This window comes from Agrobacterium salinitolerans, from assembly GCF_002008225.1.
Classification (GTDB): Bacteria; Pseudomonadota; Alphaproteobacteria; order Rhizobiales; family Rhizobiaceae; genus Agrobacterium; species Agrobacterium salinitolerans.
Genome location: NZ_MRDH01000010.1, coordinates 1 through 57,671 on the forward strand (window position 1 = coordinate 1; position 57,671 = coordinate 57,671).

At 59.4% G+C, this 57,671-nt stretch carries 46 protein-coding genes and 1 pseudogene; 33 read left to right on the top strand and 14 right to left on the bottom strand.

Annotated elements, in window-relative coordinates; genetic code table 11:
- Positions 1 to 203: 203 nt before the first annotated feature.
- Both hutC and BS627_RS10695 read right to left on the bottom strand, forming a co-directional pair.
- Positions 204 to 929 carry a histidine utilization repressor gene (gene hutC, locus BS627_RS10690; RefSeq protein ID WP_077983210.1) on the bottom strand — a complete coding sequence of 242 codons (726 nt, stop codon included), beginning with the start codon at positions 927 to 929 and terminating at the stop codon, positions 204 to 206.
- Between the two features lie 51 nt (positions 930 to 980).
- The gene (locus tag BS627_RS10695; protein WP_077983257.1) at positions 981 to 2,327 is read right to left on the bottom strand and encodes a formimidoylglutamate deiminase; all 1,347 of its coding nucleotides are present in this window, start codon (positions 2,325 to 2,327) and stop codon (positions 981 to 983) included.
- A gap of 114 nt (positions 2,328 to 2,441) precedes the next feature.
- Here BS627_RS10695 and hutI point away from each other — a divergent pair, with 114 nt between their 5' ends.
- The 6 genes from hutI to BS627_RS10725 all read left to right on the top strand — a co-directional run bounded on the left by hutI (position 2,442) and on the right by BS627_RS10725 (position 9,541).
- A complete protein-coding gene (gene hutI, locus BS627_RS10700) occupies positions 2,442 to 3,701 on the top strand; it encodes an imidazolonepropionase (protein ID WP_077983211.1) in 1,260 nt (419 codons plus the stop codon).
- Complete coding sequence (gene hutH / locus BS627_RS10705) at positions 3,698 to 5,242, top strand: histidine ammonia-lyase (RefSeq protein ID WP_077983215.1); 1,545 nt, start codon at positions 3,698 to 3,700, stop codon at positions 5,240 to 5,242. The genes hutI and hutH overlap by 4 nt, the downstream gene beginning before the upstream one ends.
- 1 nt (position 5,243) lies before the next feature.
- Entirely contained in the window at positions 5,244 to 6,044 is an 801-nt protein-coding gene (hutG, locus tag BS627_RS10710; protein ID WP_077983216.1) for an N-formylglutamate deformylase, read from the top strand.
- 11 nt (positions 6,045 to 6,055) lie between these two features.
- Complete coding sequence (gene hutU, locus BS627_RS10715) at positions 6,056 to 7,729, top strand: urocanate hydratase (protein WP_077983217.1); 1,674 nt, start codon at positions 6,056 to 6,058, stop codon at positions 7,727 to 7,729.
- Between the two features lie 192 nt (positions 7,730 to 7,921).
- On the top strand, positions 7,922 to 8,929 hold the full coding sequence (locus BS627_RS10720) for an alpha/beta fold hydrolase (protein WP_077983218.1): 1,008 nt from the start codon (positions 7,922 to 7,924) through the stop codon (positions 8,927 to 8,929).
- A gap of 39 nt (positions 8,930 to 8,968) precedes the next feature.
- A complete protein-coding gene (locus BS627_RS10725) occupies positions 8,969 to 9,541 on the top strand; it encodes a HutD/Ves family protein (protein WP_077983258.1) in 573 nt (190 codons plus the stop codon).
- Between the two features lie 12 nt (positions 9,542 to 9,553).
- Here the strand turns inward: BS627_RS10725 and BS627_RS10730 are convergent, their stop codons facing one another.
- The 4 genes and pseudogenes from BS627_RS10730 to BS627_RS10745 form a co-directional block, all read right to left on the bottom strand.
- On the bottom strand, positions 9,554 to 11,032 hold the full coding sequence (locus BS627_RS10730; protein ID WP_077983219.1) for a M81 family metallopeptidase: 1,479 nt from the start codon (positions 11,030 to 11,032) through the stop codon (positions 9,554 to 9,556).
- A 70-nt stretch (positions 11,033 to 11,102) separates the two neighbouring features.
- Positions 11,103 to 12,191: a D-TA family PLP-dependent enzyme gene (locus BS627_RS10735; RefSeq protein WP_077983259.1), complete on the bottom strand. Its 1,089-nt coding sequence runs from the start codon at positions 12,189 to 12,191 to the stop codon at positions 11,103 to 11,105.
- Between the two features lie 31 nt (positions 12,192 to 12,222).
- The gene (locus tag BS627_RS10740) at positions 12,223 to 12,618 is read right to left on the bottom strand and encodes a RidA family protein (RefSeq protein ID WP_077983220.1); all 396 of its coding nucleotides are present in this window, start codon (positions 12,616 to 12,618) and stop codon (positions 12,223 to 12,225) included.
- Between the two features lie 324 nt (positions 12,619 to 12,942).
- A pseudogene (locus BS627_RS10745) lies at positions 12,943 to 14,363 on the bottom strand (FAD/NAD(P)-binding protein).
- Between the two features lie 434 nt (positions 14,364 to 14,797).
- Between BS627_RS10745 and repA the strand changes: the two are divergent.
- The 6 genes from repA to BS627_RS10775 all read left to right on the top strand — a co-directional run bounded on the left by repA (position 14,798) and on the right by BS627_RS10775 (position 20,745).
- Positions 14,798 to 16,012 carry a plasmid partitioning protein RepA gene (gene repA, locus BS627_RS10750; RefSeq protein WP_077983221.1) on the top strand — a complete coding sequence of 405 codons (1,215 nt, stop codon included), beginning with the start codon at positions 14,798 to 14,800 and terminating at the stop codon, positions 16,010 to 16,012.
- Positions 16,009 to 17,022, top strand: a complete 1,014-nt coding sequence (gene repB / locus BS627_RS10755; protein WP_077983222.1) for a plasmid partitioning protein RepB — start codon at positions 16,009 to 16,011, stop codon at positions 17,020 to 17,022. Before repA ends, repB begins: the two co-directional genes overlap by 4 nt.
- Positions 17,023 to 17,207: 185 nt before the next feature.
- A complete protein-coding gene (repC, locus tag BS627_RS10760) occupies positions 17,208 to 18,485 on the top strand; it encodes a plasmid replication protein RepC (RefSeq protein WP_077983223.1) in 1,278 nt (425 codons plus the stop codon).
- Between the two features lie 438 nt (positions 18,486 to 18,923).
- Complete coding sequence (locus BS627_RS10765) at positions 18,924 to 19,136, top strand: hypothetical protein (protein ID WP_077983260.1); 213 nt, start codon at positions 18,924 to 18,926, stop codon at positions 19,134 to 19,136.
- Positions 19,137 to 19,205: 69 nt separating this feature from the next.
- Positions 19,206 to 19,490, top strand: a complete 285-nt coding sequence (locus BS627_RS10770; protein ID WP_077983224.1) for a hypothetical protein — start codon at positions 19,206 to 19,208, stop codon at positions 19,488 to 19,490.
- Positions 19,491 to 19,545: 55 nt separating this feature from the next.
- A complete protein-coding gene (locus BS627_RS10775) occupies positions 19,546 to 20,745 on the top strand; it encodes a low temperature requirement protein A (RefSeq protein WP_077983225.1) in 1,200 nt (399 codons plus the stop codon).
- A gap of 7 nt (positions 20,746 to 20,752) precedes the next feature.
- On the opposite strand, the gene BS627_RS10780 is transcribed toward BS627_RS10775, so the two are convergent.
- Entirely contained in the window at positions 20,753 to 22,222 is a 1,470-nt protein-coding gene (locus BS627_RS10780; protein ID WP_077983226.1) for a glycosyl transferase family protein, read from the bottom strand.
- 147 nt (positions 22,223 to 22,369) lie between these two features.
- On the opposite strand from BS627_RS10780, the gene BS627_RS10785 reads away from it, so the two are divergent.
- Both BS627_RS10785 and soxR read left to right on the top strand, forming a co-directional pair.
- Positions 22,370 to 24,478 (top strand): TonB-dependent receptor plug domain-containing protein, encoded by a 2,109-nt coding sequence (locus BS627_RS10785; RefSeq protein WP_077983228.1) that lies wholly within the window; start codon positions 22,370 to 22,372, stop codon positions 24,476 to 24,478.
- A gap of 159 nt (positions 24,479 to 24,637) precedes the next feature.
- On the top strand, positions 24,638 to 25,093 hold the full coding sequence (gene soxR / locus BS627_RS10790) for a redox-sensitive transcriptional activator SoxR (RefSeq protein ID WP_003519761.1): 456 nt from the start codon (positions 24,638 to 24,640) through the stop codon (positions 25,091 to 25,093).
- A gap of 30 nt (positions 25,094 to 25,123) precedes the next feature.
- Here the strand turns inward: soxR and amyA are convergent, their stop codons facing one another.
- From amyA to BS627_RS10820, 6 genes are all read right to left on the bottom strand, one after another.
- Positions 25,124 to 26,611 (bottom strand): alpha-amylase, encoded by a 1,488-nt coding sequence (amyA, locus tag BS627_RS10795; protein ID WP_077983229.1) that lies wholly within the window; start codon positions 26,609 to 26,611, stop codon positions 25,124 to 25,126.
- Between the two features lie 111 nt (positions 26,612 to 26,722).
- A complete protein-coding gene (locus BS627_RS10800) occupies positions 26,723 to 28,459 on the bottom strand; it encodes an acetyl/propionyl/methylcrotonyl-CoA carboxylase subunit alpha (RefSeq protein WP_077983230.1) in 1,737 nt (578 codons plus the stop codon).
- Between the two features lie 17 nt (positions 28,460 to 28,476).
- Positions 28,477 to 30,066: a 5-oxoprolinase subunit B/C family protein gene (locus BS627_RS10805; protein ID WP_077983261.1), complete on the bottom strand. Its 1,590-nt coding sequence runs from the start codon at positions 30,064 to 30,066 to the stop codon at positions 28,477 to 28,479.
- 7 nt (positions 30,067 to 30,073) lie between these two features.
- Positions 30,074 to 30,883 carry a putative hydro-lyase gene (locus tag BS627_RS10810; RefSeq protein ID WP_077983231.1) on the bottom strand — a complete coding sequence of 270 codons (810 nt, stop codon included), beginning with the start codon at positions 30,881 to 30,883 and terminating at the stop codon, positions 30,074 to 30,076.
- 11 nt (positions 30,884 to 30,894) lie between these two features.
- Positions 30,895 to 31,662: a LamB/YcsF family protein gene (locus BS627_RS10815; RefSeq protein WP_077983234.1), complete on the bottom strand. Its 768-nt coding sequence runs from the start codon at positions 31,660 to 31,662 to the stop codon at positions 30,895 to 30,897.
- A 123-nt stretch (positions 31,663 to 31,785) separates the two neighbouring features.
- Positions 31,786 to 33,027 (bottom strand): NRAMP family divalent metal transporter, encoded by a 1,242-nt coding sequence (locus BS627_RS10820; RefSeq protein ID WP_077983236.1) that lies wholly within the window; start codon positions 33,025 to 33,027, stop codon positions 31,786 to 31,788.
- Between the two features lie 266 nt (positions 33,028 to 33,293).
- Here BS627_RS10820 and BS627_RS10825 point away from each other — a divergent pair, with 266 nt between their 5' ends.
- The 19 genes from BS627_RS10825 (at position 33,294) to glpK (ending at position 56,755) form a co-directional block, all read left to right on the top strand.
- Positions 33,294 to 33,959 carry a GntR family transcriptional regulator gene (locus BS627_RS10825; protein WP_077983237.1) on the top strand — a complete coding sequence of 222 codons (666 nt, stop codon included), beginning with the start codon at positions 33,294 to 33,296 and terminating at the stop codon, positions 33,957 to 33,959.
- Between the two features lie 101 nt (positions 33,960 to 34,060).
- Complete coding sequence (locus tag BS627_RS10830) at positions 34,061 to 34,648, top strand: ANTAR domain-containing response regulator (protein ID WP_077983262.1); 588 nt, start codon at positions 34,061 to 34,063, stop codon at positions 34,646 to 34,648.
- Positions 34,649 to 34,683: 35 nt separating this feature from the next.
- Positions 34,684 to 35,979: a CmpA/NrtA family ABC transporter substrate-binding protein gene (locus tag BS627_RS10835; protein ID WP_077983238.1), complete on the top strand. Its 1,296-nt coding sequence runs from the start codon at positions 34,684 to 34,686 to the stop codon at positions 35,977 to 35,979.
- A 379-nt stretch (positions 35,980 to 36,358) separates the two neighbouring features.
- Positions 36,359 to 37,651: a CmpA/NrtA family ABC transporter substrate-binding protein gene (locus BS627_RS10840; protein WP_077983239.1), complete on the top strand. Its 1,293-nt coding sequence runs from the start codon at positions 36,359 to 36,361 to the stop codon at positions 37,649 to 37,651.
- 113 nt (positions 37,652 to 37,764) lie between these two features.
- Positions 37,765 to 38,658, top strand: coding sequence for a nitrate ABC transporter permease (gene ntrB, locus BS627_RS10845; RefSeq protein ID WP_077983240.1), 894 nt, complete (start codon positions 37,765 to 37,767; stop codon positions 38,656 to 38,658).
- Between the two features lie 13 nt (positions 38,659 to 38,671).
- Entirely contained in the window at positions 38,672 to 39,469 is a 798-nt protein-coding gene (locus tag BS627_RS10850) for an ABC transporter ATP-binding protein (RefSeq protein ID WP_077983241.1), read from the top strand.
- Between the two features lie 5 nt (positions 39,470 to 39,474).
- On the top strand, positions 39,475 to 41,922 hold the full coding sequence (nirB, locus tag BS627_RS10855) for a nitrite reductase large subunit NirB (RefSeq protein ID WP_077983243.1): 2,448 nt from the start codon (positions 39,475 to 39,477) through the stop codon (positions 41,920 to 41,922).
- A gap of 5 nt (positions 41,923 to 41,927) precedes the next feature.
- Complete coding sequence (gene nirD / locus BS627_RS10860) at positions 41,928 to 42,263, top strand: nitrite reductase small subunit NirD (RefSeq protein ID WP_003519747.1); 336 nt, start codon at positions 41,928 to 41,930, stop codon at positions 42,261 to 42,263.
- 208 nt (positions 42,264 to 42,471) lie between these two features.
- On the top strand, positions 42,472 to 45,120 hold the full coding sequence (locus tag BS627_RS10870; protein WP_077983245.1) for a nitrate reductase: 2,649 nt from the start codon (positions 42,472 to 42,474) through the stop codon (positions 45,118 to 45,120).
- Positions 45,092 to 46,552, top strand: a complete 1,461-nt coding sequence (cysG, locus tag BS627_RS10875; RefSeq protein WP_165691221.1) for a siroheme synthase CysG — start codon at positions 45,092 to 45,094, stop codon at positions 46,550 to 46,552. Before BS627_RS10870 ends, cysG begins: the two co-directional genes overlap by 29 nt.
- Positions 46,553 to 46,705: 153 nt before the next feature.
- Entirely contained in the window at positions 46,706 to 47,479 is a 774-nt protein-coding gene (locus tag BS627_RS10880) for a DeoR/GlpR family DNA-binding transcription regulator (protein WP_077983247.1), read from the top strand.
- A gap of 108 nt (positions 47,480 to 47,587) precedes the next feature.
- A complete protein-coding gene (locus BS627_RS10885; RefSeq protein WP_077983248.1) occupies positions 47,588 to 49,111 on the top strand; it encodes a glycerol-3-phosphate dehydrogenase in 1,524 nt (507 codons plus the stop codon).
- 36 nt (positions 49,112 to 49,147) lie between these two features.
- On the top strand, positions 49,148 to 50,218 hold the full coding sequence (locus BS627_RS10890; protein WP_077983249.1) for an ABC transporter ATP-binding protein: 1,071 nt from the start codon (positions 49,148 to 49,150) through the stop codon (positions 50,216 to 50,218).
- A gap of 12 nt (positions 50,219 to 50,230) precedes the next feature.
- Positions 50,231 to 51,301: an ABC transporter ATP-binding protein gene (locus tag BS627_RS10895; protein ID WP_077983250.1), complete on the top strand. Its 1,071-nt coding sequence runs from the start codon at positions 50,231 to 50,233 to the stop codon at positions 51,299 to 51,301.
- A 2-nt stretch (positions 51,302 to 51,303) separates the two neighbouring features.
- Positions 51,304 to 52,170: a carbohydrate ABC transporter permease gene (locus BS627_RS10900; protein WP_077983251.1), complete on the top strand. Its 867-nt coding sequence runs from the start codon at positions 51,304 to 51,306 to the stop codon at positions 52,168 to 52,170.
- Between the two features lie 3 nt (positions 52,171 to 52,173).
- Positions 52,174 to 53,094 carry a carbohydrate ABC transporter permease gene (locus BS627_RS10905; RefSeq protein ID WP_077983252.1) on the top strand — a complete coding sequence of 307 codons (921 nt, stop codon included), beginning with the start codon at positions 52,174 to 52,176 and terminating at the stop codon, positions 53,092 to 53,094.
- Between the two features lie 2 nt (positions 53,095 to 53,096).
- Positions 53,097 to 53,390: a DUF2160 domain-containing protein gene (locus BS627_RS10910; RefSeq protein ID WP_077983253.1), complete on the top strand. Its 294-nt coding sequence runs from the start codon at positions 53,097 to 53,099 to the stop codon at positions 53,388 to 53,390.
- Positions 53,391 to 53,464: 74 nt separating this feature from the next.
- The gene (locus tag BS627_RS10915) at positions 53,465 to 55,186 is read left to right on the top strand and encodes an ABC transporter substrate-binding protein (protein ID WP_077983254.1); all 1,722 of its coding nucleotides are present in this window, start codon (positions 53,465 to 53,467) and stop codon (positions 55,184 to 55,186) included.
- A gap of 69 nt (positions 55,187 to 55,255) precedes the next feature.
- Complete coding sequence (glpK, locus tag BS627_RS10920) at positions 55,256 to 56,755, top strand: glycerol kinase GlpK (RefSeq protein ID WP_077983263.1); 1,500 nt, start codon at positions 55,256 to 55,258, stop codon at positions 56,753 to 56,755.
- 5 nt (positions 56,756 to 56,760) lie between these two features.
- On the opposite strand, the gene BS627_RS10925 is transcribed toward glpK, so the two are convergent.
- Positions 56,761 to 57,621 (bottom strand): LysR family transcriptional regulator, encoded by an 861-nt coding sequence (locus BS627_RS10925; RefSeq protein ID WP_077983255.1) that lies wholly within the window; start codon positions 57,619 to 57,621, stop codon positions 56,761 to 56,763.
- Positions 57,622 to 57,671: the final 50 nt, after the last annotated feature.

Sequence of the window (57,671 nt, forward strand, 5' to 3'; positions counted from 1 at the left end):
AGAACCTCACCAAACAAGTCAACACACCAAATTCGAAAAAATAAAGAAATGTGATATCTGAATGATTCTAAAAGGAAATTTGAAAATTATAGTATAATTTAACGACTTTTAACGGTTTTCCGTCTTTGACCGTCAAGCTTGATGGGCCTTCCCCTATATAGGGTCTCCATATCGCAATAACAGGAACGAAGGCCTTGCGGATATCAGTCGGAAGACGGGCTGAAGCGGGCGACCAGCGCATGCGCATTTCCGGGATAGGTGAAGCGCACATGGGTAACTGCGCCCGAATTGCTCCAGGTGCGGCGCTCCACGACAAGACACGCCTGCCTGTCCGAAATACCGAGCAGGCGCGCGATCTCCTTCGACGGTGTTTCGGCGCTGATCCGGTGTTCGGCAGTGCTCCAGGGAACATGGCCGAGCAGCCAGGGGCCTGGCGCAATTTCGGTAAAGTCGGTTTCAGCCGCTTCCGGCACGGCCGTCAAATTGATGAGGCGCTGTTCGACACAGAATTCGCGCGCACCGGCAAAATGGATGCAGAGAACGTCGAGCAACGGCGTGCCGACGGAAACGTCGAGCCGCTCACGATCCGTGCTTTCTGCACTGCGCATTTTGCACGCCAGAATTTTGAAGCCATAATCGAGGCCAAGGGATTCGACCTCAGCCCCGATATCGTGAATTTGAAGAACGGCGGACTGAATCTGCGGCTGGCGCACGAAACTGCCGGATTTCTTGCGGCGTTCGATCAAACCGGCCTTGACGAGCTGGCCCATGACCTTGTTCACGGTCATGCGTGAACAATGATATTGATCGGCGAGGTCAACCTCGAAAGGCAGCCGGTGTCCCGGCGGCCATTCTCCTGAAACGATCCGCCCCTCGATCTCGCTGAGGATACGCTGGTGCAGGGTCTGCCCGGCTGATGCTTTCGTCACGTCCGCAATGCCTTTCCCCGCTGGCTTTTTCCTGTTACCGCCGCGCCCATATCAGCTATCGAGAAGTTCAGCCATGACCTTGTTGAAACGGTCGGATATTTCGCGGCGATGGATATGCCGGCCGGCCTGCACGCGCTTTTTGCCGCGCATCCAAACGGAATCGACGGAAACGCCGCCCGCGAATATCCACTGATCGAGAATCTGCGATATCGGAAGATAGGACACGGCGGAAATATCGAGAGCGACGAAATCGGCGCTTTTTCCTTTTTCCAGACCGTTTCGCGACGCCAGAGCCCTGCCGCCGCCCTCGAGCGCCTGCCGGAAGAGTTTTTCTCCCGTGGAGCGGCCGGCATCGGCGATGACATTGCGTGCCCGATGCGAGAGACGTTGCGAATATTCGAGCGTTCGCAATTCTTCCGACACGGAAATCAGAATGTTGGAATCGGATCCGACGCCATAATGGCCGCCTTCAGCAAGAAACGCCGGAGCCGGGAAGATGCCGTCGCCGAGATTGGCTTCGGTGATCGGGCAAAGGCCGGCAACGGCGCCGCTTTTTGCCATGCCGCGCGTTTCGGTTTCCGCCATATGTGTCGCATGGATGAGGCACCAGCGGCCATCGACCGGCGCGTTTTCAAGCAGCCATTCCACAGGTCTCGCGCCGGAAAAGGCAAGCGAATCTTCCACTTCTTTCGTCTGTTCCGCCACATGAATATGGATCGGCCCGCCTTTTGCCAGCGGCTCGATGGCTGACAGCTCTTCCGCGGTGACCGCACGCAGACTGTGCGGCGCTATGCCGAGGGTGGCGCCCGGCAGCCCGTCCACCACGGCCTGCGCGCCCTGCATCAGCTTTCCGTAACTGTCGAGCGAATGGATGAAGCGCTTCTGCCCGTCGATCGGCGCCTGGCCGCCGAAACCGGAATGAGCATAAAAGACCGGCAGTAATGTGAGGCCGATACCCGTCTGCGAGGCGGCTGCGCCGATACGCTCGGCCATTTCGGCGATATTGCCATAATGCGAGCCATCCCTGTCATTATGCAGATAGTGAAATTCGCCGACCCGTCCAAAACCGGCCTCGAGCATTTCCATATAAAGCTGGGCGGCAACCGCTTCGACATGGTCGGGCGTCATGGAGAGCGCGAATTTATACATGACGGTGCGCCAGCTCCAGAAACTGTCGTTGCCCGGGCCGCGGATTTCGGCAAGCCCCGCCATGGCCCGCTGAAAGGCATGGCTGTGGAGATTGGGCATGGCTGGAACGATGAGGGCATGCCGCTCATCCTGCGATTGCGGGGAAACACCGGTTTCGACGGATGAAATACTGCCCTCGTCGCAGACGATGCGGACATCCTTCGCCCATCCGCCCGCCAGAAGCGCTGCGCCCGCGTGAATTGCCATCATGCCACCCTCTCCTTTGGTTTTATCCGGCAAGGCCATTTCAAACACGAAATTGCAGCTTGCCAAGCCAATTATTATGTATATACATTTAACTCACAAAGGAAAGGCGAAAAGCAAATGCCAGGCAACGAATCTGCAAACGGAACGGCGACGGGGAACGCCACGGCTTTGTGGCGCAACGCCCGGCTGGCAACCTTCAATCCCGCCATGGAAGGCATCGGCGCCATCGAAAATGCCGCCATTGTCGTGCGTAACGGCCGCATCGCCTTTGCCGGCCCGGAAAGCGATCTGCCTGCCGATCTCTCGAGGGCCGATGAGACGACCGATTGCGCCGGCCGCTGGATCACCCCGGCCTTGATCGACTGCCACACCCATCTTGTCTTCGGCGGCAACCGCGCCATGGAATTCGAGATGCGACTGAATGGCGCCACCTATGAAGAGATCGCCAAAGCGGGCGGCGGCATTGTCTCTTCGGTGCGCGACACGCGCGCGCTTTCGGAAGATGTTTTGGTGGCGCAGGCTCTGCCGCGTCTCGACACGCTTCTTTCCGAAGGCGTTTCCACGGTCGAAATCAAATCCGGTTACGGTCTTGATATTGAAACCGAGCTGAAGATGCTGCGCGTCGCCCGCAGGCTCGAGACATTGCGGCCGGTGCGTATCGTCACCAGCTATCTCGCCGCGCATGCCACACCTGCAGACTATAAGGGGCGCAACGCCGATTATATTGGCGATGTCGTCCTGCCGGGGCTGGAAAAAGCCCATGCGGAAGGCTTGGCGGATGCGGTTGACGGTTTTTGCGAAGGCATCGCCTTTTCCGTCGAGGAGATCGACCGGGTTTTCAAGACTGCGAAACAGTGCGGCCTTCCGGTCAAGCTGCATGCCGAGCAGCTTTCCAATCTTGGCGGCTCCGCGCTCGCGGCATCCCATAACGCCCTTTCGGCCGATCACCTCGAATATCTTGATGAGGCCGGTGCGAAGGCGCTGGCGAAAGCAGGAACCGTGGCCGTGCTTCTTCCCGGCGCTTTCTACGCGCTCAGGGAAAAACAATTGCCGCCAGTGCAGGCCCTGCGCGACGCCGGGGCCGACATGGCGCTGGCAACGGACTGCAACCCCGGCACTTCGCCGCTCACCTCCCTGCTGCTGACCATGAATATGGGCGCAACGCTTTTCCGCATGACCGTTGAAGAGTGCCTGACGGCGACGACACGCAACGCGGCAAAGGCGCTCGGCCTGCTTGCCGAAACCGGCACGCTGGAGGCTGGAAAATCCGCTGATTTTGCCATCTGGGACATCGAGCGCCCCGCCGAGCTCGTCTACCGCATCGGCTTCAACCCGCTCCAGGCCCGTATTTTCAAGGGACAGAAGGTTTCCTCATGACCATGAAGACCATCACGCTTCACCCCGGCAATGTGACCTTAGCCGATCTCGCCGAGATATACTGGGAGAACGGCAGCGCCAAACTCGACCGCAGCTTCGATAAAGGCATTGAAAAGGCGGCAGCCCGCATCGCTGAGATCGCTGCCGGCAATGCGCCGGTCTATGGTATCAATACCGGTTTCGGCAAACTCGCTTCCATAAAGATCGATGCGGCGGATGTGGCGACGCTGCAGCGCAATCTCATCCTGTCGCATTGCTGCGGGGTGGGCGCACCGCTTCCTGAAAATATCGTGCGGCTGATCATGGCGCTGAAGCTGGTGTCGCTTGGCCGCGGCGCGTCCGGCGTGCGGCTGGAACTGGTGCGGCTGATCGAAGCCATGCTGGAGAAGGGCGTCATCCCCGTCATTCCCGAAAAGGGTTCGGTTGGGGCTTCCGGCGATCTTGCGCCGCTCGCCCATATGGCGGCTGTGATGATGGGCGAAGGCGAGGCCTTCTATGCGGGCGCGCTTCTGCCAGCTGGCGAAGCGCTTGCGAAAGCCGGACTGACCCCGGTGGTGCTTGCCGCCAAGGAAGGGCTGGCGCTGATCAACGGCACACAGACCTCAACGGCGCTGGCGCTTGCCGGCCTTTTCCGCGCCCATCGTGCCGCGCAGGCTGCGCTGATTACCGGTGCGCTTTCCACGGATGCCGCCATGGGGTCTTCCGCGCCTTTCCATCCCGATATTCACAGCCTGCGCGGCCATAAGGGCCAGATCGACGCAGGAGCGGCGCTTCGTAATCTGCTGGAGGGTTCGGAAATCCGCGTCAGCCATATCGAGGGCGATGAGCGGGTGCAGGATCCCTACTGCATTCGCTGCCAGCCGCAGGTGGATGGCGCCTGCCTCGATCTTCTGCGGCAGGTGGCCCGCACGCTGGAAATCGAAGCCAACGCCGTGACCGACAATCCGCTGGTGCTATCAGACAATTCCGTCGTCTCCGGCGGCAATTTCCACGCCGAACCGGTGGCCTTTGCCGCCGACCAGACGGCGCTCGCCATCTGCGAGATCGGTGCAATCGCCCAGCGCCGCGTGGCGCTGCTGGTCGATCCGGCGCTTTCTTATGGCTTGCCTGCCTTTCTTTCCAAAAAGCCGGGCCTGAATTCCGGCCTGATGATCGCCGAAGTCACCTCCGCCGCGCTGATGAGCGAGAACAAGCAGATGGCGCATCCGGCCTCGGTGGACTCCACACCGACTTCAGCCAATCAGGAAGACCATGTATCCATGGCCTGCCATGGTGCGCGTCGTCTGTTGCCGATGACCGACAATCTTTTTGCCATTCTCGGTATCGAAGCGCTTTCATCCGTGCAGGGTGTGGAGCTGCGCGGGCCGCTGAAGACGAGCCCCGAACTGCAAAAAGCGATTGCGGCATTGCGCGCGACGGTCCCTTCGCTGGAGGAAGACCGTTATATGGCGCCGGACCTGAAGGCTGCGGCGGAATTGATTGCCTCCGGCGCGCTGGTCGCGGCAATTTCGGACGGCATTCTGCCGAAGCTGGAGGTTTGAGATGCGTGCCCTCGACGTCAAGGAAGGTTCATCGCCGATCATTCTCGGCCTGCCCCACACCGGCACGGATGTGCCGGCGGATATCTGGCAACGTCTGAACGACAACGGCAAGATTCTCGCCGATACGGACTGGCATATCCATGAGCTCTATGCCGGCCTTCTCGAGAATGCGACAACCGTAAGGGCGACCTTCCACCGCTATGTGATCGACGCCAATCGCGACCCGGCCGGGGTGAGCCTTTATCCGGGCCAGAACACAACCGCGCTTGTGCCGCAGACCGATTTCGACGGCGAGTCGATCTGGAATGAAGGACAGGAACCCACCGAGGACGATATTGCCTACCGTCTGGAAAATTTCCACGCGCCCTATCACGCGGCCCTCGCCACGGAAATCGAGCGGGTGAAATCCATCCACGGCATCGCCATTCTCTATGATTGCCATTCGATCCGTTCGCATATCCCCTTCCTGTTCGAGGGCAAGCTGCCGGATTTCAACATCGGCACGGATATGGGCAAGACCTGCGATCCGGCCATCGAAAAGATCGCCGTCGAGGTGACCGCCGCGGCGCAGGGTTACGACAGCATTCTGAACGGCCGTTTCAAGGGCGGCTGGACGACGCGCCATTACGGAAAACCGCAAAGCGACGTGCATGCCATTCAGATGGAACTGGCGCAGTCCACCCATCTTCAAACCGAGCACCCGCCTTTTGCCTACGACACGGGCAAAGCCGAACGGCTTCGCGCCCATCTCAAGACCATTCTCACGCGCATGGAAAAATTTGCGCTCGATACGAAACGATAAGGGGAAAACACATGAACAATCCACGCCACAATATCCGCGATGTCCGCTCGCCGCAGGGCACTGACCTCAATGCCAAAAGCTGGATGACGGAAGCGCCGCTACGCATGCTGATGAACAATCTCGATCCCGACGTGGCCGAGCGCCCGCATGAGCTGGTGGTTTATGGCGGCATCGGCCGCGCCGCCCGCACCTGGGATGATTTCGACCGCATCGTCGCAACGCTGAAGGATCTGAACGAGGATGAAACCCTCGTCGTGCAGTCCGGCAAGCCAGTCGGCGTGTTCCGCACCCACAAGGATGCGCCGCGCGTCCTGATCGCCAATTCCAACCTGGTGCCGCATTGGGCGAACTGGGATCATTTCAACGAGCTGGATAAGAAGGGCCTTGCGATGTACGGCCAGATGACGGCCGGTTCGTGGATCTACATCGGCACGCAGGGCATCGTGCAGGGCACCTATGAAACCTTTGTCGAGGCTGGCCGCCAGCATTACGACGGCAACCTGAAGGGCAAGTGGATTCTCACCGGCGGTCTCGGCGGCATGGGTGGCGCGCAGCCGCTCGCCGCCGTCATGGCCGGCGCCTGCTGCCTCGCGGTCGAATGCGACGAGACCCGCGTCGATTTCCGCCTGCGTACCCGTTACGTCGATGCGAAGGCGCATACGCTCGATGAGGCGCTGGCGCTGATCGACCAATGGACCAAGGCGGGTGAGGCAAAATCCGTCGGCCTGATCGGCAATGCCGCGGAAATCTTCCCGGAACTTGTTCGTCGCGGCGTTCGCCCCGATATCGTCACCGACCAGACCTCGGCGCACGATCCCATCCATGGCTATCTTCCCGCCGGCTGGACCGTTGCCGAATGGCGCGCCAAGCAGGAAAGCGACCCGAAGGCCGTTGCCGCTGCCGCCCGCGCCTCCATGAAGGTGCATGTGCAGGCCATGGTCGATTTCTGGAACGCCGGCGTTCCGACGCTCGATTACGGCAACAATATCCGCCAGGTCGCCAAGGATGAGGGGCTGGAAAACGCCTTCGCTTTCCCCGGTTTCGTTCCGGCCTACATCCGCCCGCTTTTTTGCCGTGGAATCGGCCCGTTCCGCTGGGCGGCGCTTTCCGGCGATCCGGAAGATATCTACAAGACCGACGCCAAGGTGAAGGAACTGCTGCCTGATAACAAGCACCTGCACAACTGGCTGGACATGGCGCGTGAGCGCATCGCTTTCCAGGGCCTGCCGGCGCGCATCTGCTGGGTCGGCCTTGGTGACCGTCACCGTCTCGGCCTCGCCTTCAACGAAATGGTCAAGAACGGTGAGTTGAAGGCGCCAATCGTCATCGGTCGCGACCACCTGGATTCCGGCTCCGTCGCCTCGCCCAACCGCGAGACCGAAGCCATGAAGGATGGCTCGGATGCCGTCTCTGACTGGCCGCTCCTCAACGCGCTCCTCAATACCGCATCCGGCGCGACATGGGTTTCGCTGCATCACGGCGGCGGCGTCGGCATGGGCTTCTCGCAGCATTCCGGCATGGTCATCTGCGCCGATGGCACAGACGATGCCGCGCGCCGGCTGGAGCGCGTGCTCTGGAACGATCCGGCAACCGGCGTCATGCGTCATGCCGATGCCGGTTACGACATCGCCGTGGAATGCGCCAAGGAGCAGGGACTGCGCCTGCCCGGCATTCTCGGCAATTGATTGTTGTGCCGCGCGGTCCATCGCCGCGCGGCCTCCCCTTCCGCCAACCAAGCCGGGCGGGTAATATCCAACCCGCTCATCCGTCTGAAACTTTCGAGTCGATTTTCTCGTTGTTACTGTCGCTCAGGCATAACGGTTCATTTTTCGCGCCGACGATAACGCGGCGAGCTTTGATGGAGTGCGGACGACAGCATGGCACCACGGCGTATCTCATTCGGCCTTTCCCTTTTGATTGGTGCAATTTTTCCCGCTTTTTCTTTCGCCGCCGCTCCAGCCTCCGAAGCCCAAAAGGCCGCTCCGGTGAGAATCGATGTCGGCGGATACAAACTCAACAGCCTGTTGATTGAACCGCAGAAACAGGCAGACCTGCCGCCGATCGTTTTCCTGCACGGCGCAAGCGCAAGTCTTTATGATCCGCTGTTTTCCTTTGCGGATAAACTCACTGGCCGCGCAAGACTGCTGTTCATAGACAGACCGGGCCATGGCGGCTCCGACATTGGCGGCAAGGAGAATATCCTGCCGGATGGGCAGGCGGATGCCGTGGCTCAGTTGATGAGAAAGCGCGGCATCCACAAGGCCATCATCGTCGGCCACTCCTTTGGCGGCGCCATCACCGCGGCATTCGCGCTTCGTCACCCCGAGATGGTGTCGGGCCTGGTGTTTCTTTCTCCCGCGGTTTATCCTTGGCCTGGCGGCATTGCCTGGTATTACACAGCGGCAAGCGCCCCGGTAACCGGCCCGCTTTTTTCGACCTTCGTCGCGCCGCCCGCGGGTCTCCTCGCACTCGATCAGGCGACGCGTGGTGTTTTTGCGCCCAATAATCGTCCCCGTGAATACGTGGAAGCGACACGCGCATGGGCCGCATTGAGACCGCAGGCTTTTCGCCATAACGCGCAGGAAGTTGCCGCGCTGAATGCATGGGCGCGGAGCGCCTCGCCAAGTTACTCCAAAATCAAGGCGCCGACCATCATCATAACCGGCGACACGGACAATGTTGTTTCACCGGAAATTCATTCTCGCCAGCTTGCACGCACTATCGACGGATCGACATTGATCGTTGTGAAAAATCTCGGGCACAAGTCTGACTATGTCGCGCGTGATCTTGTCGTCGAGGCGATAGAGAAACTCGCCGGGAAAAAAGCTGATCTCCACGCGGCGCAAAAACATCTTGAACGGCGTATCGCCAGCGACGGCAAGTAGCGCCACCCTATCCAGCCGAATACACAGGGAATGCAAAAGATGAGATACCTACCAAAGGGCACCTACACATCCATGCCCTGGAAAAACGGCGGCGGCGTAACGACCGAGATCATCGCTCATCCCGCAAACGCCTCGATGGCGGATTTCGACTGGCGCATCAGCATGGCGGATGTTGCGCAAGATGGGCCCTTTTCCATATTTGACGGGATTGACCGCACCCTCTGCATCCTTGAGGGGAACGGCATGAGCCTCAGTATTGACGCATGCGAGCCCGTTTCGTTGACGATGGAAAGCGATCCCTTGCCCTTCGCTGCCGATGTTTCCGTATACGCCGTTCTGAGGAATGGTCCCATTGTCGATCTCAATGTCATGTCCCGTCGCAGACACTATGCGCACCGCGTCGAGAGACATCGCGGCGCGCTCACCGTTCACTCAACGGTGTCAACGGCGACGGTAATTTTTGCCGCTGATCCCGTCAGCGTCTCATCAGGCGGCAGAAACGTGAATTTGCAGCGACGCGACAGCCTCCTTCTGGAGCCCGGCACCGGATTCGCCATAGAGGGCGTTGAAAAGGATGCTCGTTTCTTCGTTGTGTCGTTTGATCAGGTGTGAAGCTGCCTCACCTCAATCCAGCCCCAGCGGATCGGCGACCCGCGGCCAAAGCTCAAGGCTCGCCTTCCGATAGGGCGTTCTTGCCGGATCGGTCGGATAGGATGTCGGGGCAGCAATATAAACGATCTCGGATGCGACCGGCGCAAACCCCGCATGGAAATGGTTGGTGGACTTGACCAGCAGTACGTCTTTTTTTGCAAAATCGATGCCGAGATTGGAAAAGATATCCGGCTCATAAGTTTGTGTGCGGCTGGTAATGAGGATGATATCGATCTGCGTACCGAGCGGCCGGACGACAGCGGCACGGCCGAGCGTGACGCGGCTGTTGCGGAAACTCTGCCAGCCAGCCTCGGCCGTGCGCATCACCTTGATGCGGAAATCGAGCGGCTCGCCGCCTTCAGGGCTGGATTTGCCGCCGATGCGCAGATCGATCTCGGCCCCCTCGCCCGCCGCGTGACAGAAAGACACCGCAATCGGGTCCCAGATCGTCGCGACAGCGATATTGTCCATGCCGCGCTCCACCATGCGCCGCAGAATATGGGTGGCGTCGCCGGCGACACCGCCGCCCGGATTGTCCCAGATATCCGATACGACGACCGGCCTGTCCGGATTATTGCTGCGAATGGCAAGAACCTGGTCGAGACCGGATTCCGTATCCAGCATCGGCATGGCGGTCGACTTGCGCATGGCATAAAGCTCATGGCCGAGCTTTTCGGCCAGCACATCGCCCTTTGCCCTGTCATTATCCGTCACGACAACGATGCGCGTTCCCATATCCGGCACGTCACCCGCCATGAAACCGTGAATAACGGAAATCGACAGGATGCCATCCTTGCCTTCCAACGCCTTCAGCCGGTCGACGTAAGAGCGCATCGGTTCCCGGCTGGTGGGATAAATGGTGATCATACGGCAATCGAAAGTGGAGATGACCGGCTCTATCTCCCCCCGAAGCGTGCGCAGCGCCATTTCCACCACATGCTCGCCGCGCTCTTCGAAATCCGTATGCGGAAACTCCAGAAACGTCGCCATAATATCGAGATTTTTGACCCGAAGCGCCGTCAGATGGCTGTGCGGATCGAATTCCGCCGCGACAAGTACATCCGGTCCGACTAATGCGCGGACCCGGGACAGGAAGTCCCCTTCCGGATCGTCATAACCCTGCGCCACCATGGCGCCGTGCAGACCGAGCACCACCGCATCGACCGGCAAGGCGGCGGTGAGTTCGGTAAGAATTGTATCCCGCAGCGTTTCATAGGTCTGGCGCTGGATAAGGCCGGCCGGTTCGGCCCAACAGGAGGTTCCCTCTATTACCGTGAACCCTTCCACCCTGCCGCGACGGCGCAAGATCGGCACTGGCGACGAGCAAAGCGTCGGCGTTTCTGGATGCTCGCCCGGCCCGGCATAAAAAGCCGCGCGAAAAGCATCCATATCCGTCGGGACAGGTGAAAACGTGTTGGTTTCGGTGGCGAGTGACGCCGTGAAGATGCGCATGTCTCTAGGTTCTCGTTACCGCAATCTGCCCATTGGCAGCTTTACCTCAGAATTTAATTAGCCGGGTAATTTACCAGACCGTACCGCGCGCCGCGACCTGCTCAACCCGCGTCACGACGCCGTTTCGATGGAAGACCATCCTGTCGAAAAGATTGCTGACGACGCAGGTGTGGTTCGGGACAACCTTGACCATGTCGCCGACTTCAGGCCGGCCCGAGGCGCAGCCGGATAGATCGACAACCGCGTGTTCTTCCGAAAGCGAGGTAATTTTCGCACCTTCGTAGCTTTCAAGTAGCCCGTAATCGCTAAAACCCAGGAGATCCGAAGTCAGGGCCTTGGAACCGCAATCCAGCACGGCACGATCGGCTGTCGGTCGCGATACGACGGTGGCGAGAATATGCATGGCGAGATCGCCCGCCGTGCAATGTCCGGCGCGCAGCATGGCGCGATCATTATAGACATAGGTGCCGGCCCGGTGTTCGGTGGCGGAAGGAACCAGATGGGCGGCGTAAAAATCGGGAGAACCACCGCTGGACCGCACCGGACAATCCATGCCCTTTGCCGCCAGCAATGCCATCGTCTCGCGAAGAAAGTTTTCCACCGTCGCGGCTCCGCCCGGTGCGGGATAGGTCAAAATGCCCCTGAATGTGAGGCCCGGTGCCGCGACGATTTGTTCCGCAAGCGCCAATGCCGCTTCCGGGGTCTGCACACCGCAGCGCTTGCCGCCCGTATCGCATTCGACCAGAACGGCGAGCGGTCTTTCCGGATCAAATGTAGCCGCAAGACCGGCAATCGTCACGGCGCTGTCGGCCACGACACTCAGCCTACCGATGCGCGCATTCAACACCTTCAGCCGCGAAAGCTTTGCTGCACCGAGAATATTATAGGTGATCAGAATGTCATCAAAACCGGCATCCGCAAAAACCTCCGCCTCACTGACTTTCTGGCAATTAATGCCGATGGCGCCGGCCTGAAGCTGCTGTTTGGCGACAGCGGGTATCTTGTGCGTCTTGATATGCGGCCGAAAGGCCTTGCCGTGATCATCCAGATAAGATTGCGCCCTGAGGATATTGGCGGCGAGCCTGTCCTCGTCGATGACAGGCATCGGCGTCGAAATCGCATTGAGGGGTGTGCCCGCATCAGGCCAGGGATAGGTCATCATCTACTCTCAAACATCGGCAAATTGGGCTTCATGCCAGCGGCTTATAGGCGATAACGTCCATTTCCACCTTGGCATCGACCATCAGCGGCGATTGCACAGTAGAGCGTGCCGGCGGATGATCGATGAAATATTTCAGGAAGACAGCGTTGAAGCTCGAGAAATCCCGGGCATCGTCCAGCCAGACATTGACCTTGACCACATCGGCCAGCGAACAATCGGCAAGCGCCAGAACATCCTTGATATTCGCAACCACCTGCTCGGTCTGTGCCACGATCCCGCCATTCACCACTTCGCCATCGACGGTTGGCACCTGCCCGGAAACATAAACGAAATCGCCGGCCCGGACGGCCTTGGCAAATGGCCGCCGCTGTCCGCCAGCTTGATTATCGGCCGTCTCATATCGTATCAGTTTCGTCTTTTGCATGAGTCCTCGCAAATAATTTTCACAATTCCAGAAATTTTTACGACACGTAGCCGATTTTATGATGCATTTCCATAATTAATGTAAATAATTTAGCAATCGCGCACATTGCGTGCGAAATCCACTGCCGTGCTTATCGCCGATATGTTATAGGGCAATGTATCGCTGATGGTCGATATATGGCGTGATTCATGGGGAATTGCATGCTTATCATGTGCCCTCGTGGGCATTCGCACTGCGTTCCACTCGTAAAATTCGGCATCCATGGAATTTCCAGCACATTATTCAGAAAGCAAGTTTGCCGCGGCTAACCTCTTAGGAGAGGTACTAGACACGTCTCGCTTCGGCTGGCCCCTCAACGAGCTCACCCCCTGCGGAAAGCCGATCGTTCTGTGTCACTCTGTCCGTGATCTCTTGCGCGATCCTCTGCGCCTGAACACGAATATCCGGAACGGCAGTAATCTCCTCGAAGCGGCCCGCCGTCAGCGCACCGGTGGCGAAAAGACCGGGCCAGCTTCGTCCGTCCGGCCGCAGCAAACGAGACTGGCCATCAACTAACACTCCAAGTCCCAAGGGATCGAGCAAAACAACACCGTCGCCGCGCATCGCTTCAAGAAGCCGCGAATGGCCAATGCCGGCCCGCTCCATTCCGGTACAATTGACGACCCAATCGACCTGCAGTTCCCTCAATATCTGCGTATGCCTGCGGCGGTAACGCACGGCGACCCCCTCCTCCGTTTCTTCTATAGAGCGAAGGTAACCGGCATGAAGTTCAACAACACCATCTGAAAGCAACGTCCCGAAAGCGGTAGACACCTCAGGCGCGATACGGTGCCGGTGGATATCCCACCAGGGCAAGGCAAGCCGAAGGAACCGGCTGCGTTGCGTCGGTGTAAGACGTTGCCAAAGTGATTGAGTTTGCGGCCGCAAGCCATCCATGACGGTACGCCACGGCGCCCCATCGCGCACCTGATTTCGCAGAGAGTGCAGCAACCCGCTGATCTCCATCGAGCCTTCAGGTAAATTCGGCTCTGCTGACGGTGACGGCGGGCTGACATGCGGATGCGACACCAGGCCACGACGGGACAGAACATGGATTGACCCTTGATGTCCTTTTCCCCTCAGAGTCAAAACCTGATCGATCATCGTCAGGCCCGACCCCAGAATGCAGATACGATCCCCGGCTTTGATTTTGGACAACCATCCCGGCTGCCAGCAGTGGCCGATGATACGTTGGGGCGCCTCTTCTTCCCTTGCGACAGTTTGCACCGGCAAACTCGCAGCGCCGACACCGAGACACAGAACGACATTCTGCGCGCGCAGCTGCTCACCATTGTCAAGTGTAAACGAGAATCCGCCCGTGCCATCCGGCCGACAGGCCGAAGCCTTGGCCAGAACGAAGTCCACCCGGGCTCGTTGCTCCCTATTTCTAAGCAAGCCAGCCAGCCTGTCACGAGGATAAAGACCATAGTCACCGCGTGAGGCGAACAGCAGGGGATTGTCAGCGATCCCGTTTTCCGCCAACCAGTCGACAAAGTCATCAGCCCTGTCAGGGAAGGCACTCATTCGCCCGGCCGGTACGTTCGACGATGAAAGGGCAGTTCGGCGCGATAGGCGGTGCCGCGCTCGAAATCGGGCTCATCGCCGACGATAGCAATAGTGGCTTCCGCAGGTAGGGATGATAAAAGATGGGCGACGGTACAGATGGCCGAAAATCCCGACGCGACGAGAGCGGCATCATAGGACATTTACTCCTCCAACCAGCTTCAGCTTGAACAGTCAGACGACCGGTGTCGAACCCAACGATACTTTGGTCAACGAGTAGAGACTAACAGATGCGAATGTCTACCCTTCACTTTCTGGCGCCGCGATCATCAGGGACGTGGAAGGTCAGACGTAAGAAGTTAGCCGCGGCAAACTTCCGAACTGGGCGTAGATTTCGCATGCCAAAGACGTGATCAACGCCCGTCACTATAACCTCCAGGAAGAAGTTAGCCGCGGCTAACCGTCAAACCGTCACAAAAACCAAATGTGATTCTTCCACAATGCTTTAGCGGCACTTTCCAACCTGAGAAAAAAGCCTATTGCGCCGAAAAGAGAATCGGCGCTTATATCTCAGTTGCGGAAAAAACCGCCTTTTTCGAAAAAAACCGCTACTGCAATTTCGAGCGAAAGAAGACCGATGACACAGAGTGCCGATTTAAGACGTGCCGCAGGAGCACCCGACCTGACGAGTCTTATACAACAGCATTCGGCTGCGTTGTCAGCCCAATTGCAGGCTCATAATGCAAATACATTTTCACCGCACACCGAAAAGAGCATGCGCCATTTTTCGCCGGCAGAAACCGCACGGTTGATTGGCATCGGCGAGGCCTATCTTCGCCAGATCGCCGCCGAGCGTCCGGAGCTGGATGCGGCGCAGGCTTCCGGTCGTCGATCCTATTCCGTCGAGGACATGGACGAGATCAGAAAATTTCTCGATCAGGGCGCGCGTGGCTCGCGGCGTTATCTGCCGCATCGCCGTGACGGCGAAGAATTGCAGGTCATCGCTGTCATGAACTTCAAGGGCGGCTCCGGAAAAACAACGACATCGGCGCATCTGGCGCAATATCTCGCGCTGCGTGGTTACCGGGTGCTTGCCATCGATCTTGATCCGCAGGCCAGCCTTTCCGCCCTCTTCGGTCATCAGCCGGAGATCGATGTCGGTCCGAATGAAACGCTTTATGGTGCGATCCGTTACGACGATGAACGTCGGCCGATCGCTGAGATCGTTCGTGGCACCTATATTCCCAATCTCCACATCGTACCCGGCAATCTGGAGCTTATGGAATTCGAACACGACACGCCCCGCGCTTTGATGCGTCGCGCACCTGGCGATACGTTGTTCTTTGCCCGCATTGGCCAGGCGATAGCCCAGGCACAGAACTTCTATGACGTCGTGGTCATCGATTGCCCGCCGCAGCTTGGTTACCTCACGCTTTCAGCGCTGACGGCCGCCACTTCGGTTCTCGTCACTGTTCATCCGCAAATGCTTGATGTCATGTCGATGAACCAGTTCCTTGCCATGACCGGCGATCTCCTAGCGGAAATCGGCCGGGCAGGGGCGCGGTCCGACTATAACTGGATGCGTTACCTCATCACCCGTTTTGAACCGAGCGATGGACCGCAGAACCAGATGGTCGCGTTCCTGCGTTCTATTTTCGGTGAAAATGTCCTCATCCACCCGATGCTGAAGAGCACGGCCGTCTCGGATGCCGGACTGACCAACCAGACACTTTTCGAAGTGGAAAGAACCCAGTTCACCCGGTCCACCTATGACCGTGCGCTGGAAGCCATGAACAACGTAAACGCTGAAATCGAAGGACTGATTAAAAAAGCGTGGGGTAGGGCAGCATGAGCAGAAAACAAATATTCGCCAATCTCGGTACGCCGGGAGCCGAAAGCAACGAGACTGCCGCCGAGCGGTCGCGTCCGCGTATCCGGCCTATTCTCGGTTCCCCGGAACTCGTGACGGATGTTCTGAATTCCCCGGTCGGCATGATTGGCCAGTCGCTCAACGAAGTATCCGAACGCGCCAAGCGCGCAGAAGAGATCGAAAAGCAGCTCGCTGAAGGTCTTACGATCGTTTCGCTCAGCCCTGCCGATATCGATCCTTCTTTCATACCGGATCGCATGCCGGCCTCTGAAGAGGCGGATGCAGGCCTAGTGGAGGCCATTCGTGAACAGGGCCAGCAGGTTCCCATTCTGGTGCGCCCTCATCCCGAATTCCCCGGCCGTTATCAGGTCGCCTTCGGTCATCGTCGCCTGCGCGCCGTCTCCAGCCTCGGTATCCCCGTCAAGGCGGTCGTTCGCGATCTTAGTGACGAGCAGCTCGTCGTTGCCCAGGGACAGGAAAACAACGAGCGCCGTGACCTCACCTATATCGAAAAGGCGCGTTTTGCCCAGAAACTGCAGATGCGGTTTCCCCGCGATACGATCATGGCCGCCATGTCGCTGCACAAGGGCGATCTTTCCAACATGCTGTCCGTTGTCGGCCGCATTCCCGAGGATCTCGTCGACCTGATTGGCCCGGCCCCGACTGTCGGCCGTCGTAACTGGATGGATCTTGCCGATCAGCTTTCCTCCTCGCAAGTCAAGGAAGCAGCCCGCGCATACGTCAAGGACCCACTGGTTGCCGCCCTGCCATCGGAAGAACGTTTCAAGTCGCTTCTGGATTTTCTGAAACCCAAGGCGCAGCCCAAAAGAACCGGCGTCTGGTCATCGCAGACCGGCGGCCGGCTGGCGAAGGTGGTCGAAAGCGACCGCAAGCTGGATATCTCTATCGACAAGAACGAAGCCCCGGAATTTGCCGAGTTCGTTCTGGAACATCTTCAGACGCTGTTTGCCGAATACCGGTCCAAGCAGTGATTTTTAACTCGAACGACTAACAGGAGACGCATCACAAAAGAAAAAAGCCCCCGAACGTTGCCGCGCGGAAGCCTTTCTTTGATTTAAGCACCCGAAGAATCTCATTTCCGCGAATCATAGTCAAGAGTCTTGGCATCGAATTTTTCGGTGAGCGATTTTCTTTTGCCTTGTGAAAGGTGAAAGACATGGACAGCACATGTGTAACGACGCCCTTTGGGCGGCGAGCGATGTCGTTTGGCGTCCTCGCAACCCAGTTCGCCGCGCAGAAAAACAAGAAAATCGAAGCAGTCGATAAATGGAAACTCTATCGTTCGGTCTGTGAAGCCAGGCCATTGCTCGGCGTGACTGATCGATCGCTTGCGGTCCTGAACGCGCTTTTGAGCTTTTATCCGAAAAACGAGCTTTCCAGCGAAGCCGGATTGGTCGTCTTCCCGTCGAATACGCAATTATCACTCAGGGCCCATGGCATGGCCGAGCAGACATTGCGCCGGCATCTCTCGGCTCTTGTCGAGGCCGGGCTTATCATTCGCAAGGACAGCCCGAACGGAAAACGATACGCCCGCAAGCACAGGGGAGGGGAAATCAGCGAGGCTTACGGTTTTTCGCTGGCGCCGCTTCTTGCCCGCAAAGCGGAAATCGAGGAACTGGCCGAACGCATCGTCAGCGAGCGGCTCGATCTTCAGCGGCTTCGTGAAAACATCAGCCTTTGCCGCCGCGATATCCAGAAACTCTGCGAAATGATTGCCGCAAGCGGTAAACTCGAAACCTCCGAAGGATTTCAGACCCGCTACAACGCCATTGCCCACTCTCTCGGCCGCAACTCCAAGCCCGCGGAACTTCGGGAAATCGCCGGATTTTTGGCCTCTTTACGCGCGGAAGTGACCAACTATCTGGAAAATATTGAAAAACCGGAAAAAATGGGCGGCAATGACTGCCAAAATGAGCGCCTCATAAAGAATTCAGAATCCGAATCTATATCTGAACGGCAAGATTTGCGCGAACCGGCAACCGTTGCACCTGCCCGCACGGCAAGCAACCAGCCGGCATATGCGGCACCAGTCAGTGCCAAAGCCTTGCCGCAGTCAGCAGAACCTGTTCTTCATAAGCAATTTTTTGTTCCTGATATTGTTTTGGTTTTGAAGGCTTGCCCGGATATCTCGCTCTATGCCCCAGGCGGCGCAGTTACCGGATGGCGCGATCTCGAAGTGGCGACTTCGGTCATCAAAACCATGTTCAACATCAGCCAGTCGGCGTATAAGGATGCGCTTGCCACGTTCGGTCGACAGGGAACGGCAGCCATTCTCGCCTGCCTTTTGCAGAAAGCGGACCAGATAAGCTCGCTTGGCGGATATCTGCGTAATCTCACCCGCAAGGCGCAGGAAGGCGGCTTCGATGTAAAGACCATGCTTCTGGCGCAGTTGCGAGGGCGTAAGGACACCATGGAGGCGAACATGCTTTTGTGAGCTAACACGGGCCTCGGGAAATGGTCATCGCTTGCGAAAAAAGCAGACGGAAGATACATTAACGCCGTTCCCGCAGGTAGAAAGAGATTCGCACGAGGCTGCTGTAACGATCAATGCAGCTGGTGGATTTCTATGGTTAATGCAAGGTAATGAAAACTAAGTTCCATTTAGCTTTCGTTTGCGTTTTTCCGTGATTGGTTTCAATCCCTTGAGTCGAGGGCGTTTTTCGTCGAAATTGCGACGAGAAGAGCGGAAAAGTGCAATCTGTATGCGCGGAGCATATGGCGAACAGGCGAGTGGCACTGCATATAGCAAGGCATGGTCCATCTGACGTAGATGGTCTGTCAACAGACAAAGACACGTCCCCGAGACAGTGAAGTTGAACTTTCTGCGAGGTCCTGCGTTTGCGCTTCATTGCTTGAACGGATGGCTGATCTGATGAATTTTCCGGACGACATGGAACTGGCTGTCGCTCTTTATATGGCGGACAACGCCTTGCCGCGGGAAAGGGCTATCGAAAAGCTCCTACGGGCGGAGTTCGAAAACACCGGCCATCTGCCCGGCGACGAAGCGCGGCCGCCGGAGATCGTCGGTGGGCAACCGAGTGCCGAGTATGTTCAATACAGCTCCTACCTCGATGGGAATAACTGAAGAGCGGCGGAACCAAAGCTGGCGAGGGCTGTTTATGGCGCAGATAATTGACGCCAGGATATATGTCCCATGTTTCCAAGATCATTTGTTTTCTCAGCCGCACTCGCCGCGATGACAGGCCTGCCGGCGATTGCCCAGCCTCTCGAGGTCAGCACGCTTGCGGTTTCCGGCGCCGACCGGATTTCAGTGTCGCCGAACCCTACCGCCCCGCACTACATTACCGACGTGTCCGGGAAGAAAGTCCGTCTGGTTGGGCCACGCTTTTATCCTGACAGTGCGCGGGCGCTGGAATTTCCCGGCCGAAGGTCTAACCCGGCTGTATCGGACAGCGAAGAGGCTTTGTCGCAACAGTGAGGATGCGTGGTGACAGAACCGGTCGCGACGATCGACATCTGGCGGCGGAGGTGGAATGAGAACCAGGGGTGAACTTCAAGGTGGCATATCAGATGCGAAAAGCTGGATAAGGCAAGAGGGTCAGGACGCCGGCACGGCCAGTTTCCCCGAACTGTTCTTCGATCTGGTCTTTGTTTTCGCGCTGATCCAGCTTTCCCACGCGCTGGCCAAGGATTTTGGGCCAACGGCGGCGCTTGAGGCCGGCATCCTGATATTGTCGCTCTGGTGGCTGTGGATACACACCACCTGGATCACAAACTTGCTGAACACGGAAAAGGAGCCAGTCAGGATCCTGCTTTTCGTGCTGATGTTCGGCGGCGTTCTGCTGGCCATTGCGCTGCCGGAGGCATTTGCCGAACAGGGCCTCGTCTTCGCCCTGATCTACAGCGCGATGCAGGTCGGCCGAAGCCTGTTCGCCGTCTATGCGTTCAGGGGCGAAGACCGGCAGTCTTTTCTGGTCTTCGTGCGTGTGACGATCTGGCTTGCGGTTTCCAGCCTGTTCTGGCTGGCCGGAGGGCTCGCCGATCTGACGGACCGCATTCTCCTGTGGGGTATCGCACTTGCAATTGAATATGCCGGCCCCGCCTGCCGTTATGTCGTGCCGGGTGTAGCCTCGAGCGACGAGGACCGGCTGCATCTTTCCGGCGAGCATCTGGCGGAGCGATGTGCGCTCTTCGTCATCATCTGTCTTGGGGAAACGATCCTCACCACCGGGCGCACGGCAACCGAATATATGAATTCCGGCCTGACATTCATCGTCTTCTGCTCCGCTTTCATCAGTACCGTGGCGATGTGGTGGATTTATTTCCATCATGGGCAGGAAGAGGCCTCAAGGAAAGCCGAGAACGCTGAAGAAAAGACGAAGATCGCCCATAATCTTTTTAACTATGGGCATTTGCCAATCGTTGCCGGTATCATCCTGACGGCGGTGGGTGAGGATTTCAGCCTCTCCCACCCGCGAGAAGGCGCGACAATGCGGGAGGCGATCGCCATTCTCGGCGGTCCTGTCCTGTTTCTGGCCGGCAATATCGGCGTCAAGATCGCCGCCGCCTATCAGCGACCGGTCTCGCATTTTGCCGGCGTGGCGGCGCTCTGCCTGCTTTTGCCGGTGCCGGGCATTCCGCTTTTCGCGTTGCAACTGGCGAGCATGGGCGTTCTTCTGCTTGTGGCGCTTTGGGAATACCTGGCGCTGGAAAGGGCGGTCGCCAATGCTTGATCGCTGATCAGGCGTTGACGAGATCGCGCGCCCTGTCGTTCCAGAGTCGAAGGCTGCGGGCATAGGCTTCCTCGAAGGACAGAGCCATATCGTTGACCAGCATCAGCGCGATGGCCGTTGTGGAGATGATGATGGTTTCCGCCCTTTCGTCCTTTGCGGCGCCCGTCCACACCGCCCGCCAATATTCGAAGGTTGTGAACATGGTCGGCATTTCAGCGGGTGGCGTTTCGCGTGCGGGAACGATGAATTCCATATCCTTGCCCTTCGAAAGACCGAAAATCCGAGTGCTGCGAAACGGTGTGAATTGCGCGAAATCCCGCGTGTTGCTGAGAATGGCGAGGTTTTCCATTGAAAGCAGCCGTGCCGTGTCCCGATGAAGTTCCTGGTAGGAGGGGCGAGCGACACCGATGATCGTGCTTCTGGCGCGAAGCGGATTGAGAAGATGCACGACCGTATTGAGCGGCAGGCGCATCTCCAGAATGCCGTGGAGGCCGAGCAGGCTTTGAAACTGCAGGGACAGTCCGCCAATTGGAAGGTAGGCGATGCGTTCTGAAGCTGTGGCTTTCGCCGCCTGCGAAAGCGACCGGCAGAGGGGAATGCCGCAGGCCTGCGCTGCAAGTTCAAGCTTGCCGCCGTTTTCCCCCTGCCCCACATGCCCGTGCAGCAGGACGCTGTATCCCGCCATGGCGACAAGACGGGCGGAGTGGAGAAACCATGGCGCATCACGATGTTTCGGTGACATATAAGCGGGCCAGTCGAGGTCCACCGATGCAGGACCTTGCTGATCCCTTTTTATATGTCTCCACATGGCGTCGATAAAACCGGCCAGCTCCGCCGCGGTTACGCCGCGATACTGCATGGTGGCGAGCAGCGCGCCTATCTGTATCGGATCGGCATCGCCATCGAGAATGATCGAGAGCGCATCCATCGCTTCCACCTGGTTGAGCGGGCGGCTGTTGCCGATGCCCATCGCCGAGGTTGCGATATATTTGGCGAGCCTCTGCTGCGGATCGGCATTGTGGCCAATGCGCGCGAGACGGTCGGCGATGTTTTCCGGTGTCGGCTGACCTTCCAGAAGAACGCTGGGGCGAAGCGAAAGCGGCGGCGCCTTCATCAGTACGGGCCGCTCCCAACCGCTTGCACTGGCGCTGGCCGGGGCGGCGGGTTTTTCCTGCGAATAGTCCATAAGATTCTCGGCCTCCGCTGCCAGCGACCGGATGCGCAGGCGCATGCTTTCGGCAAAGGGGGTGGGGCGAAGGCCCTGACCCGTGCGCAGAAAGAGCTGGTCGCCATATATGTCGCGCAGCTGCTGCAATATCCGGCTCATGGAAGATGTCGGCAGTTCCATGCCCGCCGCGGCACGGCTGACGCTGCCTTCTCTTAACAAAGCATCAAAAGCGACAAGTAGTTTCAGCTGCCCAAGCCTGTCGGGTTTTGTTGTGGAGACCCGTTCATCTTTTCTCTTGCCGGTTGTCATCTTGCGATTTTTTACTCCCCCCACTCGTTCGTGGAGCCCTTTTTGCAATTTCTAGAATTTAGAATTGTTCGAAAACAAACGCATTGCGCCTGAACTCCCTCCTAAATAAGTGGGGTTAAATTCTCAAGTTAAATGCGGGGGCATAACATGGAATTGAAGTACCGCGGCCGCGAGAAGTCCGCGACGATAATAAAGGCCGGTCTTTCGGCGGCAATGGCTGGAACGGCGCTTTGCATCGCTCTGCCATCTTTTGCGCAGCAGGCGCCTGAAGGAAGCACGGTTCTCGAGCAGATCGTCGTCACCGCATCCGGTTTCGAGCAGAATGTGAAAGATGCGCCGGCCAGCATCACGGTTGTGACGCGTGAAGATCTTGAAAAGGGATCCTATCGCGATCTGACCGATGCCCTGCGCGAAGTTCAGGGCGTGTCCGTCACCGGCATTGCCAATGAAAAGGATATTTTCATTCGCGGATTGCCCGGCGCCTACACGCTGGTTCTGGTTGACGGCAAGCGGCAGAGCACGCGCGACGCCCGCACCAACGGCAATTCCGGCTTCGAACAGAGTTTCGTACCGCCGGTTTCGGCGATCGAACGTATCGAAGTGGTGCGCGGGCCGATGTCCTCGCTCTATGGTTCGGACGCTATGGGCGGTGTCATCAACATCATCACCCGCAAGGTGGGCGATGTCTGGTCAGGTTCCGTCACCACCGAAGGCACGGTTCAGCAGCATTCCAAATTCGGCAATAGCGGCCAGGTCTCCTGGTATGCCAACGGACCGATCCTGAAGGACCGGCTCGGTCTACAGCTTTGGGGCAGGGGCTTCACGCGTGGCGAAGACCGTATTCTGAGCGGCACCACGGGCGCCAAGGAATATGATTTCAACGGACGCCTGACATTCACGCCGAATGAAGATCACGACATCTATCTCGAAGGCGGCAAGACGCGGCTGCGCCGCAGCGCCGAGCCCGGCGATACGCTGGCGGCGACGGACGCCAACGGCACCTACAATACCAATACGCGTGACCATTGGTCATTGTCGCATACCGGCCGCTGGGGGCCGACCACATCCGAATTCTCGTTCCAGCAGGAATGGGCGGAGCGTACCAACTTCACCAGAAATATCCGCACCGGCCGGGTGACCGAAAACCCGCGCTCGCCGGAAGTGCGCAACACCGTTCTCGATGGCAAGTTCACGACGCCGTTCGAATTGTTCGGCAACCACACGCTGGTGACAGGCGGACAATATTTCGAGGCGCGGCTGACGGACCAGAACCCGGGACGCCGCACCGGCCGCGACGAAACATTTTCGGCGACGCAATGGGCGCTCTTCCTCGAGGATGAATGGCGCATTGTCGATAATTTCGCGCTGACGGGCGGTCTTCGTCTCGATAATCACGAAAAATACGGCAATCATTTCAGCCCGCGTCTTTATGGCGTCTGGAGCGCGACCGAAGAGCTGACTATCAAGGGCGGCGTTTCCACCGGTTTCCGGGCGCCGGAAATCCGCCAGATCGCGCCGGGTTATGCCTATACGACGGGTGGTGGCGGTTGCAGCTATGGCCCCAGCGGCACCTGCGGCGTCATCATTGGCGACCCTAACCTCGAAGCGGAAAAGAGCACGAGCTATGAAGTGGCCGCGCTTTGGGACAATGGCGACGTCGCTCTCGGCGCCACCTATTTCTACACCGATTTCAAGGACAAGATTTCCAATGCGCTGGTGCTCAATCCGGATGGAACGCCGGCCCGCTGGAGCGAAGACCGCAACTATCGTCTCTGGTACAATTACAACATCGACGATGCGGTCATTCAGGGTGTGGAACTGACGGCGACCTGGTATGCAACGCCGGACCTGACGCTGCGCGGCAACTATACCTATACGCATTCCGAACAGAAAACCGGCGATTATGAAGGCTTCCCGCTGGCGCGCACGCCGGAACATATGGCTAATCTGCGCGGCGACTGGGTAACCCCAATCGATGGTCTGGAAGCCTGGGCCTCGCTGAATTACCACGGATCGGAAATCAATGCCGGCCCGCGCATCGGCACCAACGGCACGCCGGTAACGATCAACGGCAAGGCCGGGCGTAAATATGACGCCTACACCACGCTGGATATCGGGGCGAAATATGCGGTCGCCGAAAATGTCGATCTCAAGGCCGCCATTTATAATCTCTTCGACAAGGATGTCGGCACCGACGATTTCAACACCGTCATGGAAGGCCGCCGTTTCTGGATCAGCATGACAGCTAAGTTCTGATCCGTCGCCACATTCACGAAAATTGCAGGCGCCTTTGGGCGCCTCTTTTTTTGGGCTATCGCCTATTGACCTCAACTATGGTTGAGGAATTATACCGGCTGCTCTTCACTATGTTTCCGCGTTTTCCGAGCGGAAATCGTTACGGAAGCAGGAGCCAGAATGGAAAATACCGTATTCAAGCACAGCCTGACGGTTGGGGAGGTTGCCCGCCGCAGCGGCATCGCCGTGTCCACCATCCATTTTTATGAGGCGAAAGGATTGATCGAGGGCTGGCGAACCGCCGGTAACCAGCGCCGTTATCATCGCGCTGTTCTGAGACGCATCGCGATCATCCGCATCGCGCAGCGCGCCGGGATACAGCTCAGCATTATCAGGGACGCGATGGCTGATCTGCCGCAGGATCGGGTGGCGACGACGGCCGATTGGCGCAGGTTCTCCCAATCGTGGCGGGAAATGCTGCAGCTTCGCATCAATAGCCTGATCATGCTGCGCGATCAGCTTACCGGCTGTATCGGTTGCGGGTGTCTTTCGCTGGATGATTGTCCGTTGCGCAATCCGAACGATGTTCTGGCCGATGACGGCGCAGGTCCGCGCCGCCTCGTTTCTGCGGAATGAACGGGATTTCCGGACCGGAACGGCTGAGCCTCACTCGGAATCGGCTGCAACCCAGACACTGACGCTGCCGCCATTGGTGGGAAAGACGCCCTTGCCGCTCTCATCGAGGGTAATCCGTTCTTCACGGTGCCCGAGAAAGTCGCGCCAGACCGCCCTGGCGTGATCGGGGCCGAGATCGATCTGCTTTTCCGCCGGCTCACCATTCGACATTATCACCACGCAGCCTGGCGCATCGGCGGTGCCGTGGCGGATAAAGGCGACGCAGCTGGCATCATCGAAAATATCCGTCTGGGCTCCGTTGGCGAAACGGCTGCGGGCCTCTATGAGCTTCGGCAGGCATTCAATGGCGGGCATATCGATCTTATACTCGTTGCCGTCATTGCCGGTGTCGGTGTAGCTCGTGCCGAACAGATCGGGATAAAAGACGCAGGGCACCCCATCTCCGCGCAGCAGGATGATAGCATAGGCAAGAGGTTTGAACCAGGGTTCCACTGGCGCTTCCAGCGATTGCAACGGCTGTGTGTCGTGATTGTCGACCAGCGTAACGGCATGGTCGGGAACGGCGGAGACAAGCGAGCCATCGAAGATGCCGCGCATATCGAAATCGCCGCCCTGTTTCGAGGCGTCGTGGAAGCTGTGGTGAAGGGCCACATCGAAAAGCATCAGCTGCTTGTCGACGAGTTCGAGATAGCTTTTCAGCGCCTCGAGATCGGGGTGCCAATATTCCGCCACGACGAAAAGATCGGGATCGACCGTTTCGCGCATATGGCCGACCCAGTCGCGAAAGAACCAGGCCGGGATATGTTTTGCGGCATCCAGTCGGAATCCATCCACCTGCACCTGCTCGGAAAGCCAGCGGCCCCAATATTTGAGTTCTTCGTAGACCGCCCGGTTTCTGAACTCGACATCGGCACCCATCAGATAGTCGAAATTGCCGTTTTCCTGATCGACTTCCTCATTCCATTCACCATCGCCATATTCATTGACGAGGCGGAATATGCCGTCTTCGGTCGGCTCCTCAATGTGGTCTACGCCGCTGAAACATTTGAGGTCCCAGATGAATTTGGAATGTTTGCCGTTGCGGCCGGGAAAGGTGAAGCGCGTATAGGCGAGCGCCGGGAAATCCTCATCGTCGATATCGGTACGATCATCTGGATTGACGCGGCGAACCCGCACTTTTTCCTTCTCGTCGGCACCCATCTTGTGATTGAGAACCACGTCATGGATGACGCGGATGCCATTGTCTTTCAGCGTCTTGCCCGCATGTTCGAGCGCGGCGCGATCACCATATTTGGTCGCGACGGTGCCCTTCTGGTCAAATTCGCCGAGATCAAAAAGGTCGTAAGTGTCGTATCCCACCGAATAACCACCGGCGGCGCCCTTGTAGGCCGGCGGCAGCCAGACGTCGGTGATACCCATTTTGGCAAGGCTTTCGGCCTTTTCCGTCACCTCGCTCCATAACTTCCCTCCGTCCGGATAATACCAATGGAAGAATTGAAGCAAGGTGCGTCCGGCCATATTTCCCTCACGATGGTTAGCAGGTTGCGCCATAAACGGCCCGGCGGCGAAAGGGTTCCGCCGCCGGTGCCGCGCGATCTGCGATTGTGAGGCCGATGGTCCGCCCGTATATTAGCCGGCTATATCGAGAAGGGCAGCGCCCGCCGGCAGATAGTCGCCTTCCTTAACGATCAGACGGACTTTGCCGGCCATGGGGGCGACAATCTGCGTCTCCATCTTCATGGCTTCCATGACGGCGAGAAGATCGCCTTGCGAAACCGTGTCACCGTCTTTTACCTTGAAGGACTGCAAAGTGCCGGAAACCGGGGCGGTGATTTCGCCTTCCCTTTCCTTGGCGGCGGCGGTGCCGCCGGGAACAGCTGCGCTGTTGCCGCTAACCGCACCGAGGCTGGAAAGCAGCAGGCTGGGCAGACCGACCGATACACGTTTGCCGTCGATTTCCAGGAAAGTGCGGGTGACGGAGGGATCGTCGGCCGGTGCCGGGCGCTCCATGGCATCCGGCATGGCGGCGAAATCAGTCTCGATCCAGCGGGTGTGAACCTTGAAACCGTCAGTGCCGATGAAGTCTTCGGTCTCGATTGCGGCGCGATGGAAGGGCAGCACCGTGGCGATGCCCTCGATGCGGAATTCCCTAAGCGCGCGACGGGCGCGGCGCAGGACCTGATCGCGGTCGGCACCCGTGACGATCAGCTTTGCCATCAGCGAGTCGAACACACCAGGCACGCTGGAGCCGCTGACGACGCCGCTATCCATGCGAATGCCGGGACCGGATGGCGCGTCGAAAACCGAAATAGAACCGGGTGTCGGCAGGAAACCCCGGCCGGGATCTTCGGCATTGATGCGGAATTCCATCGAGTGTCCACGCGGTTCCGGCGTTTCGAGTACCCGAAGCTTATGGCCCTCGGCAATACGGAACTGCTCGATGACGAGATCGATGCCGGTGGTTTCTTCGGTAACGGGATGTTCCACTTGAAGGCGCGTATTTACCTCAAGGAAGGAAATCGTGCCATCGACGCCGAGCAGGAATTCGACGGTGCCGGCACCGGAATAACCGGCGGCGGCGCAGATAGCCTTGGCGGCCGTATGGATTTTCTGCCGCTGTTCGTCGGACAGGAAGGGGGCGGGAGCCTCCTCGATCAGCTTCTGGTTCCGGCGCTGCAACGAGCAGTCGCGGGTGCCGAGCACCAGCACATTGCCGTGCTTGTCAGCGATAACCTGCGCTTCGATATGACGCGGCCGGTCGAGAAATCGTTCTAGAAAGCACTCACCGCGGCCGAAGGCGGCGGTCGCCTCGCGCACGGCGGATTCGTAGAGATCGGCAATCTCTTCCATCTTCCACGCGACCTTCAGGCCGCGTCCACCGCCGCCATGGGCCGCCTTGATCGCGACGGGCAAGCCGTGCTTTTCGGCAAAAGCCGTGACTTCGACAGCGGATGCGACCGGGCCGTCGCTGCCGGCGACCAGCGGCGCGCCGACGCCGGTGGCGATGCGCCGCGCCTCGACCTTGTCGCCCAGCGCCTCGATGACGTGCGGATCGGGGCCGATCCAGATGAGACCGGCATCGAGAACGGCACGCGCAAATTCGGCGCGCTCGGACAGGAAACCGTAACCGGGATGCACGGCATCCGCACCGGCGCGTTTGGCAATCGCGATCAGCTTGGCCATATCGAGATAGGTTTCGGCAGGACGTATTCCCTCCAGCGCATAGGCTTCATCCGCCAGCCGGACGAAAAGCGCGTCCTGATCGGGATCGGCATAAACGGCGACCGATTGCAGGCCGTAATCGCGACAGGCGCGGATGATGCGCACCGCGATCTCGCCGCGATTGGCAATCAGCACTTTTTTCATCGCTTTTCTCCTCGGAATTATGCGTTTGTAGCCGCGATTTCGGCAAAGGGGCCGATCGGGCGGAATTTGATTTTGGCGTTGACGGGGATTTGCCCGGCAAGATCGAGATGATATTCGGCGACCGCGCCGATGACAGGATAACCGCCGGTCAGCGGGTGGTCGGCAAGGAAGAGAACCGGCTGACCGCTATGGGGAATCTGGATCGCCCCGGTCGCGGTGCCTTCGCTCGGCAATTCGGCGCTGTCCTTGCGCTCCACCGGCACGTCGCCGGCAAGGCGAATGCCGACGCGGTTCGATTGTGGCGTGACCTGCCAGAGCTGGCCGGTCAGCGTGTCGATACCCTTCTGCGTGAACCAGTCGGTGCGGGGGCCGAGAACAATGTCCAGCGTGACGACCTCACCCGTTGCCGGCGGTTCGAAGGCCGGAACCTCGTCGATCGATACGCTGGAAAGGCCGGTCTTCTCGCCCTTAAGCGAAAGGATGGCGCCTGCCCCCACCGGCTCCGGACCGACGACAGCCAATGTATCGGTCGCAAAACTGCCGAGCACCGGCTCGACATCGAAGCCGCCGCGCACCGCAAGATAACAGCGCATGCCCTTCGGCGGCTGCCCGAAGGTCACCACATCACCGGGTTCGAGTGACACCGGGCTATGGGCCTTGGCCGCGAAGCTGCGATCTGCCGTGGTAATCGTGACGGGGCAGGGCGCACCGGCAATACCAATGACGGTACGGCTCGTGCTTTTAAAGGAAAAGCCGCCGAGCGTCAGTTCGAGACACGACGTATTGGCGGGGTTACCGACGATGCGGTTTGCAGCGTTGAATGCACCACGATCCAGCGCGCCGGAGGCCGAGACGCCCTGCCCGGTCTGGCCGAAACGGCCTAGATCTTGGAAGATGGCGGGCATGGGCGCGGCAAGCACTTCGAAATGCGGGCCGTCCTTTTTCGGTTCTTTTTTCTGAGGTACCGGTGCCGGAACATCGACCGTTCTGCCGGCCTTGTCCATGTCGAAGAAACGCACCCGGTACCCCGGCTGGAACAATGCGCCGGGATCACGGTCTATATCCCACATCTTCACCGGCGTCGTGCCGATGATCTGCCAGCCGCCGGGGCTGTTTTGCGGATAGACGCCGCTGAAGGCGCCGGCCAGCGCCACGGAGCCTGCCGGAATACGGGTGCGCGGGCTTTGCCGGCGCGGCACATGCAGGGCCGGGTCGCCACCGACCAGATAACCGAAGCCGGGGGCGAAGCCGCAGAAGGCCACGGTGAATTCGCTTTCGGTATGGCGGCGGATGACTTCTTCGATGCTCATGCCGGTCAATTCGGCAACATCGGCGAGGTCCTCACCATTATAGTGGACGGGAATTTCCACGAGATTGTCCGAAGGCGCGATTTTTGCGGAGAGATCGCGGCTTGCCAGCCGCGCGGCTAACGCTTCGACGCCGATCGTTTCAGGGCGGAAACGGATCATCAATGAGCGGGCAGCCGGCACCGTTTCTTCGATACCTTCGACCGGATCGTTCTGAAGCGAGGCGAAAAGCGCCAGCGTTTCATCGAGATCGGCAAGTTCGACAAGAATAGTGGTGAGGCTGACGGGGAGAAAACGCATCATATCCTCACGCGTGATAGGCAGTGTCGGGAATGTCGGTGATGAACATGTGTCCCGGCGCATGGGTAATCGCAAAGGGCACGCCTGATGCCATCACGGCGGCCTGGGGTGTGACGCCGCAGGCCCAGAACACCGGGACTTCGCCCGGCTCGATCCGCACCGCATCACCGAAATCAGGCTTTGAAAGATCGGTAATGCCGATCTCTTCGGGTGCGCCGACATGCACGGGCGACCCGTGTACGGCGGGAAAACGTCCCGAAATTGTTGCGGCATCGGCCACGCGCGACGCCGGGATCGGCCGCATGGAAACGACCATATTGCCCTTCAGCCGACCGGCCGGACGGCAGGGGCGGTTGGTGAGATACATCGGCACATTGCTCTTGTCGGTCATGTGGCGGATTTCGATGCCCGCTTCCACCATCGGCGTTTCGAAGGTGAAGCTGCAGCCGATGAGGAAGGCGACGAGATCGTCACGCTCCGCCCAGGCGGCGGTGGCGTCGGCCGTTTCCTCGACAAGCTTGCCGTCCCGCCAGATGCGGTAGAGCGGCAGGTCGGTTCTCAGATCGGCGCCGGGCGCCAGAAGCGTGGTGGGCGAACCGGGATCGGAGACATCCAGCACCGGGCAGGGTTTGGGATTGCGCTGCGCATAAAGCAAAAAATCGAAGGCCCAGTCGCGCGGCAGCACGATCATGTTCGCCTGCGTGAAGCCGGGTGCAATGCCGGAAGTTGGGGCGACGAGGCCGTCACGATAGGTCGCACGGGCCTTTCGTGCGGCGTCGGCGTCCGTGTGGTTGAGATAGGATGTCGGTATCGTCATCGGCTATCCTTTCAGAGACTGGATGCAAAAGAGCGGATGTCGATGCCATCAGCCTCGAAACGGCGGCGGATTTCCTGGGCGATCGCGACCGCACCGGGACTGTCGCCATGCACGCAGATGGATTGCGCCTCGATTTTTATGACGCTGCCATCGATTGCCTCCAACGTGCCTTCGCGGGCAAGCTGCACCATGCGGTCGGCGATTTTTGCCGCGTCGTGCAGCACGGCCCCGGCTTCGCGGCGGGAGACGAGCTGGCCTTGAGGCGTATAGGCGCGGTCGGCAAAGGCTTCGGCAACGACGGCAAGACCGGATCTGCGGGCGAGATCGAGGATGGGCGCGTTGGCAAGGCCCATCAGCACCAGTGAAGGATCGATGGCCTTGATGCCGTCGATGACGGCCTGTCCCTGTTTTGCGTCATTGGCGATGCGGTTATAGAGCGCGCCATGCGGCTTGACGTAACGCACCGTGGTGCCGGCAGCGGCGGCAACACCCTTCAGCGCGCCGATCTGGTAGATGACATCGGCAATCAGTTCTTCCGAGGTGGCGTCCAGATCGCGGCGGCCGAAGCCGACGCGGTCCGGATAGGAGACATGAGCGCCGACGACCACGCCTTTTTCCGCAGCGGCCTTGACGGTGCGGTAGATGCCGGCAGGGTCGCCGGCATGAAATCCGCAGGCAATGTTGGCGCTGGAAACGATGGCGAGCATCGCCTCATCATCTCCCATGCGCCACGCGCCGTAACTTTCGCCAAGATCGCTGTTGAGATCGATAGCGGCCATGTTTGCCTCCCTTTAGAGCATTTCCAGCAAAAGTGTGTCGCGGTTTTGCGTCCGGAAAATGCGTAAAAACAGATATGTAGAGCGTTTCCGCTTTTCTCCGAAATGCGGAAACGCTCCAGTTTATTACAGGCCGAGCAGGCCGAAGATGGTGCCAGCAGACTTGTAGCCCATGTACCACGTCAAGGCACAGGTCAGAACGCCAAGCCCGAGCAGGATGCGCGAGTAGCGATGGCCGCCCATCAGGTCTTCGCGTTTCCACGCGGCAAACAGGAAGATGCTAAGGCCGATGGGCAGGATGAGGCCGTTCAGGCCGCCGACGAAGACCAGCATGGCGGCAGGCGGCGTGGTGATCAGCAGGTAGCAGACGAGCGAAACGGCGATGAAAATAATCGTCGCTATGTTACGGGCACGTTCGCTCATGTCCTGCTTGAAGACGGGCAGGAACGATACGGAGGTGTAGGCTGCGCCGATGACGCTGGTGATGGCCGCTGCCCAGAAGATGATGCCGAAGAGCCGGAAGCCGAGATCGCCCGCAGCCGACCGGAAAGCCTGTGCGGCAGGGTTGGCGGCCTGGCCGGACGTATCGATGATGACGCCGCTGGCGACGACGCCGAGAATGGCGAGGAACAGCACATAGCGCATGATGCCGGTGACGGCGATGCCGGTCAGCGCGGCGCGGTTGACGACAGGCAGGTTTTCAATGCCGACCATTCCCCGGTCCAGCAACCGGTGTGCGCCGGAATAGGTGATGTAGCCGCCCACGGTGCCGCCGACGATGGTGGTGATGGTCGCGAAATTGATCGTATCGGGCAAGAAGGTCTGGCGGAAGGCGTCACCCACCGGCGGTGCCGAAACGAACGCCACATAGAGCGTCAGCACGATCATCATGAGGCCGGCGAAGATAATGAACCGGTCGACTGCCAGCCCTGCACGCTTGGAAACGAAGATGGCGATGGAGAATATCGCGCTGATGGCGCCGCCGATTTTCGGGTCCAGCCCAAAAATGGCATTGAGACCAAGGCCGGTGCCGCCGATATTACCGATGTTGAAGAACAGGCCACCGATGATGACGAGGATGGCCAGGAAATAACCGGCGCCGGGAATGGCGGCATTGGCGATATCGGATGCGCGCATACGCGTCAGCGTCACAATGCGCCAGATGTTGAGCTGGACGACGAAGTCGATGAGGATGGAGGCAAGAATGCCGAAAGCGAAGGCCGCGCCCAGCTGCGTGGTGAATGTCGCCGTCTGCGTGATGAAGCCCGGACCGATGGCGGATGTCGCCATCAGGAAGATCGCTCCCAGAAGAGATGCGCGTTTTGACATTTTTAGGTCGGCAGTCGGGGTGAGCTTTTTCTGCTCCATGGATTTTCTCCGCTCCTATCGCTATCCGCCCCTCGCGGATGCTTTATGGCAAGAGTTTGTCGTGTTCCGTGAAATTGTCAATATTGTTCAACAATAAATAATAATCGTTCTCTCATTTTGTCTATTTGTTTGACGTTATGCGCATGAATTCACCACGTTTTTTTCGTGCTTTGCTAATGCTTTGTGCTATGGGCAGAACATAGCCGTGTCTGAACATGCCTGTCACGGAATTCCCGATGCTGCATTGCTCTTCAGAAAGGAGCGCTATGACGGAAACGATAGAGGGTCTGCCGCTTGCGGATCGATTGGCAAAGGGTATTCGCACCCTGCTGATATCTGGTGAGCTGGCGCCGGGGCAGCGCCTTTCCGAGGCAGCCTTCAGCGAACGTTTCGACGTCTCCCGCAATTCGTTGCGTGAAGCCTTCCGGCTTTTGACCAAGGACGGGCTATTGCGCCATGAAGCCAATCGCGGTGTCTTCGTTGCCGTGCCCACCATGTCTTCGGTGATCGATATCTACCGGGTGCGGCGCATGGTGGAATGTGGCGCGTTGCGTCAGGCCTGGCACAAGCACCCCGCGATCAAGACGATGCGGGCAGCGGTCGAGGACGCCAAGGTCAAGCGTGAAGATGCCGACTGGCTGGGTGTGGGAAGCGCCAACATGAAATTCCACGCTGCGGTCGTCGATCTTCTCGACAGTGCCCGTCTCAGCGATTTTTACGAGCGTATCGCCGCTGAGCTCAGGCTTTGCTTCGGTTTGCTGAAAGATCCCGAACAGCTTCATTCCCCCTTTGTGGACATGAACAGCAAGATCCTGTCGCTGATGGAAGAAGGCAAGGCGCAACAAGCCGGTGAGGAGATGGAAATCTATCTCAATCTGTCCGAGCGTACGGTTCTGAAGGCGCTTGAACGCGCCGTCGAACACGCTTCCTGACATGACGGGCGGCAGGGGAGGAAACGACCCTTGCCGCTCCCGCCATTTTTTGCATCCGCAGCCGATTGCCAAGTTTGCTGCGCTGCGTCATCAATGACGACATGACGCTTCGCGACCTGACCATTCTCGTTATCGACGAAAACGCGATCCGCGCCTCCATCATCGAGGAGGGGCTACGCGAGGCGGGCTATTATCGCGTCACGGTCATCCATGAGGTGAATGGGGTGGCGCGCACCATCGAGACGCTGCAGCCCGACGTCATTTTCATCGATCTGGAAAATCCCAATCGTGACATGATGGAGCATCTGTTCCAGCTCACCCGCACGGTTGGCCGGCCGATCGCCATGTTTGTCGATCGTTCCGACACGGCGTCCATCGAGGCGGCCGTCGAGGCGGGCGTTTCCGCCTATGTGGTGGACGGGCTGAAGAAGGAGCGGGTCAAGCCCATTCTCGATATGGCAGTCAGCCGCTTTAATGCTTTCAGCCGTCTGCAACGGGAACTTGCCGACGCCAAGTCGGCGCTTGAGGAACGCAAGGTCATCGAGCGCGCCAAGGGCATCCTGATGAAGATGCGTGGTCTTTCCGAAGAGGAGGCGTTTGCGCTTTTGCGCCAGACGGCAATGAACGAGAAAAAGAAGATTTCCGAGATCGCGCAAAGCGTGGTCACCGCGGCCGGTCTGTTGATGTGACGAACCGCCGGTCGGACAGTCAAGGAGTGCATGATATGGCGGCACCGGAAAAAACGGCCGGATCAGACAGTGGAATAACGCAAGCCCAGGGCGCACCCGCAGTCGTCGGCAGCGACCGGCAGAAAATCCTGCGTGCCGGCTTTATTCCGCTTGTCGACGCATCCGTCCTGATTGCTGCGGCCGAATTCGGTTTCGCCGAACGCGAAGGCCTTTCGCTCGATCTCGTCAAGGATGTTTCCTGGGCGAATGTGCGCGACCGGCTGGCGTTTCGGCAATTCGATATCGCCCACATGCTGTCGCCGATGCCGGTCGCCTCCATGCTCGGGCTCGGCTCCAACCCGTCGCCGACGATCACGCCCTTTTCACTCGGACGGGGCGGCAATGCGATCACGCTCTCGACCCGGCTTTTTGAGCGGATGAAGGCTTTGACCGGGCTTTCCGAAACGGCGGGAGCGCTGGAAAACGCCGAGGCGTTGAAGCGGGTGCTCGATGATATGCGCGCCCGCGGCGAGCCGCCGCCGACGCTCGGCATGACCTATCCGTTTTCATCGCATAATTACGAATTTCGCTATTGGCTGGCCGCTGGCGGTATTCATCCCGATCATGATGTGAAGCTTGTGGTGGTTCCGCCGCCATTGACCTCGGATGCGCTCGCTGCCGGAGCCATTGACGGTTTCTGCGTCGGTGCGCCATGGAACATCGTCGCCGCCGAGCGTGGTGTCGGCCGGATCGTTGCCGCCAAGCAGGATCTGTGGCCTTCCGCACCGGAAAAGGTCATTGGCATGCGACCCGAATGGGCGGAAAACCAGCAGGAAACGGTCGGGCGGTTGCTGTCGGCGCTCGATGCCGCCGCGCGCTGGTGTGATGTTGCGGGAAATCACGATGATCTGAGCCGGGTGCTTGCTGATCCCCGCTATATCGGCGCACCGGAAGGCATCATCCGCCGTGTGCTTGCCGGTGAGTTCAGCATCGACAGCCAGGGCAACCGCCGGGTGATCGACAATTATTTCATCTTCCACGGCCGTCACGCCAATTATCCGCGCCAGAGCCAGGCATTGTGGATTTACAGCCAGATGATCCGCTGGGGGCAGGCCGTGTTTTCACAGGCAGGTGTGGAGGCCGCCCTGTCTGCCTATCGGCCGGATATTTATAGGGCGGCGCTGGGCGATGCCAATGCGCCTGATGATGCCGATATCCGCATCGAAGGGCAGGAGGCTGGCGACCGTTTTGTGGACGGCTTCGTCTTTGATCCCGCTGACATTACAGGGTATGTGAATGGTTTTGCCGTGCGCAGTTCTGCCCCTGTTTCCACCTCCCAAGGCGAAGCCTGAGAGCAGTTCAGCCGGGCTAGCTGCGCAAATTTCAAGCGCGGAATTTCTCCAGTTGCGCAAACGATAGACAAAATTGCGGCTGGTTAAAATTTAATCGTTTGACGAGACTTCCGAAATTCTGTTTTATTTACAATAATATAGCTTCCATATAGAAAACTGGCACGCCTCTTGCGTCTCTTTGTTTGCACCGGTCAACGGCGATCGGGGCGAGCAGGGCGCGGCATAGGCGCTTTCAAAGACATAGACGTCGCAAGGTTTTGCTGCCCGGAACACCTCCCGTTCCGCAGGCGCAAACACCGAGCGGCGTTTTTTTATTTTCAGGTTTTTTCGCAAGCGAAAACGTCACCCGCAAAGGTGGCCTAATAAGGGGAACATGCGAATGAAAGAGATAGTCTCCGGCGCTGTCAGCCGCCGCACGATATTGAAGACGACAGCCGCCGTCGCCCTCGTCAGCGCCGTGCGCGCGGCCTTTCCTTCCGGTGCTTTCGCAGCCACCGCTGAGCCCGAGGTGAAAGGCGCGAAAATAGGGTTCATCGCGCTGACCGATGCCGCCCCGCTCATCGTTGCGGCAGAAAAGGGCCTCTTCGCCAAACACGGCATGCCGGATGTCGAGGTTCTGAAACAGGCCTCCTGGGGTGCGACGCGCGACAATCTCGTGCTCGGCGGCGCATCGAACGGCATTGACGGCGCGCATATCCTGACACCCATGCCCTATCTCATGCATACCGGCAGGGTGACCCAGAATAATGTGCCGGTGCCGATGGCCATCCTCGCCCGCCTCAACCTCGACAGCCAGGGCATTTCCGCCGCCAGGGAATATGCCGAAACCGGCGTTCAACTGGATGCTTCCAAGTTAAAGGCGGCTTTTGAGAAAAAGAAGGCCGAGGGCAAGGAAATCAAGGCCGCCATGACCTTCCCCGGCGGCACGCATGATCTGTGGCTTCGCTATTGGCTTGCCGCCGGCGGCATCGACCCGGACAAGGACGTCTCCACCATTGTCGTTCCGCCGCCGCAGATGGTCGCCAATATGAAGGTCGGCAATATGGACGTCTTCTGTGTGGGCGAACCCTGGAACGAGCAGCTCGTCAATCAGGGCATCGGTTTCACCGCCTGTACCACCGGCGAACTCTGGAAGGGCCATCCGGAAAAGGCGCTCGGCATGCGCGCCGACTGGGTGGAAAAGAACCCTAACGCCACCAAGGCGCTGCTGATGGCCGTCATGGAGGCGCAGCAATGGTGCGATGAAATGGCGAACAAGGAGGAAATGTCCGCCATCCTCGGCAAACGCCAATGGTTTAACGTGCCACCGAAGGACGTTCTCGGTCGCCTCAAGGGCAATATCAATTACGGCAACGGCCGCGTGCTCGAAAATACCGGCCTGCAGATGAAGTTCTGGCAGGACCACACCTCCTATCCCTTCCGCAGCCATGACAGCTGGTTCATCGCGGAGAACATCCGCTGGGGCAAATTCGCGCCCGATACGGATGTGAAGGCGCTGGTCGCGAAGGTCAACCGCGAGGATATCTGGCGCGAGGCGGCCAAGGATCTCGGCGTTGCCGATCTTCCCGCCTCCACCTCGCGCGGCAAGGAAACCTTCTTCGACGGCAAGGTCTTCGATCCTGAAAACCCGTCGGCCTATCTCGAAAGCCTGTCCATCAAGGCGGCCTCCTGAGGAGGAGAGCCGGGTGCCGCTCCTCATCCGCCAGCAGTGCCACCCAACCGGCGCCGCTGAAGACCGGATGAGGGGCGAGCCCAGACCGCAACCGAAATCAAGAGGGAACGCCCATGTCCGCATTGGCCCGTAAATTCAACGAAGAGCCGCATCAGCCGGTAGCGCAGAAGGCAAATATCGTGTCGCTTGCGCCGAAACAGTCACCGCGCATCGATCTGCGCAAATGGAGTGCGGCGGCGGCCCGCAACACCATACCGCCATTCCTCGTACTCGCCATTCTGCTCGGTGTCTGGCAGCTTCTCTGTTCCGCGCCGGGCGCATCGCTGCCGCCGCCAAGCCAGGTCTTCGAGGAAAGCTACGATCTCATCGTATCGCCGTTCTTCGAGAACGGATCGCAGGATATCGGCCTTGGCTGGCGTGTGCTGGTATCGCTGGAGCGCGTGGCTTACGGTTTCGGCCTTGCGGCGATCGCCGGCATCATTCTCGGTGCCGTTATCGGCCAGTCGGTCTGGGCCATGCGTGGTCTCGACCCGATCTTTCAGGTGCTGCGCACCGTGCCGCCGCTTGCCTGGCTGCCGCTGTCGCTGGCCGCTTTTCAGGACAGCAACCCATCGGCCATTTTCGTGATCTTCATCACCTCCATCTGGCCTGTCATCATCAACACGGCGGTCGGCGTGCGCAACATTCCGCAGGACTACCGCAACGTGGCGCAGGTGCTGCGGCTCAACCAGCTGGAATTTTTCTTCAAGATCATGCTGCCTTCGGCGGCGCCCTATATCTTCACCGGCCTGCGTATCGGCATCGGCCTTTCCTGGCTCGCCATCGTTGCGGCTGAAATGCTGACCGGCGGCGTCGGCATCGGTTTCTTCATCTGGGATGCGTGGAACTCCTCGCGCCTGCCCGACATCATCGTGGCGCTGGCTTACATCGGCGTTGTCGGCTTCATGCTCGACAAGCTGGTGGCTGCTCTCGGCAAGGTCATCACCCGCGGCGCTGCGGCTAATTGAGAGGGCCAAAATTATGAATGTTTATCTGAAGCTCGATCACATCGACAAATATTTCGACAAGGGCGGCGCACGCGCCGAGGTGTTGAAAGGCATCAACCTCACCATCGGCAGAGGCGAATTCGTCTCGGTCATCGGCCATTCCGGCTGTGGCAAGTCCACCATGCTGAACCTCATCGCCGGGCTGACAAAAGTCTCCGCCGGTGCGGTGCTTCTCGAAAACCGGGAGGTCAACGAGCCCGGTCCGGAACGCGCTGTCGTGTTCCAGAACCACAGCCTGCTGCCGTGGCTTTCGGTCTATGAAAACGTCAATCTCGCCGTGGAGAAAGTGTTCCGCAACACCAAGACACGGGCCGAGCGGCACGACTGGGTCATGCGCAATCTCGATCTCGTGCAGATGGCCCACGCAAAAGACAAGAAACCGTCTGAAATTTCCGGCGGCATGAAGCAGCGCGTCGGCATCGCACGGGCGCTCGCCATGGAGCCGAAAATCCTGCTGCTGGACGAGCCTTTCGGAGCGCTCGACGCGCTGACCCGCGCCCATCTTCAAGACGCGGTGATGGAAATCCACGCCCGGCTCGGCAACACCATGGTCATGATCACCCATGATGTCGACGAGGCGGTGCTGCTCTCCGACCGTATCGTGATGATGACCAACGGTCCCGCCGCCCATATCGGCGAAGTGCTGGACGTGCCGCTGGCACGCCCGCGCAACCGCATCGAGCTCGCCTCCGACAAGACCTATCTCAAATGCCGCGAGGCCGTGCTGAAATTCCTTTACGAACGTCACCGCTTCATCGAAGCTGCGGAGTAACGACCATGACGCAAAAACTCGTCATCATCGGCAATGGCATGGCGCCGGGGCGCATGCTGGAGAACCTGTTCGAGACCACTCCCGGCCTCTACGACGTCACCATTTTCAACGCCGAGCCGCGCGTCAATTACGACCGCATTATGCTCTCGCCGGTGCTCTCAGGCGAAAAGAGCTATGAAGACATCGTCATTCATAATGACGAATGGTACGCCGCCAATAATGTCACGCTGCACAAGGGCGCGAAGGTCACCGGCATCGACCGCGACAGAAAGACCGTGACCAGCGAAAACGGCATCACGGTTTCCTACGACAAGCTGGTGATCGCCACCGGCTCTCTGCCCTTCATCATTCCCGTTCCCGGCCATCAGCTGCCGGGCGTGCTCGCTTATCGCGATCTCGACGATGTGACCAGGATGCTCGAAATCGCCGAGGGGAAAGGCCGCGCCATCGTCATCGGCGCCGGTCTTCTCGGGCTGGAAGCGGCCTATGGCCTCAAGCGTCAGGGCATGGATGTCACCGTCATCCACCTGATGCCGACGATCATGGAGCGCCAGCTCGATCCGGCAGCGGCCTATCTTCTGGAAAAGGCGCTCAATGAGCGCGGCATCGAGATCGTCACCAAGGCCAATACCAAATGCATTCTTGGTGAGGAAAAGGTCGAAGGCATTGAGCTGGAAGACGGCCGTGTGATTAAAGGCGACATGGTGGTGATGGCGGTCGGCATCCGCCCCGCCTCCGGTCTTGCCAAGGAATCCGGCATCGCCGTCAATCGCGGCATCGTCGTGGATGACGGCATGATGACGTCGGATGCCTCGATCTACGCGCTCGGCGAATGCGCCGAACATCGCGGCATCTGCTACGGGCTGGTTGCGCCGCTTTACGAATCGGCGCGGGTGCTGGCCGACCGGCTTCGCGGCGGTTCGGCCGAATATCACGGCTCCGTCACCAATACGAAGCTGAAGGTCACCGGCATCAACCTGTTTTCCGCCGGCGATTTCGCCGAAGGTGACGACCGCGAGGAAATCGTGCTGCGCGATGCCACGGCCGGTGTCTACAAGCGCCTGATCCTCAAGGACAACCGCATCATCGGCGCGGTTCTTTACGGCGAGACGGCGGACGGATCATGGTTCTTCGACCTGATGAAGAAATCCACCGACATTTCCGCCATGCGCGAAACCCTGATCTTCGGCCAGGCCTATCAGGGAGGGTCGCCGCTGGACCCTATGGCGGCCGTTGCAGCCTTGCCGGATGATGCGGAAATCTGCGGCTGCAACGGCGTGTGCAAGGGCAAGATCACCACGGCCATCACCTCCAAGGGGCTGACATCGCTCGACGATGTGCGCGCCCACACCAAGGCGTCCGCCTCCTGCGGCAATTGCACCGGCCTAGTCGAGCAGCTGATGACGCTGACGCTCGGCGACAGCTACAACCCCGCCGCCGTGCAGCCCATGTGCAAATGCACGGATCTCGGCCATGACGATGTGCGCCGGCTCATTAAGGCCAAGGGTCTGAAGACCATTCCCGCAGTGATGCAGGAACTGGAATGGAAGACCTCCTGCGGCTGCGCCAAGTGCCGGCCGGCGCTTAATTATTACCTCGTCTGCGACTTCCCGGACGAATATGCCGATGATTACCAGTCGCGCTACATCAATGAGCGCGTTCACGCCAATATCCAGAAGGACGGCACCTATTCCGTCGTGCCGCGCATGTGGGGCGGCGTCACCTCCTCCTCCGAGCTTAGGGCGATTGCCGATGTGGTCGACAAGTTCGATATCCCTATGGTGAAGGTAACGGGCGGCCAGCGTATCGACCTGCTCGGCATCGAGAAGGAGGATCTGCCCGCCGTCTGGGCTGATCTCGGCAAGGCAGGCTTCATTTCCGGTCAGGCCTACGCCAAGGGCTTGCGCACGGTAAAAACCTGTGTCGGTCAGCAATGGTGCCGTTTCGGCACGCAGGATTCGACCGGGCTCGGCATCCGCATCGAAAAATTCATGTGGGGCTCGTGGACGCCCGCCAAGCTGAAGCTTGCCGTTTCCGGCTGTCCGCGCAACTGCGCGGAGGCCACCTGCAAGGATATCGGCGTCATCTGCGTCGATTCCGGTTTTGAAATCCACTTCGCCGGTGCTGCGGGTCTCGATATCAAGGGCACGGAAGTTCTGGGTCTCGTCCATACCGAGGACGAGGCGCTGGAACATATCGTCGCACTGACGCAGATGTATCGCGAACAGGCGCGCTATCTCGAGCGTATCTACAAATGGGCCAAGCGCATCGGTTACGACGAGGTGCGCCGCCAAATCATGGAGGATGCTGACAAGCGCCGGGCCTATTTCGAGCGCTTCGTCTTCAGTCAGCAATTCGCGCAGGTCGATCCCTGGTCGGAGCGTGTCTCCGGCCGCGACAAGCATGAGTTCAGGCCCATGGCGGCGATCGGTTTCAGCGAGGCGGCGGAGTGAGAACGATGGACAGCAACTGGATCGATATTGGCGATATCTCCGACATCCCGCTGCGCGGCGCGCGGTGCGTGAAGACACCGATGGGCAAGATCGCCGTGTTCCGCACGGCGGAAAATCAGGTCTTCGCGATCGAGGATCATTGCCCGCACAAGGGCGGGCCGCTCTCCCAGGGCATCGTGCACGGGGCTTCGGTGACGTGTCCGCTGCACAATTGGGTGATTTCGCTGGAAACCGGCAAGGCGTTGGGGGCGGATGAAGGGGAGGTACGGACGATTCCGGTGCGTAATCTGGATGGGCGGCTTTCTATTGCGCTTGAGACCCTGATGATCGCGGCGGAGTGACTTGCGATGGCGGCGAAGATACCCCCCTCTGTCCTGCCGGACATCTCCCCTTCAAGGGGGGAGAGCCGCACAAACTTCGCTCTACATTTTGCGTCACCGACCGTAGAGATCAAGCGGAAAGCCCGCAGCTTGTCCATCTCCCCCCTTGTGAGGGAGATGTCCGGCAGGACAGAGGCGGGTAAACACCACGCACTGAGAGGGCGAAACCATGCCCGTTGAAACCAAAACCACCTGTCCCTATTGCGGTGTCGGCTGCGGCGTCATCGCCACCGTTGCCGATGACGGCGTCGTTTCCGTCAAAGGCGATCCGGACCACCCCGCCAATTTCGGTCGCCTGTGCTCTAAAGGTTCTGCTCTGGCCGAAACCATCGATCTCGACGGCCGCCTGCTTTACCCTGAAATCGCCGGCCGGCGGGCGGCATGGGGCGAGGCGCTCGATCTCGTCGCGTCCCGTTTCTCCAAGGCCATTGCCGAGCACGGCCCGGATTCGGTCGCCTTTTACGTCTCCGGCCAATTGCTGACGGAAGATTATTACCTGGCGAACAAGCTGATGAAGGGTTTCATCGGCTCGGCCAATATCGACACCAATTCAAGGCTCTGCATGTCGTCCTCCGTCGCCGGCCACCGCCGCGCCTTCGGCGCGGATACGGTGCCGGGCACCTACGAGGATATGGAGCTTGCCGATCTGGTGATCCTCACCGGTTCCAACCTCGCCTGGTGCCATCCCGTTCTTTATCAAAGGCTGGCGGCGGCGAAGGCGGCGCGGCCGGGGATGAAGGTCGTCGTCATCGATCCGCGCCGGACGATGAGCGCCGATATTGCCGATATGCACCTTGCCATCCGCCCCGATGGGGATGTGGCGCTGTTTACCGGCCTGCTGGCGCGTCTTTCCGACAGTTCGGCCATCGATCGCGCTTACGTGCAAAACCATACGGTCGGCTTCGATGCCGCCATGCAGGCTGCAAGTGAGCATAGCTTGCCGGAAATTGCCGAGGCCACCGGGCTGACCATCGCCGAACTGATATCCTTTTACGAAGTGTTCGAACGCACGGAAAAAACCGTCACCTGCTACAGCCAGGGCGTCAACCAGTCTGAAAGCGGCACCGACAAGGTCAACGCCATCATCAATTGCCATCTCGCCACCGGCCGCATCGGCCGGCCGGGCATGGGGCCACTTTCGCTGACCGGCCAGCCGAACGCCATGGGCGGGCGAGAGGTGGGCGGGCTTGCCAATATGCTGGCCGCCCATATGGCTATCGAAAGCGCCGAGGATCGCGGCCGTGTCCAGCGCTTCTGGGGATCGCCCGTCATCGCGCAAAAGCCCGGCCTGAAGGCGGTGGACATGTTCCGGGCGGTGGCGGACGGTCGCATCAAGGCGCTGTGGACCATGGCCACGAACCCGGTCGTCTCCATGCCGAATGCCGGTGCCGTCGAGACGGCGATAAAGGCCTGTCCTTTTGTCGTCGTCTCCGATGTCATGGCGAGTACCGACACGGCTCGCCATGCGCATGTGCTTCTGCCATCGCTTGGCTGGGGGGAAAAGGACGGCACCGTCACCAACTCCGAGCGCCGCATTTCTCGCCAGCGCGGCTTTCTGTCTGTGCCTGGCCAAGCCAGGGCCGACTGGTGGCAGATGGCGGAAGTGGGCCGGCGCATGGGCTTCGGCGCGGCCTTCGCCTATCGCAATCCATCGGAGATTTTTGCCGAACATGCCGCTCTTTCCGGCTTTGAGAATGCGGGCAATCGCGATTTCGACATCAGCGGTGTGGAACCGAATTCCTACGACGCGATGACGCCGTTTCAATGGCCGAAGGCCGCACCGGGCGATGCCGTCGTCACCCGCTTTTTCGCGGATGGACGGTTTTACCATGCCGATGGCAAGGCGCGGTTCATCGCCACCGTCCTGCCGGAGACCGGCAGGACATCGGCGGATTATCCGCTGACACTGAACACCGGCCGTATCCGCGATCAATGGCACACCATGACCCGCACCGGCAAAAGCGGCCGCCTCACCGCCCATATCGCAGAACCCTTCGCCGAACTTCACCCGCGCGATGCGCAGGCGCTGGGAATAAAAAGCGCCGATCTGGTGGAGCTGGAAAGTCCTCATGGCAAGGTGTTGCTGCGGGCGCTGATCAGTGAGAGACAGGCGCGCGGCTCGGTGTTTGCGCCGATGCACTGGAACGACCAGTTCGCCTCGCAGGCGCGCATCGATGTCGTGGTTGCCCCGGTGACGGACCCGCATTCCGGTCAGCCCGCCTCGAAAAACATGGGCGTAAGGGCAAGGCGCTTCGAAGCAAAAGCCTATGGTTTCGCCATCTCCCGCATCCGGCCGGATGCGCAAGATTGTGCCTATTGGGCCATGGCCAAAGCGGATGGCGGCTATCGCATGGAACTCGCTTTTGCGGAGGAGCCGCAGGACTGGACATTCTGGGCGCGGCAGGTCTTCGGCATTGAGGCCAGAATCGAGCCCTTGGGTTACAGCGACCGGCACACGGGCGACCTGCGCCTTGCCTTCTTCGACGGCGATATCCTGCTGGCGGCGCTGTTCATCGCCAGGCAGCCGGTGGCCGTTGCCCGCAATTGGGCGATCTCGCAGTTGACCGAACGCCATGAAGATTTGCGCATGCGTTTTGCGCTGGTCGCTGGTCGCCCCGGCGCCGGCCGCGCCGATCCGGGCGCAACTGTCTGCTCGTGTTTTAATGTCGGGGTGAATCAGATCACGTCCGCCATTCGTAATGGTTGCCACAGTGTCGAAGCCATCGGCAAAGCGCTGAATGCCGGAACCAACTGCGGCTCCTGCCGCGCCGAAATCAGGGGGATCATCGATGGATGCCTTAAGACCGCAGCGGAATGAACCGGCCCGCATGGAAAGACTGTCCAAGCTGCCGGTCTTCTGGGGGCTTGAGGGCAAGCGTGTGGTTCTGGCGGGCGGATCGGACGCGGCCGCCTGGAAGGCAGAACTGCTGCTTGCCTGCGGGGCGGAATTGCATCTTTATTGCGAGGCAAGCGAGCTTTCGGAAAGCTTTGCAGCGCTTGTCGCGAAAAGCCAGATGCTGATGTGGGATGACCGTCCGTGGGGTCCGGATATCTTCGAGGGCGCGGAACTGGCGCTGGCCGATTGCGAAACCGATGCGGAAGCCAAAAGATTTTACCATGCCGCGCGCGCGGCCGGCGTGCCCGTCAATGTCATCGACAAGCCGGAATTCTGCCAGTTCCAGTTCGGCTCCATCGTCAATCGCTCGCCGGTGGTGGTGTCGATCTCCACCGATGGTGCCGCGCCCATTCTGGCACAGGCCATCCGCCGGCGCATCGAGACATTGCTGCCGCTTTCGCTGAAGGACTGGGGCGCGCTCGCCCAGACAATCCGCGAGCGCGTCAATCTGCGGCTCGCTCCCGGCGCGTCGCGGCGTTCTTTCTGGGAAAAATTCGTCGATCGGGCCTTCACCGAAAGGCTGGATGAGGGCAGCGAGGAAAGGCTGCTTGCGGATATCGGAATGCAGGCTGCGCGGGCAGGAATGGGGCGCGGCCTTGTGACGCTTGTGGGCGCCGGACCGGGCGATGCCGAACTGCTGACGCTGAAAGCGGTGCGCGCTTTGCAGGCGGCCGATGTCATCCTGTTCGACGATCTCGTTTCAGCCGAGGTGCTTGAACTGGCGCGACGGGAGGCGAAGCGCATGCTGGTCGGCAAGCGCGGCGGTCGGGAAAGTTGCCGGCAGGAAGACATCAACGACATGATGATCCGCCTCGCCAAGGCCGGCAAACGGGTGGTGCGGTTGAAATCCGGCGATCCGATGATTTTCGGGCGCGCCGGCGAGGAGATCGCCGCGCTGGAAGCCGAAAATATCCCGGTCGAGATTGTGCCCGGCATCACTGCCGCAAGTGCCATGGCCTCGCGTCTGGGTGTTTCCCTGACCCATCGCGACCATGCCCAGTCGGTACGCTTCATCACCGGCCATTCCAGGCAGGGCAAGCTGCCGGAGAATATCGACTGGCAATCCCTGTCAAACCCTTCCGTGACCACGGTTTTTTACATGGGCGGGCGAACCGCAGCCAGCATAGAGGCCTGCCTGCTCGCTCACGGCATGCCCGCTTCAACGCCCGTTGCGGTCATGATTTCCGTCAGCCGGGCGAATGAGCAGCGCTGGTGCGGCCCCCTGATGGAACTCGGTGCCGCCGTCAAGAGACTGGGCGTGAACGAACCTGTGCTGATCGGTATCGGCGATGTATTTGCTGTCGCCTCCTCGGCGATGTCCCGCTCCAACCTGTTGATTGAGAAAGTCGGCTAAATAATATCGTCAAGTGGCTTCAAGCCCTGCCTGCGGAACCGCATTTCGCTGTTTTGATACCGCCACTATCGCTACTGTGGAACGGTCCCTTGACATTGGTTTTCCCTTCGCTCTTCAATAAAACGAAAAAATTGAAAGAGGAGGGAGGGTGAAATGCTGCTCACACCGCGTCAGGAGGAAATCGTTGCGCTGGCGAAGGCCAATGGGCGGGTGCTGGTCGATGAGCTGGCGGCGCGGTTTTCGGTGACACCCCAGACGATCCGCAAGGACTTGAACGATCTCTGCGATACGCGGGTTCTGACCCGCATCCATGGCGGCGCGCTTTTTCCAAGCGGCAACGAAAACGTCAAATACGAGGCGCGTCGGGCGATAGCCTCTTCCGAAAAGCAGGCGATCGGTGCCGCCGCTGCCGCCCTCATCCCCAACAACTCGTCACTTTTCATCAATATCGGCACGACGACCGAAGCCGTGGGCGAAGCGCTGGCGGATCATCACGAGTTGATGGTCATTACCAACAACATCAATGTTGCCAACAGGTTGAGGGTCTTCCCCGGTATCGAGGTGGTGATTGCCGGTGGTGTCGTGCGCGGTTCCGATGGCGGTATCGTCGGCGAGGCGGCGGTGGATTTCATTCGCCAGTTCAAGGTGGATTTCGCCGTCATCGGCGTTTCGGCCATCGATGAGGACGGCGCCTTGCTGGATTTTGACTTTCGTGAGGTGAAGGTCGCGCAGGCAATCATCTCCAACGCGCGCCATGTCATTCTCGTGTCGGATTCGCTCAAATTCGAGCGCACGGCTCCGGTTCGTATCGGCCATCTTTCCCAGGTGCATACTTTCATCACCGATCATTGTCCGGTGGATTCGATCCGGTCCATCTGCGCCGATCATGACGTCCGGTTGGTCGAAACCGAGATGCGCGAGTCCTGATCGGGACAATCTATCAATTTCGTTTGACATTCGTTTTGTCTTCGAATTAGATGTTCGTGCTTTCAATATGTCGATGGGGAGAGCGTCGATGAAAGCGCGGGAGGATTCATGTCTGACGAGGCAATTCACGATATTTTCGTGATCGGCGGCGGTATCAATGGCTGCGGCATCGCGCGTGATGCCGTTGGCAGAGGTTATTCCGTCGCACTTGCGGAAATGAATGATTTTGCCTCCGGCACGTCTTCCGCCGCTACCAAGCTCATACATGGCGGTTTGCGTTATCTCGAACATTACGAGTTTCGTCTCGTGCGCGAAGCGCTGATGGAACGTGAGGTGCTGTGGGCTATGGCGCCGCACATCATCTGGCCCATGCGCTTCGTACTGCCGTTCCAGAAGGGCGGGGTGCGCCCGGCCTGGCTCGTGCGTCTCGGGCTATTTCTGTACGACCATCTCGGCGGCCGCAAGCTTCTGCCTGCGACCCGCTCGCTCGATCTGCGCCGCGATCCCGCCGGGAAACCTTTGAAACCGATTTTTGCCCGCGCCTTCGAATATTCGGATGGCTGGGTGGACGATGCCCGCCTGGTGGTGCTGAATGCCCGCGACGCTGCCAATCGCGGCGCGCTTATCCTCAACCGCACGCAGGTGGTTTCAGCCCGGCGCGAAGGCGCCTTCTGGCGAGTCGAAACGAAAAATGCGGCCGGAGAGGCCAAGACCTACCGGGCGCGCATGCTGGTGAATGCCGCGGGTCCCTGGGTGGACAAGGTGTTGTCCTCGGCATTCGGCAAAAACAATGTCCATAATGTCCGCCTGGTGCAGGGCAGCCACATCATCGTGCGCAAGAAATTTTCCGATCCGCGTGCGTATTTTTTCCAGAATCCGGATGGCCGCATCATCTTCGCCATTCCCTATGAGCAGGATTTCACCCTGATCGGGACGACGGATCGCGACTATACCGCCGATCCCCGGGCTGTTAAGATCAGCGATGAGGAAACCAGCTATCTCTGCAATGCCGCGAGTGAATATTTCGCTGAACCGGTAAAGCCCGCGGATATCGTCTGGACCTATTCCGGCGTGCGGCCGCTTTTCGATGACGGCGCATCGAAGGCACAGGAAGCGACCCGCGATTATGTGCTGAAAACCGAAGGGGCGGAGGGCGAAGCGCCGCTCCTTAATATATTCGGCGGCAAGCTTACCACCTATAGGCGGCTTGCCGAACATGCTCTTGAAAAAATTGGCGATGCGCTGGGTGAAAAGGGTGCGCCATGGACGGCGGGTTCGCATCTGCCGGGCGGAAACTTCGGTGCCGAAGCCTATGCAGAAGAGGTCAAGGCCTTACGGTCGCGCTATCCCTTCCTCGATGAGCGTCATGCCGGGCGGCTCGTTCGTTGTTATGGAACGGATGCGATGGCGATAATCGGCTCCGCTACGGATACGACGGCGTTGGGACGGCATTTCGGCGGCACACTTTACGAAGTGGAGGTTCGCTGGCTGATGGCGCGGGAATGGGCGCTGACGGCCGAGGATATTCTGTGGCGCCGCACCAAGCAGGGCCTCTTTTTTACCCCGGAAGAGGTGCGTGCGCTGGAGGATTATGTCGAAGACATTGCAGGTGGGCGCTTAAGGGCAATCTGACGATCCGGATAAAAGCGGAGGAGGCTTTGGATCACCATGCTTGAATTGCGAAACGTCTCGAAGATGGTTGGCGGTGAATATCATATTCACCCGACCGATCTGACGTTGCAGCGCGGAAGCCTGAACGTCCTGCTTGGACCGACACTTTCGGGCAAGACGACGCTGATGCGGCTGATGGCCGGGCTGGACAAGCCGAGCGCCGGCTCGATCTTTTTCAATGGCGAAGACGTAACGGGTTTTCCGGTGCAGAAGCGCAACGTCGCCATGGTCTATCAGCAGTTCATCAACTATCCGGCGCTCAGCGTTTATGAAAACATCGCCTCGCCCATGCGCGTTGCCGGCAAGGACCAGGCGACCATCGACAGGGAAGTGAGGAAAGCCGCCGAGCTTTTGAAGCTGACGCCCTATCTAGACCGTACGCCGCTCAATCTTTCCGGCGGCCAGCAGCAGCGCACAGCACTCGCCCGCGCCATCGTCAAAAACGCCAATCTGGTGCTGCTTGATGAGCCGCTGGCCAATCTCGATTACAAGCTGCGCGAAGAGCTGCGCGAGGAGCTGCCGCGCATCTTCGCCGAATCCGGCGCCATTTTCGTTTATGCCACCACCGAACCTTCCGAGGCGCTGCTTTTGGGCGGCAATACCGCAACGCTCAACGAGGGCAGGGTAACGCAGTTCAGCCACACCATCGAGGTTTACCGGCGCCCGGTGGATATCGTCACCGCCGAAATTTTTGCGGACCCGCCGCTCAATACCATCGAGGTCGTCAAGGCGGGCGGCGCATTCACCCGTGCCGACCAGGCGGTAATTGCGGTGCCCGCGCATCTTGCCGCCGTGCCGGATGGACCTTTGACCATCGCTTTCCAGCCGCATCATCTTTTCCCGCAAGCGAAGGGCGAGGCCCGCCAGTCGATCCGGGCGCGAACGCTGATTTCGGAAATCGCCGGATCGGAAAGCTTCGTGCATGTAGAATTTTCGGGCCGGCGCTGGGTCATGCTGGCGCATGGCATTCACGACATCGAGCCGGACAGGGACATAGAACTGTTTCTCGATACAAAACACCTGATGGCCTTTGACGCGAATGGCCGCGCCATCGGCAAAGCGGCTTGAGGGAGATCGATCATGGCACGCATCACGCTCGATCACATCCGCCACGCTTATAACGCAAAGGCGCAGGCTGCCGGCGACTATGCGCTGAAGGAAGTCCACCACGAATGGGAGGACGGCGGGGCCTACGCGCTGCTGGGGCCTTCCGGCTGCGGCAAGACCACGCTGCTCAACATCATTTCCGGGCTGCTGCGCCCCTCCGAAGGCCGCATCGCTTTTGACGGAACCGACGTGACGGATTTCGCCACGGAAGACCGCAATATTGCGCAGGTGTTCCAGTTCCCGGTCGTTTACGACACGATGACGGTCTACGACAATCTGGCCTTTCCGCTGCGCAACCGGCATGTGCCGGAAGCCGAAGTCGACCGCCGGGTGCGGGAAATCCTGGAAATGACCGATCTTTCCGGCATGGCCAAACGCCATGCGCGTGGTCTGACGGCGGATCAGAAACAGAAGATTTCGCTGGCGCGCGGGCTGGTGCGGTCCGATGTCAACGCGATCCTCTTCGATGAGCCGTTGACGGTCATCGATCCGCACATGAAATGGGTGTTGCGCTCGCAGCTGAAGCGGTTGCACCGGCAATCCGGTTTCACCATGGTCTATGTGACCCACGACCAGACCGAAGCGCTGACCTTCGCCGACAAGGTTGTGGTCATGTATGACGGGCAGATCGTCCAGATCGGCACGCCGGCTGAGCTCTTCGAGCGGCCGGGCCATACATTCGTCGGTTATTTCATCGGCTCGCCCGGCATGAACGTGCTGCCCGCCAGTATCGCCGGCGCGACCGCAATGGTCGGCGGCCTCGACGTACCGCTCGCCGGTGCGCCAAAGGTTGAGGGAGCGCAACGCATCGAGATCGGCATCCGTCCAGAATTTGTCCGGCTGGAACGGGGCGGCATGCCCATCATTGTCGACAAGGTCGAGGATATCGGCCGGCAGAAGATCGTGCGCGCCCGGTTTGCCGGACAAAAGCTTGCGATTGTCGTTGCCGAAGACGAGGAAATCCCGGCTGAAGCGGGCGTTCGCTTCGATCCGGCCGCCATTGGCGTCTTCGCCGATTCCTGGCGTGTAAAGATGGGGGCCTGACCATGGAAAAGAGCTGGAACAACAAGGCATGGTTCATGGTGCTGCCGGTGCTGGTGCTGGTCGCCTTTTCCGCCGTCATTCCGCTGATGACCGTCGTGAATTATTCGGTGCAGGACACGTTCGGCAATAACCAGTTCTTCTGGGCGGGAACGCAATGGTTCGAGGACATTCTCCGTTCCGCCCGTTTCTGGGATGCGCTGGGCCGCAACCTTTTGTTTTCCGGCATTATTCTGGCGATTGAAATTCCGCTCGGCATCTTCATCGCGCTCAAGATGCCGAAGTCTGGCATCGGCGTGCCCGTCTGCCTTGTCACCATGGCGCTGCCGCTGCTGGTGCCGTGGAATGTCGTCGGCACGATCTGGCAGGTTTTCGGCCGCAGCGATATCGGTCTGCTCGGCTATTACGCCAATCAACTCGGGCTCGATTACAACTATGTCAACGATCCGGTCGATGCGTGGATCACCGTGGTCATCATGGATGTCTGGCACTGGACGAGCCTTGTCGTGCTTCTGTGTTACGCCAGTCTCGTCTCCATTCCGGACGCCTATTATCAGGCGGCAAGGATCGATGGCGCGTCGCGTTTTGCGGTCTTCCGGTACATCCAGCTGCCGAAGATGAAGCGGGTACTGCTGATCGCCTTCCTGCTTCGCTTCATGGACAGTTTCATGATCTATACCGAGCCTTTCGTCGTCACCGGCGGCGGCCCGGGCAATTCCACGACCTTCCTGTCGATAGATCTCGTTAAGGTTGCGCTCGGCCAGTTTGACCTCGGGCCGGCGGCAGCCATGTCGCTGATCTACTTCCTCATCATCCTGCTGCTGTCTTGGGTGTTCTACACCGTCATGACCAGCCACGACGCGGAGACTTGAGACATGAGCGCCTCGAATGTCACCACAAGCGTGGAGCGCAACGGCATCGGCAGTTCGCCGGTGAGAGCGAATGCGACGGGGCGATCCGGACTTGCCGTCAATGCGCGGCGTCGCCGCCATGGGCCGTCGCGTTTTTCCTGGCTGGTCCCGACGATCTATATCCTGCTGCTGCTTGTTCCGATCTACTGGCTCGTCAATATGAGCTTCAAGACGAACACGGAAATCGTCTCGTCCATGACGCTTTATCCGCATGAGCCGACGTTGCAGAACTACCGGACGATCTTTACCGATTCGTCCTGGTATTCGGGTTACATCAACTCGATCATCTATGTCGTGATGAACATGGTGATCTCGGTCGCGGCGGCGCTGCCGGCGGCCTATGCCTTCTCTCGTTACCGTTTTCTGGGCGACAAGCACCTGTTCTTCTGGCTTTTGACCAACCGCATGGCGCCGCCTGCCGTCTTCGCCCTGCCGTTCTTCCAGCTCTATTCCGCTTTCGGGCTGATCGATACGCATATAGCCGTGGCGCTGGCGCATTGCCTGTTCAACGTGCCGCTGGCGGTGTGGATTCTCGAAGGTTTCATGTCCGGCGTGCCGAAGGAAATCGACGAGACCGCCTATATTGACGGTTATTCCTTCCCGAAATTCTTCGTGAAGATTTTCATGCCGCTCATCGCTTCCGGCATTGGTGTCGCCTGCTTCTTCAGCTTCATGTTCTCGTGGGTCGAGCTTCTGATCGCCCGCACGCTGACGACGACGGACGCAAAACCGATCGCTGCGACCATGACGCGCACCGTTTCGGCCGCCGGTATGGACTGGGGCTTGCTTGCCGCCGCCGGCGTGCTGACGCTGATCCCCGGCGCGCTGGTGATCTGGTTCGTGCGCAATTATATCGCCAAGGGCTTTGCGCTCGGGAGGGTTTGACCATGATGAAGATGCCCGATTTTACCTGGATGGCGTGGACTTGGCAGACGGGTGCGTTTTTCGGCGCTATCGCCGTGCTGCTCGTCGGCATGTGGGTGTGGGAGCAACTCTCGCCCGGCGGCAATCCCCGCTTCGGCCTGTTGCGCTTCGAGACCACGCGGGGCGACAGGTTGTTCATCTCGCTGCTCGGCAGCGCCTTCATTCATCTCGCATGGCTCGGGCTGGTCGGCCCGAACCTGTGGTGGGCTCTCGCTCTATCCTTGGTCTACGCCATCGGCGTTTTCCGTTTTGTCTAGAGCAGGAAACGGTGCGGCGGAGGAAAACCGCACCCGTAGACTTCATGCAATCGCAAACCCTTGGGAGGACTGATATGCGACGGCATTTGATGACGACGACGGCGGCCATGCTGCTGGCAATGACGGGTTCCGCTTTCGCCGGAATGGAGGAAGCAAAGCAGTTTCTGGACAAGGAAATCGGCGACATGTCGTCCCTTTCCCGTGCGGATCAGGAAAAGGAGCTGCAATGGTTTGTCGATGCCGCGAAACCTTTTGCGGGCATGGAAATCAAGGTCGTTTCGGAATCTCTGACGACCCATGAATACGAATCCAAGGTTCTGGCCCCGGCCTTCACCGCCATTACCGGCATCAAGGTCACGCACGACCTGATCCAGGAGGGTGACGTTGTCGAAAAAATCCAGACCCAGATGCAGACCGGCCAAAACCTTTATGACGGCTGGGTCAACGATAGCGACCTCATCGGCACCCATTGGCGCTACCAGCAGGTGCGCAACCTGACCGACTTCATGGCCAATGAAGGCAAGGACGTCACCAATCCCGGTCTCGACCTTAAGGACTTCATCGGCAGCGCCTTTACGACGGCGCCGGACAAGAAGCTCTACCAGCTTCCGGATCAGCAGTTCGCGAACCTCTACTGGTTCCGTTACGACTGGTTCAACGATGAAAAGAACAAGGCCGATTTCAAGGCTAAATACGGGTATGACCTCGGCGTGCCGGTCAACTGGTCGGCCTATGAGGATATTGCCGAATTCTTCACCGGCCGAGATGTCGACGGCAAGAAGGTCTTCGGCCATATGGACTATGGCAAGAAGGACCCGTCGCTCGGCTGGCGCTTCACAGATGCCTGGCTTTCCATGGCCGGCAACGGCGACAAGGGCCTGCCGAATGGTCTGCCCGTCGATGAATGGGGCATCAAGGTCAACGACAAGTCGCAGCCGGTCGGCTCCTGCGTGGCGCGCGGCGGCGATACCAACGGTCCGGCTTCGGTCTACTCCATCGAGAAATATCTTGAATGGCTGAAGAAATATGCGCCGCCGGAGGCGCAGGGCATGACCTTCTCCGAATCCGGTCCGGTGCCGGCGCAGGGCAATATCGCCCAGCAGATCTTCTGGTATACGGCGTTTACCGCCGATATGGCCAAACCCGGCCTGCCCGTCGTGAACGAGGACGGTTCGCCGAAATGGCGTGTCGCACCTTCGCCACATGGCGTCTACTGGAAGGACGGCATGAAACTCGGTTATCAGGATGTGGGTTCGTGGACGCTGATGAAATCCACCCCCGACGACCGCGCCAAGGCCGCCTGGCTCTACGCGCAGTTCGTGACCTCCAAGACCGTGGATGTGAAGAAGAGCCATGTGGGCCTGACCTTCATTCGCGACACCACCATCCACCACAAGAGCTTCACGGACCGGGCCTCCAAGCTAGGTGGTCTCATCGAGTTCTACCGTTCGCCTGCCCGCGTGCAATGGTCGCCGACCGGCACCAACGTTCCTGATTATCCGAAGCTGGCACAGCTGTGGTGGCAGGCGATCGGGGATGCTTCGTCGGGTGCGAAAACCGCGCAGGCCGCGATGGACTCTCTCTGCGCCGAGCAGGAAAAGGTCATGAGCCGTCTGGAACGCGCTGGCGTGCAGGGCGATATCGGCCCGAAGCTGGCGGAAGAGCACGATATCGAATACTGGAACAAGGATGCCGTTTCGAAGGGCAATCTGGCGCCGCAGCTGAAGATAGCCGACGAAAAGGAAAAACCGGTCACCGTCAACTATGACGAACTGGTCAAAAGCTGGCAGAAGTGATTTCTGCGTAAAATCTGAAACCGGGGCGGCTTGCCGCCCCGGTCATTGCGTCTGAAAGGGAGTGGCATGATGGGCGGTTATATTCTGGCGATCGATCAGGGAACGACATCGACACGGTCGATGGTCTTTGATCGCGACATGCGGGTCATCGGTGTCGGGCAGCGAGAATTTCCGCAACATTTCCCGGCCTCGGGCTGGGTTGAACACGATGCCGAGGATATTTGGAGAAGCGTGCTCGAAACCATTCGGCTGGCGCTTGCCGATGCCGGCATCGCCGCCTCCGATATCGAGGCGATCGGCATTACCAACCAGCGCGAAACGACGGTACTGTGGGACAGGAACACGGGCGAGGCCGTGCATCGGGCCGTGGTCTGGCAGGATCGGCGCGCCGCGCCCATCTGCGAGGATCTAAAACGCCGGGGACTTGAGCCGCTGTTTTCGAAAAAGACCGGCCTGTTGCTCGATCCCTATTTTTCCGGCACGAAGCTGAAATGGCTTCTGGACAGCGTCAGCGGTCTTCGCGAAAAAGCCGTGAAGGGAGAAATCTGCTTCGGCACTGTCGACAGTTTCCTGATTTATCGCCTGACTGGCGGCCGCCGCCATGTCACCGACGCCACCAATGCCTCGCGGACTCTGATCTACAATATCGAAGAAAATACATGGGACGATGAGCTTCTGTCGATCCTCGACATTCCCAGCGCCATGCTGCCGGAAGTGCTGGATTGCGCCGCCGATTTCGGCGTGACCGACAAGTCGCTGCTGGGCGCGGAAATTCCGATCCTGGGTGTGGCCGGCGACCAGCAGGCAGCCGTCATCGGCAATGCCTGCTTCGAGCCGGGCATGATGAAATCCACCTACGGCACGGGCTGCTTTGCGCTCCTTAATACCGGCACGGATCGCGTCGCCTCGACCAACCGGCTGCTGACGACCATCGCTTACCGTCTCGACGGTGTCACCACCTATGCACTGGAAGGCTCCATTTTCATTGCCGGTGCCGCCGTGCAATGGCTGCGCGATGAGCTTGGTTTCATCTCGGTCGCTTCCGAGGTTAGCGCACTTGCGGAAAAGGCCGACGCCCATCAGCGTGTCTATCTGGTTCCGGCCTTCACCGGTCTTGGCGCGCCCTATTGGGACGCGGAGGCCCGTGGCGCGATTTTCGGGCTGACGCGTGGCACCGGTCCAGCGGAATTCGCCCGCGCGGCGCTGGAAAGCGTCGCCTATCAGACCTTCGACCTGCTGGACGCCATGCGCAAGGACTGGGCGGGTGACAACGGCAAGACAGTGCTCCGGGTCGATGGCGGCATGGTCGCTTCCGATTGGACCATGCAGCGGCTGGCGGATATTCTTGCGGCACCGGTCGATCGGCCAGTTTTTCTGGAAACGACCATTCTTGGAGCGGCCTGGCTTGCCGCCTCACGCGCCGGCATCTGGCCGGACCGCAAGGCCTTTGCCGAGCATTGGCGGCGTGATCGCCGTTTCAGCCCGGCAATGGAAGAGGCCGAAAGGAAAGACGCCATTGCCGGCTGGCGCGATAGCGTCGGCCGCTGCCTGTCGCGACGGGAGAATTGAACAGGCTACACGAAACTGCCGGGTGCGATGCTCTTGCTGGAAACGAGATCGGAAAGCGCGCGCACCAGCTTCGCATCCGCGCCCTTGCTTGGTTGAAGCACGAATTCCACGTCCTCCAACGGCGGTAGCACGCCTGAGGTAATTTCCTTCAGGCCTGCCGGTGCCATGCTGCGCGGCTGCACCAGAATGCCCATGCCCGCCCTTGCTGCCGCGGTCAGCCCGCTGAGACTGCCGCAGGTGCAGACGATCCGCCAGGCGAGGCCGGCCCGGTCGAGCGCCTCCTGCGCCGCCTTTCGGGTGATGCTCGGCGGCGGAAAGGCAATCAGCGGCAGCGCATCCGGCTGGTTCAGCATCCGCTCCGGGTCGCGCGCCAGCCACACGAGCGGTTCGCGGTAGAGAAAGTGCCCGAGCTTGTCGCCAAGACGGCGTTTAGCGAGCACCACATCCAGTTCACCATTGTCCTGCATCTGGTAAAGCACGCCGCTTAGCGAAACCGTCAGTTCCAGATCTACGAGGGGATAAAGGCGGATGAACTCTTCCAGAATGGCGGTTAGCCGGCTGGCGACGAAATCTTCTGAAACGCCAAGCCTCAACCGTCCGCGTAGACGGTTCTCGCTGAACAGTGACGACACCTTGCTGTCGATTTCCAGCATATTGCGAGCATAACCCAGCAGCGCCTCACCTTCACCCGTCAGTTTTACCTGATGGGTGCTGCGCGCGATCAGCCGGCGGCCAAGTGCGGTCTCAAGCCTTTGAATATGCTGGCTGACAGTGGACTGGCCAATCCCCAGCCGTTCGGCCGCCAGCGTGAAGCTGCCTGTCTGGTGAAGCATCACGAAGCTCGCAAGATGTTGAAGGTTCAGCATTATCCTGAATCGCGATAACTGTTAATCTTTGCATCGGAATTCATGATGAG

Coding starts and splice junctions, on each gene's coding strand:
- BS627_RS10695 (WP_077983257.1), bottom strand. CDS start 2,327: ATGATGGCAATTCACGCGGGCGCAGCGCTTCTGGCGGGCGGATGGGCG.
- hutI (WP_077983211.1), top strand. CDS start 2,442: ATGCCAGGCAACGAATCTGCAAACGGAACGGCGACGGGGAACGCCACG.
- hutH (WP_077983215.1), top strand. CDS start 3,698: ATGACCATGAAGACCATCACGCTTCACCCCGGCAATGTGACCTTAGCC.
- hutG (WP_077983216.1), top strand. CDS start 5,244: ATGCGTGCCCTCGACGTCAAGGAAGGTTCATCGCCGATCATTCTCGGC.
- hutU (WP_077983217.1), top strand. CDS start 6,056: ATGAACAATCCACGCCACAATATCCGCGATGTCCGCTCGCCGCAGGGC.
- BS627_RS10720 (WP_077983218.1), top strand. CDS start 7,922: ATGGCACCACGGCGTATCTCATTCGGCCTTTCCCTTTTGATTGGTGCA.
- BS627_RS10725 (WP_077983258.1), top strand. CDS start 8,969: ATGAGATACCTACCAAAGGGCACCTACACATCCATGCCCTGGAAAAAC.
- BS627_RS10730 (WP_077983219.1), bottom strand. CDS start 11,032: ATGCGCATCTTCACGGCGTCACTCGCCACCGAAACCAACACGTTTTCA.
- BS627_RS10735 (WP_077983259.1), bottom strand. CDS start 12,191: ATGACCTATCCCTGGCCTGATGCGGGCACACCCCTCAATGCGATTTCG.
- BS627_RS10740 (WP_077983220.1), bottom strand. CDS start 12,618: ATGCAAAAGACGAAACTGATACGATATGAGACGGCCGATAATCAAGCT.
- repA (WP_077983221.1), top strand. CDS start 14,798: ATGACACAGAGTGCCGATTTAAGACGTGCCGCAGGAGCACCCGACCTG.
- repB (WP_077983222.1), top strand. CDS start 16,009: ATGAGCAGAAAACAAATATTCGCCAATCTCGGTACGCCGGGAGCCGAA.
- repC (WP_077983223.1), top strand. CDS start 17,208: ATGGACAGCACATGTGTAACGACGCCCTTTGGGCGGCGAGCGATGTCG.
- BS627_RS10765 (WP_077983260.1), top strand. CDS start 18,924: ATGAATTTTCCGGACGACATGGAACTGGCTGTCGCTCTTTATATGGCG.
- BS627_RS10770 (WP_077983224.1), top strand. CDS start 19,206: ATGTTTCCAAGATCATTTGTTTTCTCAGCCGCACTCGCCGCGATGACA.
- BS627_RS10775 (WP_077983225.1), top strand. CDS start 19,546: ATGAGAACCAGGGGTGAACTTCAAGGTGGCATATCAGATGCGAAAAGC.
- BS627_RS10780 (WP_077983226.1), bottom strand. CDS start 22,222: ATGACAACCGGCAAGAGAAAAGATGAACGGGTCTCCACAACAAAACCC.
- BS627_RS10785 (WP_077983228.1), top strand. CDS start 22,370: ATGGAATTGAAGTACCGCGGCCGCGAGAAGTCCGCGACGATAATAAAG.
- soxR (WP_003519761.1), top strand. CDS start 24,638: ATGGAAAATACCGTATTCAAGCACAGCCTGACGGTTGGGGAGGTTGCC.
- amyA (WP_077983229.1), bottom strand. CDS start 26,611: ATGGCCGGACGCACCTTGCTTCAATTCTTCCATTGGTATTATCCGGAC.
- BS627_RS10800 (WP_077983230.1), bottom strand. CDS start 28,459: ATGAAAAAAGTGCTGATTGCCAATCGCGGCGAGATCGCGGTGCGCATC.
- BS627_RS10805 (WP_077983261.1), bottom strand. CDS start 30,066: ATGCGTTTTCTCCCCGTCAGCCTCACCACTATTCTTGTCGAACTTGCC.
- BS627_RS10810 (WP_077983231.1), bottom strand. CDS start 30,883: ATGACGATACCGACATCCTATCTCAACCACACGGACGCCGACGCCGCA.
- BS627_RS10815 (WP_077983234.1), bottom strand. CDS start 31,662: ATGGCCGCTATCGATCTCAACAGCGATCTTGGCGAAAGTTACGGCGCG.
- BS627_RS10820 (WP_077983236.1), bottom strand. CDS start 33,027: ATGGAGCAGAAAAAGCTCACCCCGACTGCCGACCTAAAAATGTCAAAA.
- BS627_RS10825 (WP_077983237.1), top strand. CDS start 33,294: ATGACGGAAACGATAGAGGGTCTGCCGCTTGCGGATCGATTGGCAAAG.
- BS627_RS10830 (WP_077983262.1), top strand. CDS start 34,061: ATGACGCTTCGCGACCTGACCATTCTCGTTATCGACGAAAACGCGATC.
- BS627_RS10835 (WP_077983238.1), top strand. CDS start 34,684: ATGGCGGCACCGGAAAAAACGGCCGGATCAGACAGTGGAATAACGCAA.
- BS627_RS10840 (WP_077983239.1), top strand. CDS start 36,359: ATGAAAGAGATAGTCTCCGGCGCTGTCAGCCGCCGCACGATATTGAAG.
- ntrB (WP_077983240.1), top strand. CDS start 37,765: ATGTCCGCATTGGCCCGTAAATTCAACGAAGAGCCGCATCAGCCGGTA.
- BS627_RS10850 (WP_077983241.1), top strand. CDS start 38,672: ATGAATGTTTATCTGAAGCTCGATCACATCGACAAATATTTCGACAAG.
- nirB (WP_077983243.1), top strand. CDS start 39,475: ATGACGCAAAAACTCGTCATCATCGGCAATGGCATGGCGCCGGGGCGC.
- nirD (WP_003519747.1), top strand. CDS start 41,928: ATGGACAGCAACTGGATCGATATTGGCGATATCTCCGACATCCCGCTG.
- BS627_RS10870 (WP_077983245.1), top strand. CDS start 42,472: ATGCCCGTTGAAACCAAAACCACCTGTCCCTATTGCGGTGTCGGCTGC.
- cysG (WP_165691221.1), top strand. CDS start 45,092: ATGGATGCCTTAAGACCGCAGCGGAATGAACCGGCCCGCATGGAAAGA.
- BS627_RS10880 (WP_077983247.1), top strand. CDS start 46,706: ATGCTGCTCACACCGCGTCAGGAGGAAATCGTTGCGCTGGCGAAGGCC.
- BS627_RS10885 (WP_077983248.1), top strand. CDS start 47,588: ATGTCTGACGAGGCAATTCACGATATTTTCGTGATCGGCGGCGGTATC.
- BS627_RS10890 (WP_077983249.1), top strand. CDS start 49,148: ATGCTTGAATTGCGAAACGTCTCGAAGATGGTTGGCGGTGAATATCAT.
- BS627_RS10895 (WP_077983250.1), top strand. CDS start 50,231: ATGGCACGCATCACGCTCGATCACATCCGCCACGCTTATAACGCAAAG.
- BS627_RS10900 (WP_077983251.1), top strand. CDS start 51,304: ATGGAAAAGAGCTGGAACAACAAGGCATGGTTCATGGTGCTGCCGGTG.
- BS627_RS10905 (WP_077983252.1), top strand. CDS start 52,174: ATGAGCGCCTCGAATGTCACCACAAGCGTGGAGCGCAACGGCATCGGC.
- BS627_RS10910 (WP_077983253.1), top strand. CDS start 53,097: ATGATGAAGATGCCCGATTTTACCTGGATGGCGTGGACTTGGCAGACG.
- BS627_RS10915 (WP_077983254.1), top strand. CDS start 53,465: ATGCGACGGCATTTGATGACGACGACGGCGGCCATGCTGCTGGCAATG.
- glpK (WP_077983263.1), top strand. CDS start 55,256: ATGGGCGGTTATATTCTGGCGATCGATCAGGGAACGACATCGACACGG.
- BS627_RS10925 (WP_077983255.1), bottom strand. CDS start 57,621: ATGCTGAACCTTCAACATCTTGCGAGCTTCGTGATGCTTCACCAGACA.